Source organism: Halosaccharopolyspora lacisalsi (assembly GCF_014137975.1).
Taxonomy (GTDB): domain Bacteria; phylum Actinomycetota; class Actinomycetes; order Mycobacteriales; family Pseudonocardiaceae; genus Halosaccharopolyspora; species Halosaccharopolyspora lacisalsi.
In genome coordinates this window covers 57441-114127 of the sequence record NZ_JACGWZ010000007.1, presented here as the reverse complement: position 1 = coordinate 114127, position 56687 = coordinate 57441, and the positions used below count along the sequence as shown (strand labels likewise).

59 protein-coding genes and 3 tRNA genes are annotated in these 56687 nt (G+C 67.3%); 55 read left to right on the top strand and 7 right to left on the bottom strand.

Annotated features, from left to right (window positions below; all coding sequences use genetic code 11):
- Positions 1-217: 217 nt before the first annotated feature.
- From FHX42_RS21475 to FHX42_RS21450, 6 genes are all read left to right on the top strand, one after another.
- The gene (locus FHX42_RS21475; RefSeq protein ID WP_182546259.1) at positions 218-2854 is read left to right on the top strand and encodes a putative bifunctional diguanylate cyclase/phosphodiesterase; all 2637 of its coding nucleotides are present in this window, start codon (positions 218-220) and stop codon (positions 2852-2854) included.
- A gap of 84 nt (positions 2855-2938) precedes the next feature.
- Positions 2939-3011: transfer RNA gene (locus tag FHX42_RS21470), tRNA-Thr, on the top strand.
- 88 nt (positions 3012-3099) lie between these two features.
- Positions 3100-3171 (top strand) — tRNA-Met (locus FHX42_RS21465).
- 92 nt (positions 3172-3263) lie between these two features.
- The gene (gene rpmG / locus FHX42_RS21460) at positions 3264-3434 is read left to right on the top strand and encodes a 50S ribosomal protein L33 (RefSeq protein WP_182546258.1); all 171 of its coding nucleotides are present in this window, start codon (positions 3264-3266) and stop codon (positions 3432-3434) included.
- A gap of 136 nt (positions 3435-3570) precedes the next feature.
- Positions 3571-4035 (top strand): MaoC family dehydratase N-terminal domain-containing protein, encoded by a 465-nt coding sequence (locus FHX42_RS21455; protein ID WP_182546257.1) that lies wholly within the window; start codon positions 3571-3573, stop codon positions 4033-4035.
- On the top strand, positions 4032-4454 hold the full coding sequence (locus FHX42_RS21450) for a MaoC family dehydratase (protein ID WP_182546256.1): 423 nt from the start codon (positions 4032-4034) through the stop codon (positions 4452-4454). The genes FHX42_RS21455 and FHX42_RS21450 overlap by 4 nt, the downstream gene beginning before the upstream one ends.
- Positions 4455-4535: 81 nt before the next feature.
- Here FHX42_RS21450 and FHX42_RS21445 read toward each other — a convergent pair whose 3' ends face one another.
- Positions 4536-5771 (bottom strand): pyridoxal phosphate-dependent aminotransferase, encoded by a 1236-nt coding sequence (locus tag FHX42_RS21445; RefSeq protein WP_182546255.1) that lies wholly within the window; start codon positions 5769-5771, stop codon positions 4536-4538.
- A gap of 206 nt (positions 5772-5977) precedes the next feature.
- Here FHX42_RS21445 and FHX42_RS21440 point away from each other — a divergent pair.
- The 5 genes from FHX42_RS21440 (at position 5978) to rplA (ending at position 8871) form a co-directional block, all read left to right on the top strand.
- Positions 5978-6050 (top strand) — tRNA-Trp (locus FHX42_RS21440).
- Between the two features lie 112 nt (positions 6051-6162).
- Positions 6163-6567, top strand: a complete 405-nt coding sequence (gene secE, locus FHX42_RS27525) for a preprotein translocase subunit SecE (RefSeq protein ID WP_182546254.1) — start codon at positions 6163-6165, stop codon at positions 6565-6567.
- A gap of 82 nt (positions 6568-6649) precedes the next feature.
- On the top strand, positions 6650-7504 hold the full coding sequence (nusG, locus tag FHX42_RS21430) for a transcription termination/antitermination protein NusG (protein WP_328796598.1): 855 nt from the start codon (positions 6650-6652) through the stop codon (positions 7502-7504).
- A 147-nt stretch (positions 7505-7651) separates the two neighbouring features.
- On the top strand, positions 7652-8086 hold the full coding sequence (gene rplK / locus FHX42_RS21425; protein WP_182546252.1) for a 50S ribosomal protein L11: 435 nt from the start codon (positions 7652-7654) through the stop codon (positions 8084-8086).
- A 71-nt stretch (positions 8087-8157) separates the two neighbouring features.
- Positions 8158-8871 carry a 50S ribosomal protein L1 gene (gene rplA / locus FHX42_RS21420; RefSeq protein WP_182546251.1) on the top strand — a complete coding sequence of 238 codons (714 nt, stop codon included), beginning with the start codon at positions 8158-8160 and terminating at the stop codon, positions 8869-8871.
- Positions 8872-9019: 148 nt separating this feature from the next.
- On the opposite strand, the gene FHX42_RS21415 is transcribed toward rplA, so the two are convergent.
- Positions 9020-9841 (bottom strand): hypothetical protein, encoded by an 822-nt coding sequence (locus FHX42_RS21415; RefSeq protein WP_182546250.1) that lies wholly within the window; start codon positions 9839-9841, stop codon positions 9020-9022.
- Positions 9842-10146: 305 nt separating this feature from the next.
- Between FHX42_RS21415 and rplJ the strand changes: the two genes are divergently transcribed.
- From rplJ to FHX42_RS21395, 4 genes are all read left to right on the top strand, one after another.
- On the top strand, positions 10147-10683 hold the full coding sequence (rplJ, locus tag FHX42_RS21410; RefSeq protein ID WP_182546249.1) for a 50S ribosomal protein L10: 537 nt from the start codon (positions 10147-10149) through the stop codon (positions 10681-10683).
- Between the two features lie 60 nt (positions 10684-10743).
- A complete protein-coding gene (gene rplL, locus FHX42_RS21405; protein ID WP_182546248.1) occupies positions 10744-11133 on the top strand; it encodes a 50S ribosomal protein L7/L12 in 390 nt (129 codons plus the stop codon).
- A 558-nt stretch (positions 11134-11691) separates the two neighbouring features.
- Positions 11692-12129, top strand: a complete 438-nt coding sequence (locus tag FHX42_RS21400) for an STAS domain-containing protein (protein ID WP_220480692.1) — start codon at positions 11692-11694, stop codon at positions 12127-12129.
- 105 nt (positions 12130-12234) lie between these two features.
- Positions 12235-12960, top strand: coding sequence for a Mut7-C RNAse domain-containing protein (locus FHX42_RS21395; protein ID WP_182546246.1), 726 nt, complete (start codon positions 12235-12237; stop codon positions 12958-12960).
- A 213-nt stretch (positions 12961-13173) separates the two neighbouring features.
- Here the strand turns inward: FHX42_RS21395 and FHX42_RS21390 are convergent, their stop codons facing one another.
- Positions 13174-16347 (bottom strand): CHAT domain-containing protein, encoded by a 3174-nt coding sequence (locus FHX42_RS21390; protein WP_182546245.1) that lies wholly within the window; start codon positions 16345-16347, stop codon positions 13174-13176.
- A 793-nt stretch (positions 16348-17140) separates the two neighbouring features.
- On the opposite strand from FHX42_RS21390, the gene rpoB reads away from it, so the two are divergent.
- On the top strand, positions 17141-20623 hold the full coding sequence (rpoB, locus tag FHX42_RS21385; protein WP_182546244.1) for a DNA-directed RNA polymerase subunit beta: 3483 nt from the start codon (positions 17141-17143) through the stop codon (positions 20621-20623).
- A gap of 96 nt (positions 20624-20719) precedes the next feature.
- On the top strand, positions 20720-24634 hold the full coding sequence (locus FHX42_RS21380) for a DNA-directed RNA polymerase subunit beta' (RefSeq protein ID WP_182546243.1): 3915 nt from the start codon (positions 20720-20722) through the stop codon (positions 24632-24634).
- Between the two features lie 153 nt (positions 24635-24787).
- On the opposite strand, the gene FHX42_RS21375 is transcribed toward FHX42_RS21380, so the two are convergent.
- Positions 24788-25189 carry a DUF6319 family protein gene (locus FHX42_RS21375; RefSeq protein ID WP_220480691.1) on the bottom strand — a complete coding sequence of 134 codons (402 nt, stop codon included), beginning with the start codon at positions 25187-25189 and terminating at the stop codon, positions 24788-24790.
- Positions 25190-25618: 429 nt separating this feature from the next.
- Between FHX42_RS21375 and FHX42_RS21370 the strand changes: the two genes are divergently transcribed.
- The 6 genes from FHX42_RS21370 (at position 25619) to FHX42_RS21345 (ending at position 33414) form a co-directional block, all read left to right on the top strand.
- Complete coding sequence (locus FHX42_RS21370) at positions 25619-26020, top strand: WXG100 family type VII secretion target (protein WP_182546241.1); 402 nt, start codon at positions 25619-25621, stop codon at positions 26018-26020.
- Positions 25984-26574, top strand: coding sequence for a hypothetical protein (locus FHX42_RS21365; protein ID WP_182546240.1), 591 nt, complete (start codon positions 25984-25986; stop codon positions 26572-26574). Before FHX42_RS21370 ends, FHX42_RS21365 begins: the two co-directional genes overlap by 37 nt.
- Positions 26575-26845: 271 nt before the next feature.
- Positions 26846-28678, top strand: coding sequence for a type VII secretion system-associated protein (locus FHX42_RS21360; protein ID WP_328796592.1), 1833 nt, complete (start codon positions 26846-26848; stop codon positions 28676-28678).
- Positions 28679-28709: 31 nt separating this feature from the next.
- A complete protein-coding gene (locus tag FHX42_RS21355; protein ID WP_182546239.1) occupies positions 28710-32237 on the top strand; it encodes an ADP-ribosylglycohydrolase family protein in 3528 nt (1175 codons plus the stop codon).
- A 268-nt stretch (positions 32238-32505) separates the two neighbouring features.
- Positions 32506-32796: a hypothetical protein gene (locus FHX42_RS21350; RefSeq protein ID WP_182546238.1), complete on the top strand. Its 291-nt coding sequence runs from the start codon at positions 32506-32508 to the stop codon at positions 32794-32796.
- 348 nt (positions 32797-33144) lie between these two features.
- On the top strand, positions 33145-33414 hold the full coding sequence (locus tag FHX42_RS21345; RefSeq protein WP_182546237.1) for a hypothetical protein: 270 nt from the start codon (positions 33145-33147) through the stop codon (positions 33412-33414).
- A gap of 89 nt (positions 33415-33503) precedes the next feature.
- Here the strand turns inward: FHX42_RS21345 and FHX42_RS21340 are convergent, their stop codons facing one another.
- The 3 genes from FHX42_RS21340 to FHX42_RS21330 form a co-directional block, all read right to left on the bottom strand.
- Positions 33504-33713, bottom strand: a complete 210-nt coding sequence (locus tag FHX42_RS21340; RefSeq protein WP_182546236.1) for a hypothetical protein — start codon at positions 33711-33713, stop codon at positions 33504-33506.
- Positions 33714-34192: 479 nt separating this feature from the next.
- Positions 34193-34417 (bottom strand): hypothetical protein, encoded by a 225-nt coding sequence (locus FHX42_RS21335; RefSeq protein ID WP_182546235.1) that lies wholly within the window; start codon positions 34415-34417, stop codon positions 34193-34195.
- Positions 34417-34671 (bottom strand): hypothetical protein, encoded by a 255-nt coding sequence (locus FHX42_RS21330; RefSeq protein WP_182546234.1) that lies wholly within the window; start codon positions 34669-34671, stop codon positions 34417-34419. The genes FHX42_RS21335 and FHX42_RS21330 overlap by 1 nt, the downstream gene beginning before the upstream one ends.
- Positions 34672-34803: 132 nt before the next feature.
- Here FHX42_RS21330 and FHX42_RS21325 point away from each other — a divergent pair, with 132 nt between their 5' ends.
- From FHX42_RS21325 to secY, 32 genes are all read left to right on the top strand, one after another.
- Positions 34804-35682 (top strand): helix-turn-helix domain-containing protein, encoded by an 879-nt coding sequence (locus FHX42_RS21325; RefSeq protein WP_182546233.1) that lies wholly within the window; start codon positions 34804-34806, stop codon positions 35680-35682.
- The gene (locus tag FHX42_RS21320) at positions 35639-35830 is read left to right on the top strand and encodes a DUF397 domain-containing protein (protein ID WP_328796588.1); all 192 of its coding nucleotides are present in this window, start codon (positions 35639-35641) and stop codon (positions 35828-35830) included. The genes FHX42_RS21325 and FHX42_RS21320 overlap by 44 nt, the downstream gene beginning before the upstream one ends.
- A gap of 113 nt (positions 35831-35943) precedes the next feature.
- Entirely contained in the window at positions 35944-36831 is an 888-nt protein-coding gene (locus FHX42_RS21315; protein ID WP_182546232.1) for an ESX secretion-associated protein EspG, read from the top strand.
- Positions 36832-36938: 107 nt separating this feature from the next.
- Positions 36939-37349, top strand: coding sequence for a PE domain-containing protein (locus tag FHX42_RS21310; RefSeq protein WP_182546231.1), 411 nt, complete (start codon positions 36939-36941; stop codon positions 37347-37349).
- Between the two features lie 3 nt (positions 37350-37352).
- Entirely contained in the window at positions 37353-37937 is a 585-nt protein-coding gene (locus FHX42_RS21305; RefSeq protein ID WP_328796586.1) for a DUF3558 domain-containing protein, read from the top strand.
- 35 nt (positions 37938-37972) lie between these two features.
- Positions 37973-39289, top strand: coding sequence for a PPE domain-containing protein (locus FHX42_RS21300; protein ID WP_182546230.1), 1317 nt, complete (start codon positions 37973-37975; stop codon positions 39287-39289).
- Positions 39290-40001: 712 nt separating this feature from the next.
- Positions 40002-40376 carry a 30S ribosomal protein S12 gene (gene rpsL, locus FHX42_RS21295; RefSeq protein ID WP_182546229.1) on the top strand — a complete coding sequence of 125 codons (375 nt, stop codon included), beginning with the start codon at positions 40002-40004 and terminating at the stop codon, positions 40374-40376.
- Complete coding sequence (rpsG, locus tag FHX42_RS21290; RefSeq protein WP_182546228.1) at positions 40376-40846, top strand: 30S ribosomal protein S7; 471 nt, start codon at positions 40376-40378, stop codon at positions 40844-40846. Before rpsL ends, rpsG begins: the two co-directional genes overlap by 1 nt.
- A gap of 78 nt (positions 40847-40924) precedes the next feature.
- Complete coding sequence (gene fusA / locus FHX42_RS21285) at positions 40925-43027, top strand: elongation factor G (protein ID WP_182546227.1); 2103 nt, start codon at positions 40925-40927, stop codon at positions 43025-43027.
- Between the two features lie 110 nt (positions 43028-43137).
- The gene (gene tuf / locus FHX42_RS21280; RefSeq protein WP_182546226.1) at positions 43138-44331 is read left to right on the top strand and encodes an elongation factor Tu; all 1194 of its coding nucleotides are present in this window, start codon (positions 43138-43140) and stop codon (positions 44329-44331) included.
- 508 nt (positions 44332-44839) lie between these two features.
- Positions 44840-45145: a 30S ribosomal protein S10 gene (rpsJ, locus tag FHX42_RS21275; RefSeq protein ID WP_182546225.1), complete on the top strand. Its 306-nt coding sequence runs from the start codon at positions 44840-44842 to the stop codon at positions 45143-45145.
- A 54-nt stretch (positions 45146-45199) separates the two neighbouring features.
- The gene (gene rplC, locus FHX42_RS21270) at positions 45200-45850 is read left to right on the top strand and encodes a 50S ribosomal protein L3 (protein WP_182546224.1); all 651 of its coding nucleotides are present in this window, start codon (positions 45200-45202) and stop codon (positions 45848-45850) included.
- The gene (gene rplD, locus FHX42_RS21265; RefSeq protein WP_182546223.1) at positions 45850-46527 is read left to right on the top strand and encodes a 50S ribosomal protein L4; all 678 of its coding nucleotides are present in this window, start codon (positions 45850-45852) and stop codon (positions 46525-46527) included. The genes rplC and rplD overlap by 1 nt, the downstream gene beginning before the upstream one ends.
- Positions 46524-46823, top strand: coding sequence for a 50S ribosomal protein L23 (gene rplW / locus FHX42_RS21260; protein WP_328796579.1), 300 nt, complete (start codon positions 46524-46526; stop codon positions 46821-46823). Before rplD ends, rplW begins: the two co-directional genes overlap by 4 nt.
- A gap of 33 nt (positions 46824-46856) precedes the next feature.
- Entirely contained in the window at positions 46857-47693 is an 837-nt protein-coding gene (gene rplB, locus FHX42_RS21255; RefSeq protein WP_182546222.1) for a 50S ribosomal protein L2, read from the top strand.
- Positions 47694-47711: 18 nt separating this feature from the next.
- Positions 47712-47993 carry a 30S ribosomal protein S19 gene (rpsS, locus tag FHX42_RS21250; RefSeq protein ID WP_182546221.1) on the top strand — a complete coding sequence of 94 codons (282 nt, stop codon included), beginning with the start codon at positions 47712-47714 and terminating at the stop codon, positions 47991-47993.
- 70 nt (positions 47994-48063) lie between these two features.
- A complete protein-coding gene (rplV, locus tag FHX42_RS21245) occupies positions 48064-48492 on the top strand; it encodes a 50S ribosomal protein L22 (protein WP_182546220.1) in 429 nt (142 codons plus the stop codon).
- On the top strand, positions 48492-49427 hold the full coding sequence (gene rpsC / locus FHX42_RS21240) for a 30S ribosomal protein S3 (RefSeq protein WP_182546219.1): 936 nt from the start codon (positions 48492-48494) through the stop codon (positions 49425-49427). The genes rplV and rpsC overlap by 1 nt, the downstream gene beginning before the upstream one ends.
- Before the next feature lie 3 nt (positions 49428-49430).
- Positions 49431-49850 (top strand): 50S ribosomal protein L16, encoded by a 420-nt coding sequence (gene rplP / locus FHX42_RS21235; protein WP_182546218.1) that lies wholly within the window; start codon positions 49431-49433, stop codon positions 49848-49850.
- Complete coding sequence (gene rpmC, locus FHX42_RS21230; RefSeq protein WP_182546217.1) at positions 49850-50092, top strand: 50S ribosomal protein L29; 243 nt, start codon at positions 49850-49852, stop codon at positions 50090-50092. The genes rplP and rpmC overlap by 1 nt, the downstream gene beginning before the upstream one ends.
- A complete protein-coding gene (gene rpsQ / locus FHX42_RS21225; RefSeq protein WP_182546216.1) occupies positions 50089-50382 on the top strand; it encodes a 30S ribosomal protein S17 in 294 nt (97 codons plus the stop codon). Before rpmC ends, rpsQ begins: the two co-directional genes overlap by 4 nt.
- A 121-nt stretch (positions 50383-50503) precedes the next feature.
- Entirely contained in the window at positions 50504-50872 is a 369-nt protein-coding gene (gene rplN, locus FHX42_RS21220) for a 50S ribosomal protein L14 (protein ID WP_182546215.1), read from the top strand.
- Entirely contained in the window at positions 50872-51186 is a 315-nt protein-coding gene (gene rplX, locus FHX42_RS21215; protein WP_182546214.1) for a 50S ribosomal protein L24, read from the top strand. Before rplN ends, rplX begins: the two co-directional genes overlap by 1 nt.
- A gap of 3 nt (positions 51187-51189) precedes the next feature.
- The gene (gene rplE, locus FHX42_RS21210) at positions 51190-51768 is read left to right on the top strand and encodes a 50S ribosomal protein L5 (RefSeq protein ID WP_182546213.1); all 579 of its coding nucleotides are present in this window, start codon (positions 51190-51192) and stop codon (positions 51766-51768) included.
- A 42-nt stretch (positions 51769-51810) separates the two neighbouring features.
- Positions 51811-51996, top strand: coding sequence for a type Z 30S ribosomal protein S14 (locus tag FHX42_RS21205; RefSeq protein ID WP_182546212.1), 186 nt, complete (start codon positions 51811-51813; stop codon positions 51994-51996).
- Between the two features lie 253 nt (positions 51997-52249).
- Positions 52250-52648, top strand: coding sequence for a 30S ribosomal protein S8 (gene rpsH, locus FHX42_RS21200; RefSeq protein WP_182546211.1), 399 nt, complete (start codon positions 52250-52252; stop codon positions 52646-52648).
- Positions 52649-52660: 12 nt separating this feature from the next.
- Positions 52661-53200, top strand: coding sequence for a 50S ribosomal protein L6 (gene rplF, locus FHX42_RS21195; RefSeq protein ID WP_182546210.1), 540 nt, complete (start codon positions 52661-52663; stop codon positions 53198-53200).
- Between the two features lie 2 nt (positions 53201-53202).
- On the top strand, positions 53203-53601 hold the full coding sequence (rplR, locus tag FHX42_RS21190; protein WP_182546209.1) for a 50S ribosomal protein L18: 399 nt from the start codon (positions 53203-53205) through the stop codon (positions 53599-53601).
- Between the two features lie 65 nt (positions 53602-53666).
- On the top strand, positions 53667-54284 hold the full coding sequence (gene rpsE / locus FHX42_RS21185) for a 30S ribosomal protein S5 (RefSeq protein WP_182546208.1): 618 nt from the start codon (positions 53667-53669) through the stop codon (positions 54282-54284).
- Position 54285: 1 nt separating this feature from the next.
- Complete coding sequence (gene rpmD / locus FHX42_RS21180; protein WP_182546207.1) at positions 54286-54468, top strand: 50S ribosomal protein L30; 183 nt, start codon at positions 54286-54288, stop codon at positions 54466-54468.
- 3 nt (positions 54469-54471) lie between these two features.
- Positions 54472-54921: a 50S ribosomal protein L15 gene (gene rplO, locus FHX42_RS21175; RefSeq protein WP_182546206.1), complete on the top strand. Its 450-nt coding sequence runs from the start codon at positions 54472-54474 to the stop codon at positions 54919-54921.
- A gap of 279 nt (positions 54922-55200) precedes the next feature.
- Entirely contained in the window at positions 55201-56511 is a 1311-nt protein-coding gene (secY, locus tag FHX42_RS21170; RefSeq protein WP_182546205.1) for a preprotein translocase subunit SecY, read from the top strand.
- The last annotated feature ends 176 nt before the right edge of the window (positions 56512-56687 follow it).

Sequence of the window (56687 nt, the reverse complement as noted above, 5' to 3'; positions counted from 1 at the left end):
GCGCAGCCTCGTAGGAGGAGGTGAAGCTCGCTGTCGTCGAGCCGGGACTCCAGGTCACCCTGGTGCTTTCGGTGGCTGAGCCGAGAGTCGAACGCTGTTACCGAGAGTATGCATATTCCTAAAATTCACACCAATGGTCGAGTAGCGCTCTGGTCAACCCCACCGGTCGTGCGTCAGGATCGACACTGAGCGTGGGTCTGCGGCGGGAGGAGAGCGGATGATCGAGCGTCGTCACTCTCCCGAACCGCAGGCACTACCGGACGCGGGACGCCCACCCGTGCGCGTCGGCGTCGAGCCCGAACGGCGGCGCACGTTCACCGGCTTCTCCCTGGCCGTGTTGGTGGCCGGCATCGTCGTCAGTGCGGCCACCTCGGCCTGGCTACCGTCCGAGTACCGCCCGGAACTGCTGATCATCGGCCCGTTGCTGGCGCTGGGATTCCTGCTCGCCGAGCAGCTGACCATCGACGTCGACGTCAAGAGAGTCGGCTGGACGATCTCGTTCACCGAGATCCCGCTGATCCTGGGTCTGCTCACGGCACCGTTCGAAGTGGTGCTGGCGGCCAACCTGCTGGCCGGCCTCGGAACCCAGGTCGGTAGGCGAGCGGCCACCCACGTCGCCTACAACGCGGGCGTGCTGTGCCTGGAGATCGCGGTTCCCTTCGCGGTGGCCACGGTCGTGAACCGTGCCGTGGTCGACGCGGCGCCGACGTGGTTCGGGGCCGCCGCCGGAACCCTGACCTCCTCGCTGATCAGCTGCGGTTTCGCGTTGGCCGCTCTGCACGTGCTCGGAGGGGGGGTGCGGGGATCGGCCGGTGCTCGGCTGGCGGTGCGCACCCTGGCGGTGGGGCTGCTCAACACCTCGATCGGCCTCGTCGGCTACGAAGTGGTGATCAGCACGTTGTGGGGCTGGGTGCTGGTGGGGCTGGTCGCCGCCGGTGTGGTCGTGCTGTACCGGGCGTACTCGGGACTGATGCGCGAACAACGCGACCTGGAAACGCTCAGTGACGTCAGCCTCAGCGTGGCCCGTTCCGGTCAGGCGTGCCCCGGCCCCTCCGGGGCCGAGGTCGCGCCCGCGGACAGTTCGAGCGAGGAGTGGACACCCGTCGCTGAGCGGATCCGCGAACAGCTCAACGCCAAGCGTGTGGTGCTGCGGCTGGGCCTGGACCCCCGGGGCGAGGTGGACACCGTGGTGGTGGGCGAGCCGTTGCCGGAGGCGGCCAGCGGGGCGGGAGCGGTGACCCTGCGGGAATGCCCGCTGCTCCAGCTTCCCGGCAGCCACGTCCGCTCCTACCGGGCTCTCGACGCACCGGAGGACATACGCCGCGCGTTGCACTTGCGTGGCGCCTACGAGTCGTTGGTGGTGCCGCTGCGTGGCACGGACCAACTGCTCGGCGCGATCGAGGCGCACGACAGGGTCAGCCGGTGGCGCGGGTTCGGGCGGGCCGACACGCGGTTGTTGCACACGTTGGCCAGCCACCTGGCCACTGCGATGGACAACCGGCGGCTGTTGGCGCGATTACGCTACGACGCCTACCACGACCCGCTGACCGGATTGCTCAACCGCGCCGGTTTCTGCGAGATGACCGCGGAGGAGCTGCGCGACCACGACGACGTCGTCGTGCTGCGGCTCGACCTGGAGCTGCTCACCTCCGTCAGCGAGGCCCTCGGATACGCCTGGGGGGACCGGATGGTCATGGCGGCGGGTCGCCGCATGCGAGAGGTCCTCGGCCCCGAGGTGCCGCTGGCCCGGTTGGAGGCGAACTCGTTCGCGGTCCTGCTGGTCGATCACACCGAAACGAGCGCCCACGAGGTCGCCGAGCGATTACGGTCGATGATCGCCGAACCTTATCCGCTGGACCGACTCGTCGTGGAGGCTTCGGGCGTGGCGGGGTACGTCTCCTCCGCACCGGCCGACAGCGACGAGGCCGAGACCGACGTCGACCTCCTGCTGCAGCGAGCCGACGTCGCCGTTCGGGCGGCTCGTTCCGGTGACGACGGTGTCCGTGCCTACGCGCCGAGCATGGGTCAGATCTTCCTGCGGCGGTTCCAGCTGGTCACGCAGTTTCGGAACGCGCTGGACACCGGCCAGGTGGAGACGCACTACCAGCCGAAGGTGGCGTTGCCCGGCCGCGAGGTGGTCGGGGCCGAGGCGCTGGTGCGCTGGTCCCATCCCGAGTACGGGCGGCTGGCCCCGGACGAGTTCATCCCGGTGGTCGAGGCCACCGGACTCGTCGACGCCCTCACCTCGTTCGTTCTGGAACGCGCCCTGGAGAAGGTGCGGGACTGGCTGAGTCGCGGACTGCACCTGGCGGTGGCGGTGAACCTGTCGGTGCGCAACCTGGCCGACGAATCGTTCCCGGAGCGGGTGGCCGAGGGGCTGGAGCGGCACGGAGTCCCCGCGGGGCTGCTGACCTTCGAACTCACCGAGTCCAGCGTGATGGCCGACCCCGACCGGTCGTTGCCGGTGCTGCGTCGGTTGCGGGCGCTGGGTGTCGTGCTGGCGATCGACGACTTCGGCACCGGTTACTCGTCGCTGGCCTACCTGCGGCAGCTACCCGTGGACGAGGTCAAGATAGACAAGAGCTTCGTGCTCGGCATGGGGACCGACCTCAGCGACATGGCGGTGGTGCGCTCGATCGTGGAACTCGGTCACTCGTTGGAGCTGTCGGTGGTCGCCGAGGGCGTGGAGGACGACGCGTCCCGCGACCAGCTCGTGCGGATGGGATGCGACACAGCTCAGGGATACCTGTTCTCCCGTCCGCTGTCGGAGGATCGGTTCGAGACGTGGCTGTGGGCGCGGACCACGCGGAGCAGGGGCGAGCAGGCGGACACGATCCCGACCCTCGGGTCCTGAGCTGGGACTTCACCCCGCAACGACCCCCCGGTTTCGAGGGGCGCGACCGTGGTGTGTAGAGTTTGAATCGCTCCGCGAGGGCACGCCCCAATAGCTCAGTCGGCAGAGCGTCGCCATGGTAAGGCGAAGGTCTACGGTTCGAGTCCGTATTGGGGCTCCGAGGGCGGCCGTGGTGCTCGAGTAGAATGAGTACCGCGGCTGCCTTGTGCGGGTTATCGTTCATGAACGAGGGATGATCCTGACAAGGCGGTGTAGCTCAGTGGTAGAGCAAACGGCTCATAATCGTTGTGTCGTCGGTTCGAATCCGGCCACCGCTACTACGGCTGCTGACCGCCCGTAGGCGGTCCCCACGCGAAGGGGACCGGGCAGTCGCGCTGCCCGTTTCCGAGCACGAGAGAGAGGTCCCGCCGTGGCCAAGGCCGCCACCGATGTTCGCCCCAAGATCACTCTTGCGTGCCAGGAGTGCAAGGAGCGCAACTACATCACGAACAAGAACCGGCGGAACAACCCGGACCGGATGGAACTGAAGAAGTTCTGCCCCCGTTGCAACGCGCACCGTGCGCACAAGGAGACGCGCTGACTTTCGGGCGTTTCCGTCGCCCCTGAGGGCGTGACGACTTCGAAACCCGCCGCGGCCTTCGCCGCGGCGGGTTTTTCGTGTGCCCGGACTTCCCCGGCCCGGCGCAGTGGGCCATCGGGGCGGTAATCTGCCTACCGTGTCGCTTGACCAGTCATTTATCGGACGTGAGTACCCGCCCAGCGCGCCCTACGAGGTCGGCCGGGAGAAGATCCGCGAGTTCGTCGCCGCGATCGGGGAATCCTCACCGCTGTGCACGGATCCGGAGGCGGCGAAGGCCGCCGGATATCCCGACGTGATCGCCCCGCCCACCTTCGCCGTGCTGTTGTCGATGCCCGCTCAGGACATCCTCACGGGGGATCCGCAGCTCGGGTTGGACTACAGCCGCGTGGTGCACGGTCAGCAGGACTTCGTCCATCATCGGCCGATTCGTGCCGGCGACGAGTTGGTGACCGTGGTCCACGTCGACGACATCAAAACCAGGGCGGGTAATGATTTCCTCACGGTGCGGGCCGAGATCGGCACCCCCGCGGGGGAAGCGGTGTGCACCGCGAAGTCGATGCTGGTCGCTCGGGGAACGGCCGAGGAGGGTGAACAGGCATGAGTACCGACGTTCCACGAGTGGCCAAGGGCGACCAGCTGCCGGAGCTGCACATCCCGGTGTCCCGCGCCGACCTGGTGCGCTACGCCGGTGCCTCCGGTGACTTCAACCCGATCCACTACAGCCGGCGGCACGCCAACGAGGTGGGCCTGCCCGACGTGATCGCCCACGGCATGCTCACGATGGCGCTGGCGGGCCGGTTGGTCACCGAGTGGACGGGGGACCCGGGGTCGGTCCTGCACTACGGTGTGCGCTTCACACGGCCCGTCGAGGTGCCCGACGACGAGGGGGCGCTGGTCGAGGTCGCGGGCAAGGTGTCGGCCGTGCACGACGACGGCACCGCCAAGATCACCATCACCACCCGCAGCGCGGGTCAGGGCGTGCTCGGCGGCGCCTCCGCCACCGTGCGTCTTCCGGAGTAGCTTCCCGCTGGTGGGCGTGCGATTTTCCCTAAAGTTGTGCCACAACTTTAGGGAAAATCGCACGGACGCCACACGAACGTGCTACTTCGCCTCGCCGAGCAGGGCGGCCATCCTGCTCACGCCCTCGGCGAGGTCGTCGTCCCCCAGCGCGTAGGACATCCGGAAGTAGCCGGGCGTCCCGAACGCCTCACCGGGAACCACGGCCACCTCCGCCTGTTCCAGCACGAGCTCGGCGAGCTCGGTGCTGGTCTGCGGCCGGACCCCGCGGATCTCGCTGCCCAGCAGATCCTTGACGCTGGGGTAGACGTAGAAGGCGCCCTTGGGCTCGGGGCAGCTCACACCGGGGATGGCCGCCAGCCGGTCGGTGATGGTGCGGCGCCGCCGGTCGAAGGCCTCGCGCATCTCGGCCACCGCGTCGAGCGGGCCGCTGACGGCTTCGAGCGCGGCACGCTGCGAGACGTTGGCGACGTTGGACGACAGGTGGGACTGCAAGTTCGTCGCGGCCTTGATGACGTCGGTCGGGCCGATCATCCAACCGACCCGCCAGCCGGTCATGGCGTAGGTCTTGGCCACGCCGTTGAGCACCACGCACGTGTCGGCCAACTCGGGCACCACGGCGGGCATGGAGACGTGCCGAGCGTCACCGTAGACGAGGTGTTCGTAGATCTCGTCGGTGATGACCCAGATGCCGTGCTCGACGGCCCAGCGCCCGATGGCCTCGATCTGCTCGGGCGGGTAGATCGCGCCGGTCGGGTTGGACGGCGAGTTGAACAGCAACGCCTTGGTACGCGGGGTGCGCGCGGCTTCGAGCTGTTCGACGCTGGCCAGGTAGCCGGTGGACTCGTCGGTGGAGACCACGGCGGGCACCGCCCCGGCGAGGGTGATCGCCTCCGGGTAGGTCGTCCAGTAGGGGGCGGGCAGCAGCACCTCGTCGCCGGGATCGAGCAGGGTGGCGAACGTCTGGTACACGGCCTGCTTGCCGCCGTTGGTGACCAGGACCTGGTTCGGTTGGATCGTGTAGTCGGAGTCGCGGGCGGTCTTGGTGACGATGGCCTCGCGCAGCTCCGGCAGCCCCGAGGCCGGACTGTAGCGGTGGTTGCGCGGGTCGACGCACGCCGCCGCGGCGGCGTCCACGATGGGCTGCGGGGTGGCGAAGTCGGGTTCCCCGGCACCGAAACCGATCACCGGTCGCCCCTCGGCCTTGAGCGCCTTGGCCTTGGCGTCGACGGCGAGGGTGGCGGATTCGCTGATCCCGCCGACACGCGCGGACACGCGCGGCTTACCTGTGCTGGAGGACTGTGTCTCAGGTGCGGCCATGAGCGCATTTTTGCAGCTCGCTGTCGAGGCGCTTCATGCGGTGTACCACTTTCGACCGTAATAACAGGGTGCGGTTGGAGGCGGGGTCGGGGCGTGCAGTACACTTTCGGACTTGGGATACCTGGATCACCCGCCTTAGTCGGTGGATGCCGCGGGCGGGTAGGATACCTAGTGTCTCGTTTCAGCGACCGGAAATCCGGTCGTGAAGGGGTGTAGCTCAAGTGGCAGAGCAGCGGTCTCCAAAACCGCAGGTTGCGGGTTCAAGTCCTGTCACCCCTGCGTCGATGCAGACGGTGCGCGTCGGGGCGGCGATGGTGGACGAACTCACGGGTTCGTGCACCATCGCCGCGTCCACGCACACGCGTTCGACGACCGCCGGCGAGGAGGGTGCGTGAGCGAGGACCGCGAGCAGGAGCCGGGCGAGGACAACGAGCAGGAGGCTCGCTCGTCCCGCGCCGACCGGCGCGAGCGCCGTTCCGCCCGTTCGGGGACCCCGAAGGGACGGGGTAGCCGTGCCGGTGTGTCGGGCGAGACGAAGTCGTCGGGCACGACGGAGGCCAAGGGGCGGCCGACTCCCTCCAGGGACGGAGGTCGTCAGGCTCGGGTCTCGGTGTTCCGCAAGATCGGCCGCTTCCTCCGGGAGGTCGTCGCCGAACTTCGCAAGGTCATCTGGCCGACGCGCAAGCAGCTGGTGACCTACACAGCGGTGGTGTTGGTGTTCGTCAGCGTCATGGTGGCGTTCATCGCCGGTCTGGACCTGGCTTTCGCCCAGGGCGTGCGCTGGCTGTTCGGCTGAAAGAGCCCAGTCCGCACGCACGTGCGCCCGGCGGATGCCATCGAACCGCCCGCGCAACGCACGAGAGGAAGCGAGACCGACTGTGACCTCCCAGGAGGGGACCTCCCACGAGGGCCGGGAGCAGACCGGCCCGTCCGACGAGCAGGTACCTGCGGAACAGGTGACCGAGGCGGACGCCGCCACCGGTACCGAGCAGGCCGACGAGTCCGAGTCGTCGTGGGCCGAGGCCGGTGACGAGCAGCAGAACGCCGAGCAGGCCGAGCAGGGGGGCGAGGAGTCCGAGGACGCGGCCGAGGAGACCGAGTCCGAGGAGACCGCGGCCGAGGAGGCCGACCCGGTCGAGGAGCTTCGTGCCGCGCTCCGGCGCGCGCCGGGCGAGTGGTACGTGGTGCACTCCTACGCCGGTTACGAGAACAAGGTCAAGACCAACCTCGAGACCCGCGCGCAGACCCTGGACGTGGAGGACTACATCTTCCAGGTCGAGGTGCCCACCGAAGAAGTCACCGAGATCAAGAACAACCAGCGTAAACTGGTCGAGCGCAAGGTGCTGCCCGGCTACGTGCTGGTGCGCATGGAGCTCAACGACGCTTCGTGGGGCGCGGTGCGCAACACCCCCGGTGTGACCGGTTTCGTCGGTGCGACCTCGAAGCCTTCTCCGCTGAGCATCAACGAGGTGCTGAAGTTCCTCGCTCCGCAGGTGGAGAAGGAGACCAAGCCGGAGGACAAGAAGGCGGCCCAGCCGTCCTCGTCGAAGTCCCAGGTCGAGGTCGAGTTCGAGGTGGGTCAGTCCGTCACGGTCATGGACGGGCCGTTCGCGACGCTGCCCGCGACGATCAACGAGGTCAACGCGGAGTCCCAGAAGCTCAAGGTGCTGGTGTCGATCTTCGGCCGGGAGACGCCGGTCGAGTTGTCGTTCAACCAGGTTTCCAAGATCTGACCGGCTCTCGTCAACGGGAGCTCGGCGGTCGCGGCGGATCGGCAGGGATCCGTCGCGAGCGGTGGCCGGGTCCGCCGGAGCGGACGGTGCCGCCGTGGTCCGGCCGCTGGCCGGACGACAAGGAACCGAATACACAGGAAGCACAAGATGCCGCCCAAGAAGAAGCGACTCGCAGCGATCGTCAAGCTGCAAATCTCGGCCGGCCAGGCCAACCCGGCCCCGCCGATCGGTCCGGCGCTGGGTCAGCACGGCGTCAACATCATGGAGTTCTGCAAGGCTTACAACGCCGCCACCGAGAGCCAGCGTGGCGACGTGGTGCCGGTAGAGATCTCCGTGTTCGAGGACCGTTCCTTCGACTTCAAGCTCAAGACGCCGCCGGCGGCGAAGCTGCTGCTCAAGGCCGCGGGAGTGCAGAAGGGCAGCGGAGAGCCGCACAAGACGAAGATCGGTTCGGTCACCACCGATCAGGTGCGTGACATCGCCCAGACCAAGTGGGTCGACCTCAACGCGCCGACCATGGACGAGGCAGAGCAGATCATCGCCGGCACCGCCCGGTCGATGGGCCTGCGGGTCCAGGACTGAGCCGACCGACACGTGTGGGAGGGCTCGCGCAGCCCTTGTACCACAACTGATCCATTTCGATAGGAACAGACATGGCAAAGCGCAGCAGGAACTACCAGCAGGCCGCTCAGCTGGTCGACCACACGCGGGTCTACACCCCGTGGGAGGCCGCGGAGCTGGCCCAGAAGACCGTCAAGACCAGCATGGACCCCACCGTCGAGGTGGCCCTGCGTCTTGGCGTCGACCCACGCAAGGCAGACCAGATGGTCCGCGGCACCGTGAACCTGCCGCACGGTACTGGTAAGACTGCCCGCGTCATCGTGTTCGCTTCCGGCGACAAGGCCGACGCGGCCGAGGCGGCCGGCGCGGACGCGGCAGGCTCCGACGAGCTGATCGAGCGGATCCAGGGCGGCTGGCTCGATTTCGACGCGGCAGTGGCCACCCCGGACCAGATGGCCAAGGTCGGCAAGATCGCCCGCGTGCTCGGGCCGCGCGGTCTGATGCCGAACCCCAAGACCGGCACCGTGACCCCGAACATCGAGAAGGCGATCTCCGAGATCAAGGGCGGTAAGATCAACTTCCGGGTGGACAAGCAGGCCAACCTGCACTTCGTCATCGGGAAGGCCTCGTTCTCCACCGAGTCGCTGGTGGACAACTACGCCGCCGCGCTCGACGAGATTCTGCGGTCCAAGCCGGCGACCTCCAAGGGCCGCTACCTCAAGAAGGTCACCTTCACCACGACCATGGGGCCGGGCATCTCGGTGGATCCGAGCCGGACCCGCAACATGGCCGGAGAAGAGGCCTGAGCGAGCTCACTCGCACGACGGGGCGGACCAGCCATCGCGGCTGGTCCGCCCCGTTTTTCGTAGTAGGTCTCGGTGCGTGCCGAAGATTAATGTAACCGCCTTCTCGGGGAGTGGGGGTTCGCGGTTTCGCGCGAACTCGTGCGAATCCCTAGCAGGCGGATTCGAGCTTGTATCCGTCTATGATCCAGCCCCCGTTGTCTCCGCGTTTGAGTCCGAACGCCCCGAGTCGTGGGCCGCCCTGAACGTTCAGTGCGCAGGAGGACACCGCGGCTTCTTCCGTGGTCTCCTCGAGTGCGCCTGATCCGAACCCGGGGGCCTTGTAGGCCATTCGATTCGTGACCTGCTCGTTCAGCTGCCGCACGGCCGTGTCGCAGTCGGGGGCGCCGTGGAGTTCGGCGAACCGGTTCCGTGCCGGCGCGGTCATCAACCAGCACGCGCCGTCGGGTTTGGTGGCCACGTAGTCGTAGAAGGCGATGACGGCCGCCTTGGGGTCGGTCTGCCGGATCGGACTCGCCCCCCGGGCGATGTCGTCGGGGGTGCTCTCGCCGCTGATCCCGCTGTTGTCGGTGCCGAAGTAGTAGTTGATGCCCGTGTAGATCAGCACCAGTACCAGCACCAGGTACAGCAACCTGCGGATGAACTTGAAGCGCAGCAGGCGCAGCGTCAGGCGCAGCGCCCTCCTCCACCCCGGCCGCTTCGAGCCGGCGGTGCGATCCGGGGCGGGGTCACCGGCGGGAGGAGCGTCCGTACCGGTTCCGTCCGCGCCGTGGAGGCGTTGCCACTCCTGGAACCTGCGGAACTCGAGGAACTCCCGGTACTGGCGGTACTCCTCGTCGTCGGTCGTTTCGGGTTTCCGCGCGGTGTCGGGCCGGTGGTACTCGACGACCTCGGCGTCGACGATCTCCGGGGACTCGGCGGGGGAGGGGTCGTGGGCGGGGCGCTGCCCCGGCGAGTCGTTCGAGTCGGCCACGTCCCACATGATGCCGTGTCCGGCAACCACCGCTCCAGCCGCGGTGGGGGCGGGTGTGCGAAGCGGGTGCGGGCTCGCGTACTCTGGGGTGCGGTTCCACCAGAGACCGCTGGTCTTCTCCGGCCCCAGGGCGGGAGAACGAAGGTCCCGAAGAGACGGGCGGCCCGCGCAGGAGGACGAGGCAACATCGGCGCCCGTACGCGTCAGTGATTCCCACGCCCCGTGCCTTGCTGCGTCGGGGCGTTTTTGTCGTCTCGGTGGACTTGGCGGCCGGCACAGTCGCGAAGCACTAGAGAGGAGGCGACATGGCGAAGCCCGAAAAGGTTGACGCGGTCAACGAGCTCTCGGAGCGCTTCAACAAGGCGACCGCGACGGTCGTGACCGGGTACCGGGGACTGTCCGTGGCCCAGCTCGAGCAGCTGCGCAAGGATCTCGGCGAGGGCACGACCTATCGCGTCGCGAAGAACACGCTGGTCAAGCGGGCCACCGCGGAAGCGGGCGTCGAGGGGCTCGACGAGCTGTTCGTGGGGCCCATTGCGCTGACCTTCATCGAGGGCGAGCCGGTGGACGCGGCGAAGACACTGCGTGACTTCGCCAAGGACCACAAGGCCCTGGAGATCAAGGGCGGCTACATGGACGGCCGTGCGATCTCGACCGCCGAGGTCGAGCGCATCGCCGAACTCGACAGCCGCGAGGTCACGCTCGGCAAGCTGGCCGGTGCGATGAAGGCCAAGCTCAACGAGACCGCCGGCCTGTTCGCCGCTCCGGCGTCCCAGGTCGCCCGGATGGCCGACGCTTTGAAGTCGAAGAAGAGCGAGGGAGCGGACACCGAGTCCGCCTGAGGCCCGACCCCGACCGATTTCGCTCGCGTGCGCGGGCACTGATGTGAAAGGAACGCCATCATGGCCAAAATGAGCAACGACGAGCTGCTGGACGTCTTCAAGGAAATGACGCTGCTGGAGCTCTCCGAGTTCGTCAAGCAGTTCGAGGAGACCTTCGACGTCTCCGCCGCCGCCCCGGCCGCCGTCGCCGCTCCCGCCGCCGGCGGGGCTGCCCAGGCCGAGGAAGAGGAGGAGCAGGACGAGTTCGACGTCGTCCTCGAGGACGCCGGTGACAAGAAGATCCAGGTCATCAAGGTGGTCCGCGAGGTCATCACCGGCCTTGGTCTGAAGGAGGCCAAGGAGCTGGTCGAGGACGTTCCGAAGCCGCTGCTGGAGAAGGTCGACAAGGAGAAGGCCGACGAGGCCAAGGCCAAGCTGGAGGAGTCCGGCGCCAAGATCACCCTTAAGTGATCTCCTTGCACGAAGGGGGCGGTCACCCACTCCGGGTGGCCGCCCCCTGTTTTTGCGTCCGGGGTGACGCCCCCTGACCGGGTGAACCCCGATGACTTCCTCCGGAAGAATTTTGACCCGCTCTTCTGGTCGGTTTCCGCGGCGGCGACCAATTTGTTTCCGGGTGTTTCGAAACTGTTTTTTTCCGTGCGGGCGAGGTTCTGGTGATCCGTGCTCGCGCGATCATGACCTATCGTGGATCAGTGCTGTGATCAGCTACGATGTCGTGATCAAAAATGTGGTGACGCAACGAAGTGTGACTCAGTTCTCTTGGCGATGTATTCTGGTGCTGGCTACAGTCGGCGTTGACGCCGGTTCGGTGTGTAGTAGCGGGTGCGTCGTTTCGTGAGAAGACGGCGCCCAGTGGTGCAATGCGCGATCAAGGGTTCGGCGTCGACCTGTGCTATCTGAAGCCCTCTCAAGGTGGATTACATGGTTGCAACATCAGTTGAGCGTGACGACTACTTGGCGGAATCCACGAGTTCCGCGCAAGCGGTGAACGAGAATGTTCCGTTCCGGATGACGGTGGAACGTCCGCGGGACGGGGTGATCGTGATGAGTGTGGCCGGGGCGCTCGACATGGTGACCGTCACACGGTTTTCCCGGTTGCTGCTGGACCGGCTGAGCTCCACCGTTCACGTCATCGTGCTGGACCTGTCGGAGGTCTCGTTCCTCGGCGTCGAGGCGATCAAGGTGTTGGCGCAGGCCGATCTGCGCGCCCAGATCGAGGGTAAGCGGCTGTCCCTGGTGACGGGGGTGCGTGCGGTGGACCGGCCACTGGAGGTGCTGGGCATGTCCACCTGCTTCACCTACGGCAGCAGGCCGGTCTTCGGAGCGCCCGACGTGGGCGAGTTCGTTCCGGAGAGGAGGGCTCCTCGGGCGGAGGAGAGGGTCGAGAACCACGCCGTACCTCGGCAGCAGCAGCGCACCGCGGCGGAAGTGGTGCAGCGGGCGTAGTCGTCCGCGGTCTCCGGCGGCCATCCCGAGGGGGTGGCCGCCTCTTTTTCGTACTGGGGTCTCGCACGGTTTTCGTCTCCCGAGGACTCCGAGGACAATGCCGCGATGACCGCTCGGAACCAGGACACGGTGGTGCTGGTGCGCCTGGCGGGTGAACTGCGCTTCTTCGCCGCCCCACGGCACCGGCGTGAGCAGGTGCGTCTCCACCACGACGGGACGGCCTCGCTCGGGCATGTCGTGCAGTCCCTCGGCGTACCGCTCACCGAGGTCGGTGCGCTGGTGGTGGACGGAGTCGCCGTCGCCCCCTCGCACCGTCCCCGACCGGGCGCGGTGGTCGATGTCCGGCCGCTCGAACGTCCGCAGGACTCGCCCCGGCGTTTCGTCCTCGACGTGCATCTCGGGGCGCTCGCACGGCGACTGCGGCTGGTGGGGGTCGACGCCGCTTACCGCAACGACGCCCACGACGACGAGTTGATCGTGCAGGCCGCCCGTCAGTACCGGGTGCTGCTCACGCGGGACCGTGGCCTCCTGCGGCGTCGAGCGCTGTGGTCGGGGGCTTACGTGCGGGGACAACGCCCCCTGGACCAGCTCACCGATGTGATCGACAGGTTCGCTCTCGAACTGCGACCGTGGAGCCGGTGCCCGATGTGCAACGGTCCGTTGCACGGTGTGACCAAGGACGAGGTCGTCGACGAGCTGGAACCCGGTACCCGACGCTGCTACGACGCTTTCGCGCGGTGCGGCTGCTGCGGACGGGTTTACTGGCGCGGTGCGCACGCGCGCAAGCTCGAGTCGACCATCGAAGCCGCCCGTCGGGCGCGTTCTGGGTGAGGTCGTGAGCAGTCGCGCCCCCGGTCCCCGGCCGATCGGCGAGACGAGCCGGGCTCTCGTGTCCGGGGAGTAGTATTCCGACTCCCAGCCACGCTTCGCGGCTCGTCACTCGGGGACGATCGCGTTCCCCGCGAATCCCGGCGCCAGTGGGATGGTCAGTTCCGCGCGAAACTGACCATCCCACGCTCGCGACCGTCGCTCCCGGCTGGTCGTCTACGGCCCGACGTGGGTGTGGGCGGCCCAGCGCGCCGGGGAGCCGGGGTCTTCGACGCGGAGCTGGTTCACCGCGTTGTGCAGCGCGAACGCCGAACCGTCGGTGTCGAATCCGTCCTCGGTGTCCAGCTCGGCGTAGACGTCGGCGTGGATCCGCGCCCCGCTGTGCTCGTCGACCGACCACAGCGTGCCGACCACGTGGGTGAAACCGGCGAAGCCGAGCGTCTCCGCGAGCGTCAGACCGGCGGAAGAAGGCGTCTCGGAGGTCGTGCCGCAGCGTCCCAGGTAGGCGAACTCCGCTTCGGACAACCATCGCTGCCCCAGCTCGGCGAGGGAGAGGGAGCGCTGTTGTGGTTCCCGCTCCACGACCGCGTCGGCGATCGGTTGAGCCGGGTCCTGCCTGCTGCGCTCGCACAGGTGCGCCAGGGGATGCTCGGCCAGCTTGTTGAGCATCGACTCCGGCGATTCCCGTTCCCCGGCGACGATCTCGGCCGACGGCCAGTGCCGGGCCAGCGTCTGGTTCCGCAGCGGCAGCTCGCCGCCCCCCTGGTCCAACGAGTCCATCACCACGAGCGCGCTCGGGTGCTCGGCCAGGGGACGCCGCTTGCCCCGGAGCAGCGCTCGCAACCCCGTCGTGTAGGAGCTGACCACCCGGTCCAGCGCGCAGTGGCCGGACGCGGCCATCGCGGCGTGCAACGGCAGGAACGCCAGTGCGCCGGTGACCGCCCACCAAGCCCTCGGCCAGGGTTGCCCCGCGGCCGGGGTGCCGATGTAGCCCATCCGGTCGAGGACGGGACGGACCACGTTGTGCCACGTCCAGTCCATCGCGTCGATCAGGGGCTGCTGGGAACGCCGTGGCTGCTGGGCGACGGCCACGGCGGTCGCGGCCTGCTCGGCGGCGTTGTCCGGGGTGACGCCGGGCAGCGGAACCACCATCACCCGCCCGGCGAAGACGATCAGCGCGTCCGACCGGTACCGACTGACGTTGACCAGCACCACCATCCCGTCCTCGGCGGCCGGGGACAGCTCGGCGAACGGTACGACACGCAGGTGGTGCTCGCTCTCGGAGCGGACGTCCTCCAGCGTCCGGTTCCAGGACTCGGCCAGTTGGGCGCGCCGCTGCGGTTCGTCCACGATGTCGGTGGGGGCCATCACGGGATCGGCGACGGGACGGTCCAGCAGGCGGCGCCACCGGACGGTGTCGGCGGCCAGGTCGGGTCGGCTCCGACGGAGCGCCCCGAGCTCGCTCGCCGCGGGCAGCAGTTCGCCCAGCAGCGCCTCCCTGCCGTGTTCCAGCAGCTCGACGGCGCGCTCGGGCTGGCCGTCCTCCACGGCGCAGGCCGCGGCGTCGGCCGTGATGGTGGCCCAGCGCTGCTGTGTGGCGGTGGTGGCCACGACCCGCTTGCCGCGCGTCACCAGCGGCAGCAGCTCGACGGCCGTGCTGAACGACTCCAGCGCCTCCGACCAGCGGTGCGCCTGCGCGGCCATGCGCCCGCACAGATCGGCCGCCCGCAGGCGCTGGTCGGCGGGTCCGGTCGACTGGGTGGCGGCCTCGGTCAGTGCCCTGCGTGCCCAGCGGTAGTGCCGGCGTCGCCCCGTTCGCTGGTACAGCGCCCGCAGCGCCCGACCCTGGTGCACGGTCACCGCGACTCGTTCAGGGGCCTGCTCCGGCATCGCGATCAGCGCCCGGTCGAACATCTCGACGGCCGTTTCGAGATCGGCGGTCCTGGAGCCGTCGCGGTAGCGGTGGGCGGCGACGACCCCCAGCTGGGCCCACGCGGTGTGCTCCGGGACCGAGCCTTCGGGGGCGTTCTCGCGCGCCTGCTCGGCCACGGTCTCCGCCCGGTCGAGATCGGAGCTGTTGCCGGAGTGCTCGTAGCGGGTTATCAGCGTGCTTACCAGGGAGTTCAGCACGGCGCAGTGCTTACCGGTCGAGTTGGCGGCCTTCGCCGCGGTCTCCCCCGCCGTCACGGCGGTGTCCAGCGCCGCGGCGTTGGCGCTGTGCAAGTGGTGCCTGCGGACGAGGGCGCCGAAGCTGGCCAGCGCCGTCGCCCGCTCGGGGTCGTCGCCGGTGATTCCGCGCACGGCGGGCGTGATCGCGCGCAACGTCCGTTGCAGGTTCTCCGGCTCTCCGGTGCTGTCGACGTGCTCGACCGTGGCCGAGGTGAGGGTCCAGGTCACCTTGCCCGTCAGCGGGTGACCCGCTCCGAGGTCCTCCAGCATGCCGAGCAGTTCGTCGATCGAGCCCTGCAGGTCCTCCAGCTCGCCGCGTTGGCGGAACCGCAGCCGCAGCGCTTCGGCGAGGTGGAGCAGCGTCACGTTGCGGTACTCGACGTCGCCGAGGATGTTCACCCCGTTGTTCAGGTGCCCGATGCCCTCGTCCAGGTCCGTGGCGGAGCCCCCGCGCTCGTGACGGCGCAACAGGGCCGAACCGAGGTTGATCAGGAGTTCGGGGCTGTCCGAGCGGTGTGCCGGGGTGCTGCCGTCGGAGTCGAGCGGTCCGCGGGCGGCCTTCCGGAAGACCTCGACCGACTCGTCGTCGGAGTCGGTGTCGTGGGCCAGCCGAGCGTGGAGCTTCAGCGCGTTGCCGAGCCGGACCAGGCTCGTGGTCCGGCGCCGGTCGGACTCGTCCACCTGCTCGGTCGCCCTGCGCGCGGCTCGTACGGCCTCCTCCGCCTGGTCCGACGCGTTCGTCCTGCTCGCGTGGTCGGTCAGCGCCAGCGCGAGGTTGCAGAGGTAGAGCACCAGGTCGGGGTCGTCGAACGAGGCGTAGGAGGCGGCGCGGCGGTAGTAGGTGGCCGCGTCCTCCAGGTGAACCGGGTCACCGGTGGACAGGTGCCACAGCTGCGAGGCGCTGCCGAGGTTGTTGAGCACGCCCGCTCGTGCGGGGTCCTGCTCGTGCAGCGCACCCGCAGTGGCGCGGAGCACCTCGGTGACCTGCGGCAGTGCCGAGAAGTCGCGGGTGGCGACCATGTGGTTCAGCGCCGACAGGGCCTCGGCGTAGCGCTGCTGCGGATCCGACCGCGGATCGCTCGCCGCCGTCTGGGGTTCGGCCGGCTGCTCCCGCTCGGTGGCCTGCTGAGGGCCGCTGCCGCCCGCCCCCTGCTGCGGGTCGTCCGCCGAACGCTGGAGCCGCCGCAACATCCTGTTCCGCCGGCTCACATCGTCATTCATGCCGTTCTCCGTCGCCTCGGCGAATCGTGGTTCACCCGTTCGGACGGTTGTCACGGTACCGCTGTCGACCTGTGAGCAGTAGGTCTTCGCGGACCGTGTGCGGCTCACCGGAGACCGCCCGTGTCCGGGGATGTTCTCCGCATGAGAGCACGGAACCGCGCGCGGAGTCCGGACTTCGTGGAAAAAAGTCCGCATCCGTCCGCTGCGTGGGAATGCCCCGGCGGGTCGGCGTGTTGGAGTGGTTCGGAGTGGCAGCGCTCGGGCGGGAACCGCGATGGATCTCGGGCGGCGACCGGGCGGCGACCGGGCAGTGGTCGGGCAGGAACCGGGCAGCGCGGAACCGTGACCTGAAATACGATTACCCCGTGGTGCTCGCCCGTCGCGGGAGGGCGTGACCATGACACGAACGGCTCTCGGATCAGCGGGCTTCAGGTCGTTGACCTGGTGTTTTGGGGGTGTTTTTGGTAACTGGGAGTGATCGTGGCTTGCGCCACGGGAGTGACGGTCGGGTGATCTCTTGACTGTCGGCCCGCGCCGGGTCACGCTGGTTCCCGACACGGGACGGGGTAGCCCAAAATGGGCCCCCTCTCGACAGCTGGCGCCGTGTCGGCTAGACTGCTACTTTGCGCTGCCCTCCTACCCGTGTCTCCCGAGTCGCTCCGGGTGGCCGAACCACCATAGAGCCCGGGAACTGGGTTGGTGGGCGCCATTGCACCCTTGACAGTCGTGGTAACCGGGCGCGAACGCCGTCCGGCACGGCTGTAGCCAGTTCAGAGTCCCGGAAGGACGCATCTTGGCAGTCTCCCGCGCGACCAAGGTCTCTGCAGCTTCCAACTCCACGTCGGGGATCCCTGGGGCGCCCACGCGTGTCTCGTTCGCGAAGATTCGTGAGCCGCTGGAAGTGCCCAACCTGATTGACTTGCAGGTTCAATCCTTCGAATGGCTCGTCAGTGACGAGACCTGGTTCCAGCGCCGGGTCGACTCCGGCGAGGAGAACCCGCTTGGTGGCCTTGCGGAGGTCCTCAACGAGATCTCGCCGATCGAGGACTTCTCCGGCTCGATGTCGTTGTCCTTCAGTGATCCGCGCTTCGACGAGGTCAAGGCCTCCGTCGAGGAGTGCAAAGACAAGGACATGACCTATGCCGCCCCGCTGTTCGTCACGGCGGAGTTCGTCAACCAGGGCACCGGCGAAATCAAGAGCCAGACGGTGTTCATGGGCGACTTCCCCGTAATGACGGACAAGGGGACGTTCATCATCAACGGCACCGAGCGTGTCGTGGTTTCTCAGTTGGTTCGCTCCCCCGGTGTGTACTTCGACCAGACGGTCGACAAGAGCACCGACAAGGACGTGTACAGCGTCAAGATCATCCCTAGCCGCGGGGCGTGGCTGGAGTTCGACGTCGACAAGCGCGACACCGTCGGTGTGCGCATTGATCGCAAGCGTCGCCAGCCGGTCACCGTGTTGCTCAAGGCGCTGGGTTGGACAGCAGAGGCCATCCGCGAACGTTTCGGTTTTTCCGAAACACTGATGGCCACCCTGGAGAAGGATCACACGGCAGGCCAGGACGAGGCCCTGCTCGACATCTACCGCAAACTCCGCCCCGGCGAGCCGCCGACGAAGGAGAGCGCGCAGACGCTCCTGGAGAACCTGTTCTTCAAGGAGAAGCGTTACGACCTCGCTCGCGTCGGCCGCTACAAGGTCAACAAGAAGCTCGGGCTGGAGCTGCCCTTCTCTTCGGGTGTGCTGACCGAGGAGGACATCGCCACCTCCATCGAGTACCTGGTGCGGCTGCACGCGGGCGAGACCTCGATGGGCGAGGAGGACAACCCGCTCCCGGTCGAGGTCGACGACATCGACCACTTCGGCAACCGGCGCATTCGTACCGTCGGCGAGCTGATCCAGAACCAGGTTCGCGTCGGGCTCTCCCGGATGGAACGCGTCGTCCGCGAGCGGATGACCACCCAGGACGTCGAGGCGATCACCCCGCAGACACTGATCAACATCCGTCCGGTGGTCGCGGCCATCAAGGAGTTCTTCGGTACTTCGCAGCTGTCCCAGTTCATGGACCAGACCAACCCGCTGGCCGGGTTGACGCACAAGCGGCGGCTGAACGCGCTCGGCCCGGGTGGTCTCTCCCGTGAGCGCGCGCTCGTCGAGGTCCGCGACGTGCACCCCTCGCACTACGGCCGGATGTGCCCGATCGAGACGCCGGAAGGGCCGAACATCGGTCTGATCGGCTCGCTGGCCACCTTCGGTCGGATCAACCCGTTCGGGTTCATCGAGAGCCCGTACCGCCGGGTCGTCGACGGTGTGGTCACCGACGACATCGACTACCTGACCGCCGACGAGGAAGACCGCTACGTCAAGGCGCAGGCCAACACGCCGATCGACAACGAGGGCCACTTCGAAGAGGAGCGCGTGCTGGGCCGCCGCAAGGGCGGCGAGGTCGAGCTGCTGGCCCCCACCGAGATCGACTACATGGACGTCTCGCCGCGTCAGATGGTCTCGGCCGCGACCGCGATGCTGCCGTTCCTCGAGCACGACGACGCCAACCGCGCCCTGATGGGCGCGAACATGCAGCGTCAGGCGGTCCCGCTGCTGCGTGCAGAGTCGCCGCTGGTCGGTACCGGTATGGAGCTGCGTTCGGCCGTCGACGCCGGTGACGTGGTCGTCACCGACAAGTCGGGCGTGGTCGAGGAGCTGTGCGCGGACTACATCACGGTGATGGCCGACGACGGAGCCCGGCACACCCACCGGCTGCAGAAGTTCGCCCGGTCCAACCACGGCACCTGCACCAACCAGAAGCCGATCGTCAACGAGGGCGACCGGGTCGAGTCGGGTCAGGTGCTGGCCGACGGCCCCTCCACCCAAGACGGCGAGATGGCGCTGGGCAAGAACCTGCGCGCGGCCATCATGCCGTGGGAGGGGCACAACTACGAAGACGCGATCATCCTGTCCCAGCGGTTGGTGCAGGACGACGTGATGACCTCGATCCACATCGAGGAGCACGAGGTCGACGCCCGCGACACCAAGCTGGGCGCCGAGGAGATCACTCGCGACATCCCGAACGTCTCCGAGGACGTGCTCTCCGACCTCGACGAGCGCGGCATCATCCGCATCGGCGCCGAGGTCCAGGGCGGGGACATCCTGGTCGGCAAGGTCACGCCCAAGGGCGAGACCGAGCTGACACCGGAGGAGCGGCTGCTGCGGGCGATCTTCGGGGAGAAGGCCCGCGAGGTCCGCGACACCTCGCTGAAGGTTCCCCACGGTGAGACCGGCAAGGTCATCGGCATCCGGGTGTTCAACCGCGAGGACGAGGACGAGCTGCCTCCGGGCGTCAACGAGCTGGTTCGCGTCTACATCGCCCAGAAGCGCAAGATCGCCGATGGTGACAAGCTCGCCGGGCGGCACGGCAACAAGGGCGTCATCGGCAAGATCCTGCCGGTGGAGGACATGCCGTTCATGGAGGACGGCGAACCGGTCGACATCATCCTCAACACCCACGGTGTGCCGCGACGGATGAACATCGGCCAGGTTCTGGAGACCCACCTCGGCTGGATCGCCTCCCAGGGGTGGTCCATCGACGGTGACGAGGACTGGGCCAAGCGCCTGCCCGAGGATCTCTACGACGTGGAACCCGGCACGAACACCGCCACGCCGGTGTTCGACGGTGCCCGCGAGGAGGAGATCACCGGCCTGCTGGCCTCGACCAAGCCGAACCGTGATGGGGAGCGCCTGGTCGGCGGCGACGGCAAGGCGACGCTCATCGACGGGCGCAGCGGCGAGCCGTACCCGTACCCGGTCGCGGTCGGGTACATGTACATCCTCAAGCTGCTGCACCTGGTGGACGACAAGATCCACGCCAGGTCGACCGGGCCGTACTCGATGATCACTCAGCAGCCGCTGGGTGGTAAGGCTCAGTTCGGTGGTCAGCGCTTCGGTGAGATGGAGTGCTGGGCCATGCAGGCCTACGGTGCCGCGTACACGCTTCAGGAGCTGTTGACCATCAAGTCCGACGACGTGCTCGGTCGCGTCAAGGTCTACGAGGCGGTCGTCAAGGGCGAGAACATCCCGGAGCCGGGTATCCCGGAGTCGTTCAAGGTGCTGCTCAAGGAATTGCAGTCGCTGTGCCTGAACGTCGAGGTGCTCTCCACCGACGGTGCCGCCATCGAGATGCGCGACGGTGACGACGAGGACCTGGAGCGGGCCGCGGCCAACCTGGGTATCAACCTGTCCAAGAACGAGGCCCCCTCGGTCGACGACGTCGTCAACTGACCTCGTCGCCGGTGGGCGGGACCCTTCCGCGTGATCGGTCCCGCCACCGGCCCCACGCCCACCCGGCAGAACCTCTACAAAGGGAGAAGACCAGACGTGCTTGACGTCAACTTCTTCGACGAACTCCGTATCGGTCTGGCCACCGGTGACGACATCCGGCAGTGGTCCTACGGCGAGGTCAAGAAGCCCGAGACCATCAACTATCGGACCCTGAAGCCGGAGAAGGACGGGCTGTTCTGCGAGAAGATCTTCGGCCCGACCCGCGACTGGGAATGCTACTGCGGTAAGTACAAGCGGGTCCGCTTCAAGGGCATCATCTGCGAGCGCTGCGGCGTCGAGGTGACCCGCGCCAAGGTCCGCCGTGAGCGGATGGGCCACATCGAGCTGGCCGCGTCGGTGACGCACATCTGGTACTTCAAGGGTGTGCCGAGCCGACTGGGCTATTTGCTCGACCTGGCGCCGAAGGATCTCGAGAAGATCATCTACTTCGCGGCCTACGTGGTCACCTCGGTCAACACCGAGATGCGCCACAACGACATGCCGACGCTGGAGAACGAGTACAGCGTCGAACGCGAGAACATCGGCAAGCAGCGGGACTCCGACCTGGAGGCCCGCCAGCAGAAGCTGGAGGCCGACCTCGCCGAGCTGGAGAACGAGGGCGCCAAGAGCGACGTCCGGCGCAAGGTCAAGGAGAGCGGCGAGCGGGAGATGAAGCAGCTGCGCGAGAAGGCGCAGCGCGACATCGACAAGCTCGACGAGATCTGGGAGACCTTCACCAAGCTGGAGCCGCGTCAGCTCATCTCCGACGAGGCGCTCTACCGCGAGCTCTACGACCGCTACGGCGAGTACTTCACCGGCGGTATGGGTGCCGAGTCGATCGAGGCGCTGCTGGCCAACTTCGACATCAACGCCGAAGCCGAGAAGCTGCGCGAGGTCATCCGCAACGGCAAGGGCCAGAAGAAGCTGCGCGCCCTCAAGCGGCTCAAGGTCGTCGCGGCGTTCCAGACCACCGGAAACAACCCGCAGGGCATGGTGCTCAGCGCGGTGCCGGTCATCCCGCCGGACCTGCGGCCGATGGTGCAGCTCGACGGTGGTCGCTTCGCCACCTCCGACCTCAACGACCTCTACCGCAGGGTCATCAACCGCAACAACCGCCTCAAGCGACTGATCGACCTCGGTGCTCCCGAGATCATCGTCAACAACGAGAAGCGGATGCTGCAGGAGTCGGTCGACGCGCTGTTCGACAACGGTCGCCGTGGGCGTCCGGTCAGCGGTCCGGGCAACCGTCCGCTGAAGTCGCTGTCGGACCTGCTCAAGGGTAAGCAGGGCCGGTTCCGCCAGAACCTGCTCGGTAAGCGTGTGGACTACTCCGGCCGTTCGGTCATCGTGGTCGGTCCGCAGCTGCAGCTGCACCAGTGCGGTCTTCCCAAGGAAATGGCCGTCGAGCTGTTCAAGCCGTTCGTCATGAAGCGGCTGGTCGACCTCAACCACGCGCAGAACATCAAGTCCGCCAAGCGGATGGTGGAGCGGCAGCGGCCCGCGGTCTGGGACGTGCTCGAAGAGGTCATCACCGAGCACCCGGTCCTGCTCAACCGTGCGCCGACGCTGCACCGCCTGGGTATTCAGGCCTTCGAGCCGCAGCTGGTGGAAGGCAAGGCCATCCAGCTGCACCCGCTGGTGTGCGAGGCGTTCAACGCCGACTTCGACGGTGACCAGATGGCGGTGCACCTGCCGCTGTCGGCCGAGGCCCAGTCCGAGGCCAGGGTGCTGATGCTGTCCAGCAACAACATCCTCTCGCCCGCTTCGGGCCGGCCGTTGGCGATGCCGCGACTGGACATGGTCACCGGGTTGTACTACCTGACCAGTCAGGTCGACGGTGCCACCGGTGAGGGACAGGCCTTCTCCTCGCCCAGCGAGGCGATCATGGCCAGGGACCGCAACTCGCTGGACCTCCAGGCCAAGGTCAAGATCCGGCTGAAGGACGTCGTCCCGCCGAAGGAGCAGACTCCGGAGGACTGGGAGCCGGGTCAGCCGGTGACCGTGGAGACCACGCTGGGCCGGGTCATGTTCAACGAGCTGCTGCCCACGGACTACCCGTTCGTCGACGATCTGCTGCCGAAGAAGCGCCAGGGTGCGATCGTCAACGATCTGGCCGAGCGGTACCCGATGGTCGCGGTGGCCCAGACGCTGGACAGGCTCAAGGACGCCGGCTTCTACTGGGCGACCCGCTCCGGTGTCACCACCGCGATCTCCGACGTGGTGGTTCCGGACAGCAAGCAGGAGATCCTGGACTCCTACGAGCAGAAGGCCGACCAGGTCGAGAAGCGCTACCGTCGCGGTGCGCTGTCCCACGCCGAGCGCAACGCCGAGCTCGTCAAGGTGTGGAACGCGGCCAAGGACGAGGTCTCCGAGGCCATGGAGAAAAACTTCCCGGAGGACAACTCGATCAGCATGATCGTCAAGTCCGGTGCCGCCGGGAACATGAGCCAGGTGGCCCAGCTGGCCGGGATGCGCGGTCTGGTGTCGAACCCGAAGGGCGAGTACATCCCGCGTCCGATCAAGACGAACTTCCGCGAGGGCCTGTCGGTGCTGGAGTACTTCATCTCCACCCACGGTGCGCGTAAGGGTCTGGCGGACACGGCGTTGCGTACCGCCGACTCGGGCTACCTGACCCGCCGGCTGGTCGACGTCTCCCAGGACGTCATCGTGCGCGAGCACGACTGCGGTACCGACCGCGGCGTGCGGATGCCGGTCGCTGAGAAGACGGCGGACGGCAAGATCCTGCGCGACGCGAACGTGGAGACCAGCGTCTACGCTCGGACGATCGCCGAGGACGTCACCGACTCCGAGGGCAACGTCCTGCTGGCCCGCGGGTCGGACCTGGGTGATCCGGCCATCGAGACGCTGGTGGCCTCCGGGATCACGAGGGTCCGCGTTCGCAGCGTGCTGACCTGCGAGTCCGGCAGCGGGGTCTGCTCGGTGTGCTACGGCCGCTCGATGGCCACCGGCAAGCTGGTCGACGTCGGCGAGGCCGTGGGCATCGTCGCCGCGCAGTCCATCGGTGAGCCGGGTACGCAGCTGACCATGCGTACGTTCCACCAGGGTGGTGTCACCGGTGGTGACGACATCACCGCCGGTCTGCCGCGTGTGCAGGAGCTGTTCGAGGCCCGGGTTCCCAGGGGGAAGGCGCCGATCGCCGACGCCCCGGGGCGGATCCGGCTGGAGGACCAGGAACGCTCCTGGAAGATCACGATCATCCCGGACGACGGCAGCGAGGAGATCGTCTACGACAAGCTGTCCAAGCGGCAGCGGTTGGCGGTCATCTCGGTCGACGGCACCGAGCGGCAGATCGAGGACGGCGACCACGTCGACGTCGGGCAGCGGCTGATGGAGGGTGCGGTCGACCCCCACGAGGTGCTGCGCGTGATGGGCCCGCGCGAGGCCCAGCTGCACCTGGTTCGCGAGGTGCAGCAGGTGTACCGCTCGCAGGGCGTGGGCATCCACGACAAGCACGTCGAGGTCATCGTCCGGCAGATGCTGCGTCGGGTCATCATCATCGACTCGGGCGCCACCGAGTTCCTGCCCGGTGCTCCGGTGGAGCGCTTGCAGTTCGAGAGCGAGAACCGGCGAGTGGTCTCCGAGGGCGGGGACCCGGCCTCGGGGCGTCCGGTGCTCATGGGTATCACCAAGGCGTCGTTGGCCACCGAGTCGTGGCTGTCGGCGGCCTCCTTCCAGGAGACCACGCGGATCCTGACCAACGCCGCGATCGAGGGTGCCAGCGACAAGCTGGTCGGCCTGAAGGAGAACGTGATCATCGGTAAGTTGATCCCGGCCGGTACGGGCATCAACAAGTACCGCAACATCCAGGTGCAGCCGACCGAGGAGGCACGGGCCGCGGCCTACGCGATCCCGTCCTACGAGGACAGCTACTACACCCCGGACGTGTTCGGTGCCAGTACCGGTGCCGCCGTTCCGCTCGACGACTTCGACTTCGGGCGCGACTACCGCTGACGCCCGGTTCGCCGCTTCGGCGGCGTCCGGTGCACGAGCCGAGGGCTCCCCGTCCATCCGGGCGGGGAGCCCTTTCGTGTGCGCGGGGACGATTTTCCCTAAAGTTGTGCCACAACTTTAGGGAAAATCGCGAATCCCCGGGCCGCGCCCTGGTCAGCTCTCCAGGTCGGCGAGGGTCTTCTTGACCCGCTCCATTTCGGCTTCCAGCTCGGCGAGCTTGTTCTCGTGCTGCTGGCGCGCGTCACTGATGACCGTCTCGATGGCTTCCGAGATGTCCTCGTGCAGTTCCGAGGCGGCCTTGGACACCGCCGAGGCCGGAATCGGCAGGCTCTGCACGATGCGCTTGCCGGAGTGAGTGAGCTCGGCCTGCCACTCACCCTCGGCGGTCCCGGTGACCGTCAGGACGAGTTCGACCGACCGCGTCTTGCGCGCGGTGCTCTGCTTGCGCCCCTTGGTCTTCTTCGGCGCGGTACTCTCGGCCTGCTGCTGGTCACCCGCTTGCTCGCTCGTCACCTCGACGGTTTCGGCGGTGCCGGTGTCCTGCTGATCGCTCAACGTGCCCTCTCTCTCGTTGTCCTGACGATGATCAGGATAGAACCGAAGTTCCCCGGGGACGCGGCGTGGTCTCACTGCGCCACGTCGGCGCACGATCGCCGTGTACGTCGCCGCCCCGGTTCCTTCGTCAACCCGGTCGGAGCTGATCGAATGGCTGATAACGTGATGGTCAGGAGCTGGATGTGAAGAGGGGTACCGTGACTGAAGACGATGTCCGGCGCCGTGAACTGGAGACGCGCGACGCCGAACTCCGTACCCGGATCGACGGTATGCCCTCGGACCTGCAACGCCGCGCCGAGGAGTCGCACGCCGGTCAGGTCGAGGCCGCGGAAACGTCCCGCGGGATCGCTTCCGAGGACGGGATGGTCACCGCGACGAGGACTTCGACGACGAGGGGCCGCCGGACTTCTTTCTGGCCGGAGGTCGGTGGTGAGCGCACCGCGTACGCCCATGGAGCCGGAGACCCTGCGCCGAAGTGCCAAGCACGTGGCGGGCAACGTCGGCGACGACCTCCGGCAGGTGCTGGAGACGCTGCGTTCCGCGCTGGAGGCCGGGGGCGCGTGCTGGGGCCGGGGGGAGGCCGGCCGGAGCTTCGCCCAGAACTCCGTGCCCAATCGGGACAAGTTGCTGGACTCGCTGGGTAAGACCGGGGGATCGATCGGCCGCGTCGGCGCGAACCCGTCCACCGCCGCCGACATCGCCGAGGCCGACGACCAGCAGGCCAGCGGCGAGTTCCCGGGCTTGCAACGACAGGTCTGCCAGGCCGCAGGCCCGTTTTCTGGGGGAGTGCACCCGTGTCCGTCGAAGTGCCCGAGTGGGTTCAGTGGTTGATGCCCATCGTGGTCGGCGAATCCCGGCCCGAGGGCGACGAGGAAGCGCTGCGCAGGACGTCCGAGGCGTATCGGGCGGCAGCGGACGGAATCGAGGCGGTCAGGGCGGACGGCGACCGCGCCGCCGAGATGGCCAAGTCCGCGATGGGCACCCGCGAGAACTGGGGTGGGAGCAAGCCCACGGACGCGGTCCGGTCCGGGCTCGTCTCCGGTGCCGAGCGCCAGACCGTCGGTACCGCGCCGAACCCCGAGCGCTGCACCGTCGAGATTCACGGCCGGCCGGACGGTGTCCACTTCGGTGGTGAACCCTTCTCGGCCGCCGAACTGGTCCACATTCTGTGCTCGGCTCCCGGCTACTCCGCGGGCGAGCCGGTGCGGCTGCTGTTACGGGCAACACGTATGCCGGCCGCGACCGGGCGAGGTTCGACACCGACTCCTCGAGGACGCCCCAGCCCGGCTGGAACGAGTCGGGCCAGTGGGTCAGCTCCGGCCCCGACGGAGACCGGGCCGTCCACGACAGCCCCACCCTCCGGGCAGCGCTATCCGGCTTGGTGAACGAGAACGAGAGGTTTCCCGTGGAAAACGAGAAGGACGAGCGACGATCGGCTTCGGTGACCGCGCTGGAGCAGGCCATCGAGCTCCATGCGAACGAGCAGGGTCCGATTTCGCGGGTTTACGAGGAGTTTTTGACCGCGAAGTTGCTGTTGGTCGGTTCGGAGGAGTCGTCGGACCCGGCTTTTTCCACATCGAGGATCAGTCCAAGGAGCCGATACGGGTTTGCACGACCGCTGACGCCGTTCCGGAGTTCGCTCCGGGAACGGCTGGTGTGCTCGGGTACCGGCTGCTTCCACTGCTGGTGGGGCGGAACGTGCACATCGCGACTTCCTCCGACGTGCACGACCTGATGCTGCTCGGCGGTCGCGCGATCGCGTTCTCGGCTCCGGAGGTCACCGAAGAGCTCCGGTACGAGGCGAGCCACCTTTCGGAGACCTGGTTGTCCGTGCCGGACCGTATGTTCCGGGATCAACCACGGCGAACTCCGGAGGGAAAGACCTTCGTCGGCGAGTACTGGGTGGACGGCAGCGGCGGTGTGACCGGTGAGTACCGGCCGAACCCCGCGTATCGTCCCTCGCCGGTGCCCCTGGGTTTTCCGGAACCGGAGAACTCGCTGGAGCGAACCCTGCAGCTGTACGAGACCGGTCACGTGTCGGACGAGGGGCTCGCCTCCGCGCTCGGTGAGAGCGAGTTCGCGCTTGTGACGACGGAGGACGGCGCCGCGTCACTGTTTCCGGTCGGTGACGGCCGGGCAGTCGTCGCGGCCTCCTCGACGAAATACCTGCCGAACTTCGCGGAGGGTGTTCGCGAGGGGACCGCGGAGTCCGTCGAACCGCTTCTCGCCGAGGGCGATCTCATCATCGATATCGGCACTCGGCACCAGGCCCAGCTCGCCGGGGCTCAACTGCTGGCGGCCCTCGAAGCAGGTGGGACGGATGGCGCTGCGGAACAGGCCCCGGAACGTTCCGAGCAGGCCACACCACCACCCCGACCCGCCCCCGCACCCCAACCTCCGCCGAATCCGCACGAGCGGTTCATGGGCAGCATGGTGGCCGGAGCGTTGGGGGACGCGCTCGGTTACGGCATCGAGTTCCAGCCGATCGAGATGATCCGCCGCTCCCGCGGCGAGCAGGGCGTGACGGGGCCGGTGACGCGCGACGGGGTGGCCGAGATCTCCGACGACACCCAGATGATGCTGTTCACCCTGGAAGGGTTGATCCGCGCGCACGTCGCGCGGCGCATCAGTCCGGTGGACAACGATCCGATTCCCGAGGTGCAGCACGCCTACCAGCGGTGGCTGCACACCCAGAACCGTCCGTGGCGACAGGCGGGCGGCCCGTACGCGGTGCACCTGCCGCAGCCGGACGGGTGGTTGAGCACCAACCGGGCGTTGTACGCCGCGCGGGCGCCGGGCAACACGTGCATGACGGCGCTGATGAACTTCGCCCAGACGCGCGTATCGGCGAACTTCGCCGGCCCGATCAACGACTCCAAGGGCTGCGGCGGTGTGATGCGCGCAGCGCCGGTGGCCGTGTGGTCGAACGACCCCGCCGAGGTGTTCCACGCGGCGGCGGGAACGGCCGCGCTGACCCACGGTCATCCCAGCGGCTACCTGTCGGCGGGAGTGCTGGCCACGATCGTGCACCAGCTGATCAGGAGCGTGTCGCTGTCGGACTCCGTGCGCATGGTGCGTGAGCTGCTGATTCGTTGGCGCGGTCACGAGGAGCAGCTGCGCGCGATGGACACGGCGACGCGGCTGGCGGAGCGCGGCGTACTCACCCCGGAGGAGATCACCGCCGAGATCGGCGAAGGACGGATCGGCGAGGAAGCACTGGCGATCGGGCTCTACGCCGTACTGGCGACCGATAACCTGCGGGACGCGATGTTGTTGTCGGTCAACCACTCCGGTGATTCCGACTCCACCGGCATCGTCTGCGGCAACATCGCGGGTGCCGTCCACGGCATGCGCGGTATCCCGCACGACTGGCCAAGCGTCCTGGAGCTGCACGATGTGATCGAGGCGTTGTCCCGAGACGCGCTCGCCGAGTTCAGCCCCGAGCCCCCGACCGATGCCGCGTGGACGCGGCGCTACCCCGCCTGGTGATCTCGCGATCCCCCCGACTGGAGACATGGCGATGCCCGAGAACGCTTTCTGGTCCGCTCAGGACCCCACACCACACGTCCCGACGTGGTCCGACCGGTTCCGCGGAGCGATGCTCGGCGGCGCCGTGGGCGACGCGCTCGGTGCCGGAGTGCGCCGTTGGTCGACGACGGCGATCCAGCACTGGTTCGGTGCGGGGGGCGTCGTCGACTACCTGTCCCCGTTCGGCCGGCGCGGCGCGGGCACCGATCTCACGCAGCTGAGCGTGTTCACCCTCGACGCGCTGCTCCAGGCCAGGGCAGCCGATCACGGCGGTACCCGGTGGTTGCCCACGGAGGTCGTGCGGGCCAACCACCTGCGTTGGCTGTACACCCAGGGCGTGCCGTGGGAGTACGCGATGGCCCCCTACCTGGGGACGTATCCCGAACCCTGCGGATGGCTGCTCGACCGTCGCGAGCTGTTCTCCACGCGCGCTCCGGGAGGTGTCGCCTTCGCGGGGTTGGGTGACCTCGCGGCGCAGCCGCCGCGTTCGGAGGAGCGGGTCCGGGCGCCCCTCGGGAACGCGGAGGTCGTGTCCTCCCTGGTGTGGGCGGCACCGGTCATGGCCTGGAGCGAGTCCTACGACTTCGTCCACGCCGCGGGAGCGGCCGTCGCCAACATCCTCACCGACGACAGCGACACCCACGGTGCGGCCGGGTTCCACGCCGACGTGCTCTCCCAACTCATGCGCGGGGGCGAGCTGTGGGACGCGGTCTCGGCGTCGAACCTCAACAGGTTGGGGCGGGCCTACTCCAACGGGCCGTTCCCCGCCTCCGTTCTCCGCACCCTCTACGCGGCCATGTTCTCCACCCAGGGCGGACGCCGTCCGGAGCCGACGACGCTGGACGCCGAGTTCGACACCGAGGGCAAGCCCGGCGAGCTCGGGATCGCGCTGGCCTCGGTGGCCTGCACCGACAACTTCGCCGACGCGGTGCTGACGGCGGTCAACCAGTCCGCCGACAGCTCGGTCACCGGCGCGCTCGCGGGGCAGATCGCGGGGGTGCTTCACGGCCCCGGCTCGATTCCCGCGCAGTGGCTGGACGAGCTGGAGTCGCGGGAGATCATCGAGACGCTGTGCGCGGACGCCACCGAAGCCTTCGAACCGCCGCCGCCTCCGCCGCTGCCGAAGTGGGCGCAGCGCTACGTTCCCGAGTCCCGGGGGAGTCTGTCCGGCCCGTTGGAACTGGAGCAGTCCGGCCCGCTCGGTACGACCGCCGACGGTCCGACACCCACGCCGTACTCCGTGGCCTCGGAACGCGTCGAGGCGGACGCCGGGAGCACCGCCGAGCAGGTGCCGGAAGCGGTTCACGAGACGTACCCGGAAGCCGAGTTCTCGCCCACGGAGTTGTTGCCCGCCGTCGGGGCGTCCTCCGCGGAGGACGCCCCCGCCGAGAGTTCCTCCGTGGAGGAGTTCGCTGCCGAGGGGTCTTTCGCTGGGGAGTCGTCGGCCGAGCCCTTCTCCGCGGGCGAGCTTACTGACGAGGGTTCCTTCGAGGAGGAGTCGTCGGCCGAGCCCTTCTCCGGCGAGGAGCTCCCCCTCCGGAGCTCCTTCACGGAGGAGTTTCCTGTCCGGAGTTCCTTCACGGAGGGGTTCTTCGTCGAGAGCCCCTTCGCGGAGGATCCGCTGGCCGAGAGCTCACCTCCAGCGGTCCCGTCCGCGGAGAGCCCTCTCCCGGCAGCTCCTCCCGTCGAAGCTCCGCCGGTCGAGGCCCCTCCCGCCGAGGAGCCCCCCGGTGAGCCCTCCGCGGCCGGCCCCGAGGTCACGTTCCCGAGCCTCGGGGACACCGCACCCTCCGCCGCCCCGGAGTCCTTCGAATCCGTCCCGACCGGGCAGTCCTCCGACGCCGAGGAATCGTCGGAGGGGGGAACCCGATCCGAACGGCCGGATGTCGGGCCGGGTGATCAGCCGGATACGTCCTCGCCGGTCGCACCTGAGGAACTCGCCGCAGGAGAGGAGCCGGAGCACGTCGCGGACGAACCGGAGTCCCCGGCATCGCAGTCCCAGCGTTCCGGCGGGGGCCACGCGGTGGTCGAGGACGTCGACACCGTGGCGCCGTCGCTGACCGAACGGGTGCTCGGCTGCTTCCTCGGGGGTGCTCTCGGTGACGCTCTCGGCGCGGACCTGGAGTTCTCCACCGCCGAGCAGATCGGTGAGAAGTTCGGTCCGGACGGGCCGAGCGGACTGGGCGAGGCCTACGGCGTGCACGGCGCGATCACCGACGAGACGCAACTGACGTTGTTCACCGCCGAGGGACTCGTTCGCGGCAGTCTCGCTCGCCGCACGCTGGGACGGGCGGACCCGATCGCGGAGCTGCAGCTGGCCTACCAGCGCTGGCTCCACACGCAGGGTGCGTCCTGGGACGCCGCCGCGGGGTCGTTCCTGTCCGACTACCCGCAGCCGGACGGCTGGCTGGTCTGCGTGCCCGGCTTGTTCTCCTCCCGCGCGCCGGGCAGGACCGTGCTCGGAGCGCTGGACCACTTCGGTCGGGGAGAGCGGCAGGGCACCCCGGCCGAACCCGTCAACAACTCGAAGGGCTGCGGCGGTGTCATGCGTGCGGCTCCGGCCGCGCTGTGGTCCTCCGACCCGGCCGAGGCCTTCGAACTGGCCGCTCGGACGGCCGCGCTGACCCACGGCCACCCGAGCGGTTACCTGTCGGCGGGGGCCTTCGCGGTCATCGTGCAACAGGCCGTGCTGGGCAGCGGACTCGACGACGGCGTCTGGCTGGCGTTGCAGGTGCTGGAGACCTGGGAGGGTCACGAGGAGACCAGCAGGGCGTTGGAGGCCGCTGTCTCGCTGGCCGAGCAGGGCATGCCCACGCCGGAGCAGCTGGCCGCGGAACTGGGAGGTGGCTGGGTCGGTGAGCAGGCCCTGGCCATCGCCGTGTGCGCGACGTTGGCCGCGGGCGACGACATCGAGCTGGCGCTGCGGATCGCCGTGCACCACTCCGGCGACAGCGACTCCACCGGGGCGATCTGCGGCAACATCACCGGTGCGCTGGTCGGCATCGCCGGGCTGCCGGTCGGCTGGCTGGCCGAGCTGGAGCTGCGCGACGTCGTCGAGCAGGCGGCGATGGACTACGTCGCCGAGTTCGGCTTCCCGGCGAGCGAGGAGGACGCGCATGCCCCGGTCGACGAGGACTGGAACGAGCGGTACCCGGTCCGCGCCCTGAGCACGGGGGGCGACGACAGCACGGGGGGCGACGACAGCACGGGGGGCGACGACAGCACGGGGGGCGACGACAGCACGGGGGGCGACGACAGCACGGGGAGCGACGACGCGCTGGACCCGCCGACGAAGCAGTTGCCCGTGATCGGTCGGGAGCCCGAGCAGCCCGAGCAGCCCGCCGACGCCACCCCCACCGAGCCGGAGCCGGTCGCCGCCGAACCGCAGGCACGGGCCGACACGGAGATGATCGACCCGGACGCCCACCAGCCCAAACCGGCCCCGCGCCGGATCAACAGCGTCGGCCCCGTGCAGTGGGACCGCCCGCGCCGGGACAGTGCCCAGGGGGAACTCTCTTGAGCATCGGCACGCCTTTCAACGATGCCTGGTCGAGCACGTTGTGCCGCGTGGGCGGTCAGCTCTGCCGGCTGGAGGAGCTGGACGAGCGAGCCGCCCTCGTGACCTGGCTGGGTGATCAGCCGGAGGCCGACGAGGACACGGCGGACTCGCTCTCCCCGGCATCTCGGGGACGGGGCGGGGTCGAGGCGATCGAGCGGGTGCTGCTCGACGACCACGAGGCGCCGGACCAACGTTGGTCCCGGTTCGCGCCTCCCGCTCAGCACGGTGAGTGCACCGAATCCGGCCGGTGCTGCACGGCGCCGACCAGCCGCACGCGATGCGGATGGCGCGGGTCTTCGACGACCGCGACGAACGGGGCGATCCGCTGGTGTTCCGTCCGGTATTGCCCCGCCTGGAGTGGCAGGAGGTCCGGCTGTATCTGGCGGCGGGGCACCCGGTGATGGAGGCCTACGACGAGAAACAGCTGGTGGATCTCCACACCGACGGCGAGCTGGACCGCTTCGGTCCGGGCGAGGGCAACACGGTCTTCGTCGCCGGAGGCCGGCTCGTCGAGCGGTGAGGGATTCGGTGGTGATTCGAATAGCCCCACGGTTCAGGACGTGATCGTTACGGTCACCGGAGCGGATCAGGAAGGTGGCCATCACGTGACGAGCAGGGGGGGAAGTGAGACCGGTATGTACGGTAATCCGGGGGGTGTGGGCAAATCCCGATACGAGGCATTCCCCGCTGCCTCCGGGGAAGCCCCTGAATCTTATTTCCTGGTATATCGCTCTTTTCGTCCTTTGCTCCCTGCTGGCTGTGGTGTTCGGAATTTTTCACTTTCTCGGGGGTGTGCTGTTCCTGGTTGACGGGGGCAGTGCGGGAGTGGTGCTGATGCTCGCCGGGGTCCTGTTCGTGGGGGATTTCCGTGATAATCGGCGCACTCGCTTTTGCGCGGCTGGCGATTACCACCCGGGGTCAGTTGGTGACACGGGAGACGGTGCACCTGCCGCCGGGGGAGTGCATCGACGTGCGGCGGGCGTACCGGAACTACAGACTCGCCCGAAACTCTCTGATCATCGTGACGATACTCGATGTCCTCGGGAGCGTGGCCGGTGTGGTCGCCCCGTTCTTCATGGGCAATAATCCTGCCGATGCCGTCAGTTTTATTGCACCGTTTTTCGGAGTTCTGGCCTGACTGCTGTGCTTGCCGGGCTTCTTCGTGGTGTCCGGGCAGTGGAAGAAGACGCTGCCGGGCCACTTGAATCCGAACGGTCCACGTCACCCTTAGCGGGAAGTGATGCGGTAGTGGCCGTTGCGGGCCTGGTCCTTGCACCAGGTGCAGGTGGGACGGCCGTCGGGGGCGGTGATGTCGTCGGGCGGTGACAGGACTCCGCAGAGTGCGGCGATCTTGCCGCGTCGGTCGGGTGGGGTGTCCTCGGCGACGACGTGGTTGTGGTGGCCGAGGGCGGCCCAGTAAGCGGCTGGCTGGGGCACTGGGGCTTCCTGGTTCTGTCGGGATCCGGGCGGTGGGTGCGGTGGCCGTGCGTGCAGGGTCGGGGGATACGCGTCCGGCCACCGCGTCGGACCGGTGCGGGTGTCGGGGCTGGTCACCGCGCCGGGCCGGGTCTGTGACGAGCGTTAGAAGGGCAGCGGGACGGCGGGGACCGTTCCAGGCGTGGCGGCCGGTGGGTGGATCAAGGCGCTCGGACTCGGCCTCGAGCTTGTCGAGCAGTTGGCGGACGGTGCGGTTGGCGGGGCCGGTTTCGGCGTGGCGGGGTCGGGGGTATGGGGCGTAGCCGTAGGCGTGGAAGCCGAGGACTGCGTAGTAGGGGGCCACCACGGCCGAGGCGAGCCAGTGCGTCATGAGGGCTGTCCTTCGTGGGCGAGACGGGAACCGGAGTTTCCGTGCCGTGGGTTGCGGCTTTCGTGTGGCCCGGTTTCGCGCGAAACCGGTTTTCCCTGTTCATGGGGCATCAGGCGCCGAGGCGGAGGACGTCGTGGCACTCGATGCACCACGCCATCGCCGGGTCGGGGTCGCCGACGAGGAGTTGGCCCAGCAGGCGGCAGGCCACCTGGGTGACGGGGACGCCGTCGAGGGTGGATACCGGGGCGTTGGTGGGGACGGTGTGGCGGATGGGTTCGCCGCGCAGTCCGATGGCGTAGTAAGCGGGATCGGCGCGCAGGGGCTCTGCGCGCATCAGGAGTCCCAGTCGTGGTGACGCAGCTCGGAACTGAGCTCGACGGCCTCGCAGTCCCGGCAGCGGTGCCAGACCCCGACGCTGCGCGGCGTCGTCCCGGCCGGGGTCGTGAACGGCACCTTGGCCTCGGCCCCGCACAGCACCGCCAGCGGACCACCGTCCATCTGCGCGCCCGGCTCCTGCCGCGTGGCGTGCCGCAACGACTGCCCGGCCGGCACCACCCACCACACCACCTGCGGAAACATCCTGGTCATGACTGGCCTCCTTGATCGAGTGTTTGTCTCATGGACACTATGATCTGTTGAGACAATCTCAACAAGGCGCTTCAGTCTCAATCACTCGAAAGGATGATGTGTATATCTCAGTCGGTTGCTTAGGCTGTCTCCATGAGCACGGCACGAGCCAGAGGTCTGGGTACCGAGATACGTAAGCTCCGCAAGGGCGTTGATCTGCGTCTTGAAGAGCTGGCCAAGCGCTGCGGGTGGTCCCGGGCCACACTTGGCCGCATGGAGTCGGGTGACAAGGTGCCTACCCAGACCGAGGTAGCGATTGTCGTCGCAACGTTGGGAATCACCGGTGACGAACGGGCACGCTTGCTTGACCTCGCTGAGGATGCCGACAAGACCCGCTGGTGGGAGGTCGGCTACTCGGGAATGCCCTCACAGCTGCTTGCTCTGATCGACTTCGAGCGGAAAGCAGCGAAGATCACTGATATTTCACTCGCGTTGATGCCAGGACTGCTCCAGACTGCTGACTACACGCGCGCGATCATCGGTGTTGGCGGCCACGAAGGCGATGACCTGGAGTCTCGTGTGTCATTGCGCCTCGGGCGTCAAAGCGTGCTGACACGGAACGAGCCTGTTGAGTATCACGCGATCGTGGACGAGTCAGCGCTGTACCGCCCGGTAGGCGGCAAGAGGGTCTTGGTCGAGCAACTGCGCCACCTGAGTCGGATGGCCGAGCGCTCGAACGTGACGCTCCAGATCATGCCGCTTTCGATAGGAGCACACGTGGGGCTGAACGGTAACCACGTGTTGCTGGAGTTCCGGCGGCAACGCGCCATCGTGCATCTCGAACACCGCCGTTCCAGCGTGTTCCTGGACGAACCTGAAGAAACTTCACCGTTTTTCGATGCCTTGCCTACGCTGGCGGAAGCGGCGTTGAGTTCAGACGAGTCGGTCAACCTCATCGCCGCGCGTGCGCAGGCGATGGAGGAAGACAGTGATTACGTACGAGGGTTGGCTGAAGTCCAGTTACAGCGGTGAAGAGACCAACTGCGTCGAGGTCGGCACGGCCCCGGGCGCGGTGGTCGTGCGGGACACCAAGGACCGGGCGGCCGGGTACTTCACGGCCGACGCGCGGCAGTGGCGGTCGTTCCTGTCCGCCGTCCGCGCCGGGCGCTACGAGCGCTGACGCGTTCGATGGTCCCCGCGGGTGGTGTCGTCACTTCTTCATGGCGACACCACCCGCGGCCGCCCGTGATCCGTTAGCCTCGTGATCACCGGATCGAGCGATCACGAGGGGGCATGATGCCGGGGACACGGTGCAGTTTCTGGGAGCTGGGAGCCGTCGTGCGCCACGAGAAGCAGCGGCACGACGCGGGGAAGGTCCGAGGGCCGCTGGGGCAGCGCAAGTTCCGGGTTCCGTCGTTTCTGACCTCTCGCGACAGCGGACTGCCCGCACCGGACGATCCCGCCGCGCTGCTGGCCGACGCGGAGGCCTCCGTGCGGAGACGTGGTTGGGTCGAGTCCGACGGTCAGCTCTCCGACCAGGCTTACGAGATCGTCTCGACGCTGGTGCACGGCGAGTCGTGCGCCTTCCTCCAGATCGGTGATCCCGGCGCCGACGAAGTGCGGGTCATGGTCGCTTCGCACGACCGGCTGGCGTTCCGGGTGATCATGGAGCGCGAGGACGTGCTCATCGACGAGATCGCCCCGAGCGCGGCGTGGAAGTCGCTGACGGCTTGCCTGCCCGAGATGGCGCCCGCCGAGGGCGGACCGGTGTCGGTGTCCTCGGTGACGCTGGCCGAGGCCGGTGCCGAGGCCGAGCAGCACCGGGGAGAGCAGGACCGGTGGCTGGCCTACGAGCTGCGCAGGCGCGACGTCCCCGCCGCTGACGCCGAGGCGATCGGGGCGTTCAACCGCATGGCCGACCGGACGACCATGCAGCTCGCGGTCGCCGTCCGCGAGCAGGACGGCACGATGCACATCGGTCCGCACGCGATCGACATGCACCACGCGCCCTCCGGGCGGGTCGCGATGTATCCGCGACTGCCGCAGGGCACGAACACCGTTCTCGGTCCGGCCGAGCCGGAACGGGTGGCGAACACGGCCAAGCGGTATCTCGACCAGCTGCGCGAGCAGGTCGCCGACGCCCGTGAGCAGCGGTCCGATCGTCGGGGCGGGTGGGTGTGAACCGGACCCGGTCGGTTTGGGCGAACCCGCCCACGCGCGAGCACCGCTGTGCCAGGATCAAGCTCGACGAGCCGGACCGGGGTGTGGTTCCGGCGGAAGGGACACGCATGAGTCAGCCGATGACTCCGCAGCAGATGTACGCGGCCGGGGCGGTGCTGACGCCGTTCAACCCCGCCACGGGATCGGCCATGATCATGGCCAGCACGGCCAACGGCCAGAGCAGCTTCGAGGTCCGGCCCGAGATGCTGCCCAAGCTCCAGGCCGGTCTGGATCGAGTGCGGACGAAGTACGAGGAAGCGCAGCGGCTTTCTGACGGCCTATCTAACGTTGCACCGCCTGCGTGGGACGAGGTGACCAAGCAGGTCACCAGGAACATCACCCAGCGGGCCTCGGGCGGCGAGAACAGCTTGTTCGACACGGCCCAGGGCATGATCGACTGGGTGGACGAGTTCAAGGCCGCCGTGGAGCAGGCCATCACCGACTACCAGCGCGTCGACGAAGCGAACCGGATGGCCTGACCAGTGAGCACTACACGAACCACACGAACCGTAGCCGCCGCCGCGCTGGCCCTGGGCCTGGCAGGCTGTGCCGCCGGTCCCGGCTCGGGGAGTCCGGAGCCGACTACGGGGGAGAGCACCTCGGCGGAGGCCTCTCAGGGACCGTTCTCCATCCCGAAACCGTTGAAATTGGCGGCGGTTCCCGATCCGTGTCAACTACTGACTTCCCAGCAGGCGCAACAGATCGGCACAGGAGAGCCCAAGCCACACAGTGATTCGCAGTGGGGGCAACCTCGGTGTCTATGGCGCAACCAGCAAGCAGCCGTCAGCGTGGCTCCCGACACGGTGCAGGGACAGGGCATTCGGACGGCGGCGTTCAACAACAGCGAGGACGGCAAGCCCACCCATCGGGTGCAGGGCTACCCGGCGGTGCATGGCGGTAAGAACGATCTCCGATGCGGCACGTTCGTGGGCACGTCGAAGACGGACGTATTTTACGTCTCGTTCACGGTCGGCAGTGACGGCCGGGGCGATCCCGAGTACGCGGATCCGTGCGCCATGTCGGACAGGATCGCGGGCATGGTTTTGGAGAACCTGCCACCGGCCTGAGCGGTGGCCACGAGCAGGAGAGAGCGAGGGGACGCATGTTCGGGTGGCTGTTCGGGCAGGACGAGGAGCCCAGCAGAGCGCAGGCGAACTTCGACCACCAGAAGATTTACGAGCAGTGGCAGTCCGGTCCGGGCGTGTCGAGCATGTCGCAGGCGGCCGGTGAGTGGCGCGACAAGGTCAGCGCCAAGTTCGACGACGCCCACGGCGAGCTGGACCGGGTGCTCAAGGACTGCGAGGTCGCCGTCGACGGCGCGGCCGGCGAGCGGATGCGCTCCAGCGTCACGCCGCTGAAGCGGGCCACCGAGGAGTCGATCGAGGTGGCCTCCCAGGTCGGTTCGACGGTCGAGCAGCAGGCCCAGGCCTCGGCGGACTTCAAGCACTCCTTCCCCGAGCCCTACGAGGTGCCGTCCTCGAACATCGGCTGGGCCGACTACCTCAGCCCGGTCTCCTACGGGATGAAGAAGGGCGTCCACGCCCAGCACGAGGAGAACCACGACGCGGTCGCCGCCGAGGCCCGCCGCCAGTACGACGGCTACACCGCGGCCAGCAACGACCGCACCACCGGTGTTCGGCACTTCTCGCCGGTGCCGAAGTTCTCCGGTGACGTCTCGCAGGCCCAGGTGCGCCAGGTCGGCACCGTCAGCACCGAGACCGGGACGCAGCCGGGCACCGGCGACGGTTCGGCGTCGACGTATCGCACGTCCGACGACGACTCCGGCCGAACGGTGACACCGGCCGGCGGAGACGGCTCCGGTTCCGGCGGCTCCGGGACGGGCCCCGGCGCCGGTGGCGGTCCAGGCGGCAGCGCACCGGGCGACAACGGCGACATGCCCGAGGGCCCCGCCGACAGCGACTCCTCCTGGGTCGCTCCGCCCCCGGCCACGGGCGCTCCGGCACCGGCCCCCGGAGCGGGAACGGGCCCCGGGCCCGGTACCGGTGGTGGCTTCGTCGGCGGCGTCGCCGGTGGCGGCGCGTACTCCGGTGGTGGTGCCGGACGCGGCGGCGGCTTCGGTGGTCGCACCGGCACCGGCACCGGAACGGGCGCGGGAACCGGTCGCGGCAGCCTGCCCGGCGGAGGCCGCGCCTACACCGCCGCGCCCGGTACCGGTGGCACGACGCCCACCACCTCCACGACCAGCACCAGCAGCACCACCGGTGCGCGCGGTGTCCCCATGGGCGGAGCGGCCGGACGTGGCCAGCAGGACGGCGGCGAGGACGAGGAGCACGAGACCAAGTACCTCGTGCCCACCGACGAGGCCTGGCAGGACCTCGACCTGCCGCCGACCGCGCCCCCGGTCATCGGTGCCGACGTCGAACCACCCAAGCCCCCGCCCGAGGGCGACGGGCGGTAACCCGGACGGGTGACCTCGACCGGAGCGAACGGACCGTTTTGGCATTCTCACCGCCGGAACGGTCCGCTCCCCACGGACGGTCCTCGGACGCGAGGTCACCGCGGCACTCGGCGGGCATGGTCAAACCGGCGAACTCGCGGGTACTCTTCCCGTGGTAGTGGTCGTCGGTCACTTTTCGGAGGCCCGTGGAACCGCCCGCAGAACCGCACTGATGCCCCTCTGGATCCCCACAACCCCCACTGACGCCCCGTCGGCGCCGACCGGACGACCGCGCGACGGGATGCGCAGGTGCGCCGGGTACCCCCCGTTTTGACCCTCCTGAAACGGGGCGGGTATCTTTGTGGACCGGACCCGACGACCATCGGGCCGGTCCGTATGCCCGTGCGTGACACGGCGGCCGTGAACGTGCGGTTGTGTGGCGACGGTAGATCGCGGGTGGTACGGAACTCCTCTGCGACAACCCACTGGGGTTCACTCCCGCTGGGACGCCGTTAGGCGCCGGGGTGTGGGCGACACGCCCGACCTCGGGGTGTGGCGGTGGCGCGGGGGAACCTCAAGTACACAGTGCTTACCCGGTGCTCGACACCCGAACCGCCAGGTGCTCGGCTCCAGGCCAACACGGTGCTCGACGCCCAGGCACGAACGGCGCCCCCATGGGTGCAGGTTCGACCGAGTACCACGAATACGTGAACGCTCAAGAGAAAGCCGGTCCATGCCCACGATCCAGCAGCTGGTCCGTAAGGGCCGCCACGACAAGGCCTCCAAGGTCACCACCGCGGCGCTAGAGGGAAGCCCACAGCGGCGCGGTGTGTGCACCCGCGTGTACACCACCACCCCGAAGAAGCCCAACTCGTCCCTGCGCAAGGTTGCTCGTGTCAAGCTCACCAGCGGCATGGAGATCACGGCCTACATCCCCGGTGAGGGCCACAACCTTCAGGAGCACTCGATCGTGCTCGTGCGCGGCGGCCGTGTGAAGGACCTTCCCGGCGTGCGTTACAAGATCATTCGCGGTGCTCTCGACACGCAGGGCGTGAAGAACCGCAAGCAGTCTCGCAGCCAGTACGGCGCGAAGAAGGAGAAGAGCTGATGCCCCGTAAGGGTCCCGCCCCGAAGCGGCCGGTGTACAACGATCCGGTGTACAGCTCGCCGCTGGTCACCCAGCTGGTGAACAAGGTGCTGGTGGACGGTAAGCGTTCGCTGGCCGAGCGCATCGTGTACTCGGCTCTGGAGGGGTGCAGGGAGAAAACCGGCACCGACCCCGTTGTCACGCTCAAGCGCGCTCTCGACAACGTCAAGCCTTCGCTGGAGGTGCGCAGCCGCCGCGTCGGTGGCGCGACCTACCAGGTCCCGGTCGAGGTGCGTGCGGGTCGTTCCACCACCCTGGCCCTGCGCTGGCTGGTGCGGTTCTCGCGGCAGCGCCGGGAGAAGACGATGACCGATCGCCTGACCAACGAGTTGCTCGACGCGAGCAACGGTCTCGGCGCGAGCGTGAAGAAGCGTGAAGACACGCACAAGATGGCGGAGTCCAACAAGGCCTTCGCGCACTACCGCTGGTGAGGTCGGGTCGACGACTGGTCGCCTCGCCCCACCTAATTCGACAGCTTTGCTGCTGCTGAAGGAACGGGGAACAGACTCGTGGCACGTGACGTGCTGACTGACCTGACCAAGGTCCGCAACATCGGCATCATGGCCCACATCGACGCGGGCAAGACCACCGCCACCGAGCGGGTCCTGTACTACACCGGGATCAACTACAAGCTCGGCGAGACGCACGACGGTGCGTCGACGATGGACTGGATGGCCGAGGAGCAGAAGCGGGGTATCACCATTACCTCGGCTGCGACCACGACCTTCTGGGACGATCACCAGATCAACATCATCGACACGCCGGGCCACGTCGACTTCACCGTCGAGGTGGAGCGTTCGCTGCGCGTGCTCGACGGTTCCGTGGCCGTCTTCGACGGCAAGGAAGGCGTCGAGCCGCAGTCCGAGCAGGTCTGGCGGCAGGCCGACAAGTACGACGTCCCGCGCATCTGCTTCGTCAACAAGATGGACAAGATGGGCGCGGACTTCTACTTCACGGTCGGCACCATCCGGGACCGGCTCAACGCCAAGCCGCTGGTTCTCCAGCTGCCGATCGGCACCGAGTCCGACTTCGAGGGCGTCGTCGACCTGGTCCAGATGAAGGCTCTGACCTGGCGCGGTGACGTCAAGAAGGGCGCGACCTACGAGATCGAGGACATCCCGGCCGATCTCGCCGAGACCGCGGCCAGCTACCGCCAGGAGCTCGTCGAGTCCGTCGCCGAGTCCAGCGAAGAGCTGATGGAGGCCTACTTCGGTGGCGAGGAGCTCACCACCGAGCAGATCAAGCAGGGCATCCGGAAGCTGACGCTGGACCGCGAGGCGTTCCCGGTGCTGTGTGGCACGGCCTTCAAGAACAAGGGCATCCAGCCGATGCTGGACGCGGTGGTGGAGTACCTGCCCTCGCCGCTGGACGTGCCGCCGGTGCAGGGGATGCTGCGCGACGGCGAGACCGAGGCGGAGCGCAAGGCGAGCACCAACGAGCCGTTCTCGGCGCTGGTCTCCAAGGTTCAGGCCCACCCGTTCTACGGCAAGCTGACCTACATCCGGGTCTACTCCGGCAAGATCAGCCAGGCCCAGCAGGTCATGAACTCCACGCGGGAGCGCAAGGAGCGCATCAGCAAGCTGCTGCAGATGCACTCCAACAAGGAGAACCCGGTGGACGAGGCCCAGGCCGGCCACATCTACGCGGTCGTGGGGCTCAAGGACACCACCACCGGCGACACGCTCTGCGACGTGAACGACCAGATTGTTCTGGAGTCGATGAGCTTCCCGGAGCCGGTCATCGAGGTGGCCATCGAGCCCAAGACCAAGGCCGACCAGGACAAGCTGTCGACCTCGATCCAGAAGCTTGCCGAGGAGGACCCGACCTTCCAGATCAAGCAGGACGACGAGACCGGTCAGACCATCATCAAGGGCATGGGTGAGCTGCACCTGGACGTCCTGGTGAACCGGATGAAGACCGATTTCAAGGTCGAGGCCAACATCGGTAAGCCTCAGGTCGCCTACCGGGAGACCATCCGCAAGACGGTCGAGAAGCACGAGTTCACGCACAAGAAGCAGACCGGTGGTTCCGGTCAGTTCGCTCGCGTGATCATCAGGCTCGACCCGATCGAGCAGACCGCTGAGAGCGCGAACTACGAGTTCAGCAACCAGGTCACCGGTGGTCGGATTCCGAAGGAGTACATCCCTTCGGTCGACGAGGGCGCGCAGGATGCCATGCAGTACGGTATCCTGGCGGGCTATCCGTTGGTCGGTGTCAAGATGTCCTTGTTGGACGGCCAGTATCACGAGGTGGACTCCTCGGAGATGGCCTTCAAGGTCGCGGGCTCGCAGGCGATGAAGGAAGCAGCCGCCAAGGCCAGCCCGGCGCTGCTCGAGCCGCTGATGGCGGTCGAGACGACAACGCCCGAGGAGTACATGGGCGAGGTCATCGGCGACATGAACTCCCGGCGTGGTCATGTCCAGGCCATGGAGGAGCGCAGTGGTTCCCGCGTCGTCAAGGCGCTGGTTCCGCTGTCGGAGATGTTCGGTTACGTCGGCGACCTGCGTTCCAAGACGCAGGGGCGTGCGAACTACTCGATGCATTTCCACTCTTACGGCGAGGTTCCGACGAACGTGGCCCGGGAGATTATCGCGAAGGCGACGGGGGAGTAATCCCCTGTAGTTCGAAAAAAGGACTCCGCCTGGCACGACTTCTCCGTGTGCAAACGCGGGGACACGGCAAATAGCACGGCGGAAAGAACAGAGTCCAGGAGGACAATCCAGTGGCGAAGGCGAAGTTCGAGAGGGACAAGCCGCACGTCAACATCGGGACCATCGGTCACGTTGACCACGGCAAGACCACGCTGACAGCGGCTATCACGAAGGTGCTGCACGACAAGCACCCCGAGCTGAACCCCTACACGCCTTTCGACAACATCGACAAGGCGCCGGAGGAGAAGCAGCGCGGCATCACGATCCAGATCGCTCACGTCGAGTACCAGACCGAGGCGCGGCACTACGCACACGTCGACGCTCCCGGTCACGCGGACTACGTGAAGAACATGATCACCGGTGCCGCCCAGATGGACGGCGCCATCCTGGTCGTGGCGGCCAGTGACGGCCCGATGCCGCAGACTCGCGAGCACGTGCTGCTGGCCAAGCAGGTCGGTGTGCCCTACATCCTCGTCGCCCTCAACAAGGCCGACATGGTCGAGGACGAGGAGATCATGGAGCTCGTCGAGATGGAGGTCCGCGAGCTGCTCAGCGAGCAGGACTTCCCCGGCGACGACGCCCCGATCATCCGGGTCTCCGCTCTCAAGGCCCTGGAGGGCGACGAGGAGTGGAGCTCCAAGGTCATGGACCTGCTCAACGCGGTGGACGAGAACATCCCGGACCCGGTCCGCGCCACCGACCAGCCCTTCCTCATGCCGGTGGAGGACGTCTTCTCCATCACCGGCCGCGGCACCGTGGTGACCGGTCGCGTCGAGCGCGGCGTCATCAAGGTGAACGAGGAGGTCGAGATGGTGGGCATCAAGGACAAGTCCATCAAGACCACGGTCACCGGCGTGGAGATGTTCCGTAAGCTGCTCGACCAGGGTCAGGCCGGTGACAACGTCGGCCTGCTCATCCGCGGTGTCAAGCGCGAGGACGTCGAGCGCGGCATGGTCGTCGTCAAGCCCGGCACGACCACCCCGCACACCGAGTTCGGTGCGCAGGTCTACATCCTGTCCAAGGACGAGGGTGGCCGGCACACGCCGTTCTTCAACAACTACCGGCCGCAGTTCTACTTCCGCACGACCGACGTGACCGGTGTGGTGACCCTTCCCGAGGGCACCGAGATGGTCATGCCGGGTGACAACACCGAGATGTCGGTGCAGCTCATCCAGCCGGTCGCGATGGAAGAGGGCCTGCGCTTCGCGATTCGCGAGGGCGGCCGCACGGTCGGCGCGGGCCGCGTCACCAAGATTCACAAGTGATGGGTGGGGCCCGGTGGCTTCACCGGGCCCCACCCCCGATTTGGGCTGGCACACGGCGTGTGTCATCCTATTGGGGTTGCTCGTCGGGGCGCTTCGAAAATGTTCGGCATCGAGTGTTCGGCATTGATCGAGGCGCCCCGTCACGGGGATCCCGCGCCCTGGGATCGGATCGGGACCGGATTGTCGCGGGCCCGTGAGTGGGTACGGAAGTAGTGTCTTCTCCGTCCCGCCGTCCGGGCAGGGTGCCACAGCAAGGTGTACGGATCGCAAGATCCATCCCGCCGGCGTCGTTCGGTGGGACTGGTCTGCGTCGAGCGTGCGACACGCCCGACCGCGTGGACCGGGCACCCAAACACCTGAACAGGGGCGGACCGCGGGCTGCTTTTCCCGGGGACTCGGGCCTGTCACGGCCGTGGTCGTGCAGGACATCGCCGGGTAGCGATCCCAGGAACCCACCCGCACCGCGCTAGGTACTAGCGGCACGAGACTGAAGGAACGGCAAGCCACTATGGCGGGACAAAAGATCCGCATCCGGCTCAAGGCCTACGACCACGAGGCGATCGACGCGTCCGCACGCAAGATCGTCGAGACCGTGACGCGCACCGGCGCTTCGGTCGTCGGGCCGGTGCCGCTGCCCACCGAGAAGAACGTCTACTGCGTTATCCGCTCCCCGCACAAGTACAAGGACTCGCGGGAGCACTTCGAGATGCGCACGCACAAGCGACTCATCGACATCGTCGAGCCGTCGCCCAAGACGGTGGACGCACTCATGCGCATCGACCTGCCGGCCAGTGTCGACGTGAACATCCAGTAAGCGTGCGACGTGCTGTGTTCGGTTTTTTGACAGGCGGCGGAGAGAACAAGACTCATGTCTGACAGGCAGATGAAGGGGATTCTGGGTACCAAGCTCGGCATGACCCAGGTCTTCGACAACAACAACCGGGTGGTCCCGGTGACGGTTGTGCAGACCGGGCCGAACGTGGTCACCCAGGTCCGCACCACGGACAACGACGGCTACTCGGCCGTGCAGCTGGCATACGGCGCCATCGACCCGCGCAAGGTGAACAAGCCGCGCAGCGGGCATTTCGCCAAGGCGGGGGTCACCCCTCGTCGGCACGTCGTAGAGCTGCGCACCGGCGACGCCGGTGACTACGAGCTGGGCCAGGAGATCACCGCCGAGATGTTCGAGTCGGGCTCGAAGGTCGACGTGGTCGGTACCAGCAAGGGCAAGGGTTTCGCGGGCACGATCAAGCGCTGGGGTTTCGCTCGGCAGGGTCGCAGCCACGGTACACAGGCGGTGCACCGTAAGCCGGGTTCCATCGGCGGCTGCGCCTACCCGGGCAAGGTCTTCAAGGGTATGAAGATGGCCGGGCGCATGGGCAGGCAGCGGGTCACCACTCAGAATCTGAAGGTTCACCAGGTGGAGCAGGACTCCGGAATGCTGGTGATCAAGGGCGCCATTCCCGGCCCGAAGGGCGGTCTGGTGCTGGTCAAGAGCGCTGTGAAGGGTGGTGCGTGATGGCCTTCACGATCGACGTCCGTACCCCGGACGGCAACACCGATGGTCAGGTGGAGCTACCCGCCGAGCTTTTCGACGCTCCGGCGAACATCGCGCTGATGCACCAGGTCGTCACTGCTCAGTTGGCGGCGGCGCGTCAGGGCACGCACTCCACGAAGACCCGCGGTGACGTCGCCGGCGGTAGCAAGAAGCCCTACCGGCAGAAGGGCACCGGCAATGCGCGGCAGGGTTCCACCCGTGCTCCGCAGTTCGTCGGTGGTGGCACTGTCCACGGCCCCGGCCCGCGCGACTACACGCAGCGCACTCCCAAGAAGATGAAGGCTGCGGCGCTGCGCGGTGCGCTCTCGGACCGCGCGAGGGCCGAGCAGGTCCACGTGGTGACCGAGTTCGTCACCGGCGAGAAGCCCTCCACCAAGGCGGGCAAGGCAGCGTTGCGCTCTCTCACCGAGGCGAGGCGTGTGCTGGTGGTGCTCAACCGCGCGGAGGAGTCCTCCTGGCTGAGCCTGCGCAACCTGACGAACGTGCACATCATCGAACCAGGGCAACTGAACACCTACGACGTTCTCGTCAACGACGACCTCGTGTTCAGCAAGCAGGCTTTCGAGCGCTTCGTCGCCGAGAGGTCGAAGGGTTCGGCCGTGGCCGCTTCCAGTGAGGCTGAGGAGGCACACAAGTGATCCCCGATCCGCGAGACATCATCGTCGCGCCGGTGATCTCCGAGAAGAGCTACGCGCTGCTTGCGGAGAACCAGTACACGTTCCAGGTTCGTCCCGGCTCGAACAAGACCGAGATCAAGATCGCGGTCGAGAAGATCTTCGACGTGAAGGTCACCAGCGTCAACACGATCAACCGTGAGGGTAAGCGCAAGCGGTCCCGCACCGGGTACGGCAAGCGCAAGGACACCAAGCGGGCGATCGTCAAGCTCTCGCCGGAGAGCAAGCCGATCGAGATCTTCGGCGGGCCGGCCGCCTGAGACGGGCCGAGTTAGGACGAGGACTGCGTAGAGATGGGTATTCGCAAGCACAAGCCGACGACGTCGGGCCGCCGAGGTTCCAGCGGCTCCGACTTCACCGAGATCACGCGTGATCACCCGGAGAAGTCGCTCGTTCGGCCGCTGCACGGCAAGGGTGGCCGAAACGCGCACGGCAAGATCACGACGCGGCACCAGGGCAGTGGTCACAAGCGGGCTTACCGTGTGATCGACTTCCGCCGCAACGACAAGGACGGTGTGCCGGCCAAGGTCGCGCACATCGAGTACGACCCCAACCGCAGTGCCCGCATCGCGTTGCTGCACTACCTGGACGGGGAGAAGCGCTACATCGTCGCCCCGGACAAGGTTCGCCAGGGCGACCGGGTGGAGGCGGGTGCCCGTGCCGACATCAAGCCGGGCAACAACCTGCCGCTGCGCAACATCCCCACCGGTACGGTGATCCACGCGATCGAGCTGCGCCCCGGTGGCGGTGCGAAGATCGCTCGCTCCGCCGGTGCCAGGGTCCAGCTGGTGGCCAAGGACGGCCCGTACGCCCAGCTGCGGATGCCCTCCAGCGAGATCCGTTACGTGGATGTGCGCTGCCGGGCGACCGTGGGCGAGGTCGGCCACTCCGAGCACTCCAACATCAACTGGGGCAAGGCGGGCCGCATGCGCTGGAAGGGCAAGCGCCCGACCGTGCGCGGTGTCGTCATGAACCCGGTGGACCACCCCCACGGTGGTGGTGAGGGCCGCACTTCCGGTGGCCGCCACCCGGTGAACCCGAAGGGTGTGCCCGAGGGCCGTTCTCGTCGCCGTCAGCAGAGTGACAAGCTCATCGTTCGCCGCCGGCGCACCGGCAAGAAGAAGCGCTGAGCAGGGAGGTAAGGACACATGCCACGCAGCCTGAAAAAGGGTCCGTTCGTGGACGACCACCTGCTCAAGAAGGTGGACGCGCTGAACGACTCGGGCAAGAAGACCGTGATCAAGACTTGGTCTCGCCGGTCGACGGTCATCCCGGACATGCTCAACCACACGATCGCCGTGCACGACGGGCGCAAGCACGTGCCGGTGTTCATCAGCGAGAACATGGTCGGGCACAAGCTCGGCGAGTTCGCGCCGACCCGTACGTTCAAGGGTCACGTGAAGGACGACCGGAAGTCGCGCCGCCGGTGAGCGGGTCTGTGACAGGAACGAGCCGGGTGCGGCGGGGAGACTCCCGCATCCGGGGCAAAGGGGTAGCAGGATGACCGCCCGTACCGACGACAGTGCCGCGGAGGAAACGCCGCGTGCAGTGGCGCGGGCCCGCTACGTCCGCGTGGCGCCGATGAAGGCGCGTCGCGTGGTCGACCTCATCAAGGGCCGCAGCGCCAGTGAAGCCCTGGCCGTGCTTCGTTTCGCGCCGCAGACCGCCAGCGGTCCGGTGTCGAAGGTGCTCGCCAGTGCGATGGCTAACGCGGAGAACAACAATTCTCTCGACCCAGACACCCTGTGGGTGCACCGGGCCTACGTGGACGAGGGACCGACTCTGAAGCGGTTCCGTCCGCGTGCGCAGGGCCGTGCGTACCGGATTCGCAAGCGCACCAGCCACATCACGGTCGAGGTCGAGTCGCGCCAGCCCTCCGCGGCCGGCAAGTCTCGCAAGAGCAGCAGCCAGAAGGGGAGTGCCCGGTAGTGGGTCAGAAAATCAACCCGCACGGCTTCCGACTCGGCATCACCACGGACTGGAAGTCGCGCTGGTACGCCGACAAGCAGTATTCGGAGTACGTCGCGGAAGACGTCAAGATCCGCCGTCGGCTCTCGCGCGGTATGGAGCGCGCCGGTATCTCCAAGGTGGAGATCGAGCGCACTCGTGAGCGGGTCAGGGTCGACATTCACACCGCGCGGCCGGGCATCGTCATCGGCCGCCGTGGTGCCGAGGCGGACCGCCTGCGCGGTTCGCTGGAAAAGCTGACCGGCAAGCAGGTCCAGCTCAACATTCTCGAGGTCAAAAACTCGGAGTCCGACGCCCAGCTCGTGGCCCAGGGCATCGCCGAGCAGCTGTCCAACCGGGTTTCCTTCCGTCGTGCGATGCGCAAGGGCATTCAGTCCGCCATGCGCTCCTCGCAGGTCAAGGGCATCCGGGTGCAGTGCGGCGGTCGCCTCGGCGGTGCCGAGATGTCGCGTTCGGAGTTCTACCGCGAGGGCCAGGTGCCGCTGCACACCCTCCGTGCGGACATGGACTACGGGTTCTTCGAGGCCCGCACGACCTTCGGTCGCATCGGCGTGAAGGTCTGGATCTACAAGGGTGAGCTGGTCGGCGGCCTGAAGCAGAAGCAGCAGGAGTCCGAGGTTCGTCCGCCGCGCGGTGAAGGCGGCGGTGGCGGCGGTGGCCGCAACGAGCGCGGTGGTCGCTCGGAGCGCGGTGGCCGCAAGCGCTCGGGTGCCTCGGGCACCACGGGCACGGGCACCGAGGGTGGCCGTGCCGCCGCCGGCAAGGGCCGCAAGGGCTCGGGCACCGGTGGCGGTTCCGCCGAGAGCCCGCAGCAGGAGCAGACCTCGGGAGATGCCGCCATCGAGAACGCTCCGGCCGTCAGCGAACCCCACGCCGACGAGAAGACGGAGGGCTGAGACGTGCTCGTCCCACGCAAGGTCAGGTGGCGCAAGAGCCACGCGCCGAAGCGTAGCGGTTTCGCCAAGGGCGGTACCCGGATCAACTTCGGCGAGTACGGCATCCAGGCGATGGAACACGCCTACGTGACCAACCGGCAGATCGAGTCGGCTCGTATCGCCATCACGCGGCACGTCAAGCGTGGCGGTAAGGTCTGGATCAACATCTTCCCGGACCGCCCGTTGACGAAGAAGCCCGCCGAAACCCGCATGGGTTCCGGTAAGGGTTCGCCGGAGTACTGGGTCGCCAACGTCAAGCCCGGTCGGGTCATGTTCGAGCTGAACTTCCCGAACGAGAAGACCGCTCACGAGGCGTTGACTCGTGCGATCCACAAGCTCCCGATGAAATGCAAGATCGTGTCCCGTGAGGGTGGTGACTTCTGATGAGCGCGGGTGTCACCGCTACCGAACTTCGGGAACTGGGCGACGAAGAGCTCGTGCTGAAGCTGAGGGAGTCGAAGGAGGAACTGTTCAACCTTCGGTTCCAAATGGCCACCGGGCAACTGGAGAACAATCGTCGGCTGCGCGTCGTGCGCAGGGACATCGCCCGGATCTACACCATCATGCGTGAGCGTGAGCTGGGCCTGACGGTGTCGTCCGACGAGGCCGAGGAGGGCGCAGCATGAGCGAGGCAGTGACCGAGGAAAACACCGCGGCCGAAGAAGGCCGCAACTACCGCAAGGTCCGTGAGGGATACGTCGTCTCCTCCAAGATGGACAAGACGATCGTGGTCTCGCTGCAGGACCGCAAGAAGCACGCGCTGTACGGCAAGGTCATGCGTCAGACCACCAAGGTCAAGGCGCACGACGAGGACAACAGTGCGGGCGAGGGCGACCGGGTGCTGCTGATGGAGACCCGGCCGCTGTCGTCGACCAAGCGCTGGCGCCTGGTCGAAATTCAGGAAAAGGCCAAGTAGGCACCGGTGGGGAGTCCTTCGCGGCTCCCCATGCGGGTATGACCGCGCACGTCGGGTCGGGAATCCGGCGTGCCCGAGTGTCTTCGCGTGAAAGCGCGGAAACTTAGGGTCAGGAGTTGAAGTGATCCAGCAGGAGTCGCGACTGCGTGTCGCCGACAACACCGGGGCGAAGGAGATCCTCACGATCCGCGTCCTCGGTGGGTCCGGTCGGCGTTACGCCGGTCTCGGTGATGTCGTGGTGGCAACCGTGAAGGAAGCCATCCCGGCAGCCGGTGTGAAGCGAGGCGATGTGGTCAAGGCCGTCATCGTCCGCCAGAAGAAGGAGAAGCGTCGTCCGGACGGTTCCTACATCCGGTTCGACGAGAATGCCGCGGTGCTGATCAAGCCCACCGGCGACCCGCGAGGGACTCGTATCTTCGGTCCCATCGGCCGTGAGCTGCGGGACAAGAAGTACATGAAGATCATCTCGCTCGCGCCGGAGGTTTTGTGATGAAGATCAAGAAGGGCGACGAAGTCGTCGTGATCTCCGGCAAGGACAAGGGCGCCAAGGGCAAGGTCATTCAGGCCTTCCCGAAGCAGGAGCGAGTCCTGGTCGAGGGTGTCAACCAGATCAAGAAGCACACCAAGGTCTCCCGCGGGGAACGTGGTGCGCAGTCTGGTGGCATCGTCACTCAGGAGGCCCCCCTTCATGCCAGCAACGTGATGGTCACCGACTCCGACGGCAAGCCCACCCGTGTCGGCTATCGTTTCGACGAGGACGGCAAGAAGGTGCGTATCTCGCGGCGCAACGGTAAGGACATCTGACTCGTGACTACGACTGAACAAACCACAGAGAAGATCGTCCCCCGGCTCAAGACCCGTTACCGCGAGGAGATCGTTCCGGCGCTGCAGCAGGAGTTCACCTACTCCAACCCGATGCGGGTGCCCGGCCTGGTCAAGGTCGTGGTGAACATGGGTGTCGGTGAGGCCGCGCGGGACAACAAGGTCATCGAGGGCGCGATCCGTGACCTGACGACCATCACGGGCCAGAAGCCCGAGGTTCGCAAGGCCCGTAAGTCCATCGCGCAGTTCAAGGTGCGCGAGGGAATGCCGATCGGTGCTCGCGTCACCATGCGCGGCCAGCGTATGTGGGAGTTCCTGGACCGGCTGGTGACGATCTCGTTGCCGCGCATCCGGGACTTCCGCGGTCTGTCGCCGAAGCAGTTCGACGGCCACGGCAACTACACGTTCGGCCTCAACGAACAGACGATGTTCCACGAGATCGACCCGGACGCGATCGACCGCACCCGGGGCATGGACATCACAGTAGTGACTACGGCCACCACCGACGAGGAAGGCAGGGTGCTGCTGCGGCAGCTGGGCTTCCCGTTCAAGGAGCAGCAGTGATCGTGGCCGTCGCGCAGGATCGAAACAAGGAGAACTGAGCCGATGGCCAAGAAGGCACTGATCAACAAGGCCGCGCGCAAGCCGAAGTTCCAGGTTCGGGGATACACCCGCTGCCAGCGGTGCGGTCGGCCGCGCTCGGTCCTTCGCAAGTTCGGGCTGTGCCGGATCTGCTTCCGCGAGATGGCCCACGCCGGCGAGCTTCCGGGCGTGCACAAGTCTTCCTGGTGAGGCGGTGACCCGACGAGTCGTACCTGGTGACAGGTATGCTCGTCGGGTCGGCGGTGTGGTTCGCGGATGTGGGTTCGCAGGTGTGGTTCGCAGCCGACGGTCCTACCGATCATCGCGCGCAGGAGTCAGCGCTCGCTCGAAGAACACGGCCTGCCCCACGGCAGGCGAAGACCCCGACTTCGTCCAGGCCAGGATCCAGACCAGGGGCGTCGGGATCCATCGGAACCGGACGAGAAAGGTTAGCAAGGTCACCATGACGATGACCGATCCGATCGCAGACATGCTTACGCGTCTGCGCAACGGGAGTCGGGCTTATCACGACGAGATCGTGATGCCGCACTCCAAGATCAAAGCCAATATCGCGGACATGCTGCAGCGCGAGGGCTACGTCTCCGGTTCCCGCACGGAGGACGGCGAGAAGAGCAAGAACCTGATCGTCGAGCTCAAGTACGGCCAGAACCGTGAGAAGAGCATCGCAGGGCTGCGCCGCGTGTCCAAGCCCGGTTTGCGGGTGTACGCGAAGTCCACGAACCTGCCGAAGGTTCTCGGTGGACTGGGCATTGCCATCATTTCGACGTCGGGCGGCCTGATGACCGACCGTCAGGCCATGAAAAAGGGCGTGGGCGGGGAAGTCCTCGCCTACGTTTGGTAAGGGAGGAACGGCATGTCGCGCATCGGGAAGCTGCCGATCACCGTGCCCTCCGGCGTCGAGGTGACCATCGACGGCCAGGCGGTCACGGTTCAGGGCCCGAAGGGCACACTCCAGCAGCGGATTTCCGAGCCCATCACGGTCGAGCAGGACTCGGACGGGGCCATTCTGGTCAGCCGGCCCGACGACGAGCGGCGGAGCCGTTCGTTGCACGGGCTCTCGCGGAGCTTGGTCAACAACATGGTGCTGGGTGTCAGCCAGGGCTACCAGCGGGACCTCGAGATCCAGGGCGTGGGTTACCGGGTCCAGCTCAAGGGCACGACTCTGGAATTCGCACTCGGCTACAGCCACCCTGTCGTCGTCGAGCCGCCGCAGGGTATCGAGTTCGCCACCGAGGGGCCGGGCAAGCTGTCGGTCAAGGGCATCGACAAGCAGCTGGTCGGCGAGGTGGCCGCCAAGATCCGCAAGCTGCGCCGCCCCGACCCGTACAAGGGCAAGGGTGTGCGGTACGCGGGTGAGAACATCCGCCGCAAGGTCGGGAAGACGGGTAAGTGACCATGAGCGAGACCACAGCCAACAAGCAGCCAGTGGGCAAGGGCATCTCGACCGTGCGTCGGCAGGCCCGTGCCAACCGCCAGACCCGGATCCGCAAGAAGATCAGCGGCACGCCGCAACGTCCGCGGTTGTCCGTCTTCCGCTCCTCGCGGCACATCGTCGCGCAGGTTGTCGACGACGTCGCAGGTCACACGCTGGCGGCCGGGTCCTCCCACGAGGACGAGTTCCGCACGTTCGAGGGCGACAAGAAGGCCAAGGCCGCCAAGGTCGGGGAGCTCGTCGCCGCTCGTGCCACGAACGCCGGGGTCGACAAGGTCGTGTTCGACCGTGGCGGCAACGCCTATCACGGGCGGGTGGCCGCACTGGCCGACGCCGCTCGTGAGGGCGGTCTGGAGTTCTGACAAGTGCGCAACAACGACATTGTCGCCGCTCAGCTGGTGACAGCACGTAACGGAAGGGACGCCTGATGCCTGGACGCACTCGGCGTGACGGCGGTTCGGAGTCCAGCGGTAGCAACAAAGACCGCAAGGATCGCCGCGACGGTGGCCGTGGCGGGGCGGCCCAAGAAAAGTCCCCGCAGTTCGAACGTGTCGTGACCATCAACCGAGTCGCCAAGGTCGTCAAGGGCGGCCGGCGGTTCAGCTTCACCGCGCTGGTCGTCTGCGGTGACGGGGACGGCCTGGTCGGTGTCGGTTACGGCAAGGCCAAGGAGGTCCCCTCGGCGATCGCCAAGGGCGTCGAGGAGGCGAAGAAGAACTTCTTCCGCGTTCCGCGCGTCGCCGGCACGATCACGCACCCGGTTCAGGGTGAGGACGCCGCGGGTGTGGTGCTGCTGCGTCCGGCCAGTGCCGGTACCGGTGTTATCGCCGGTGGTCCGGTGCGTGCGGTGCTGGAGTGCGCGGGTGTGCACGATGTGCTGACGAAGTCGTTGGGCAGCGACAACTCGTTGAACATCGTGCAGGCCACGATCACGGCGCTGAGGCAGTTGCAGCGTCCCGAGGAGGTCGCGGCCCGCCGCGGTCTGCCGCTGGAGGACGTCGCTCCGACGCGGATGCTGCGGCAGCGTGCGGAACAGGGGGTCTGAGATGGCACAGTTGAAGATCACCCAGACGCGCGGCCTGGCCGGCACCAAGCCGAACCAGCGGGAAACCATGCGCACTCTGGGTCTGCACAGGATCGACCAGTCGGTCGTCCGTAAGGACAACCGCTCCGTGCGTGGCCTGGTCAACGCCGTCGGCCACCTGGTCGAGGTCGAGGAGGTCGAGTAGAGCATGGTCATCAAGATTCACGACCTGCAACCCGCTGCCGGCTCCAACCGCGACAGGGTTCGCGTGGGCCGTGGTGAGGCGTCCAAGGGCAAGACCGCCGGTCGCGGCACCAAGGGCACCAGGGCACGGAAGACGGTCTCGCCCCGCTTCGAGGGCGGGCAGATGCCGTTGCAGATGCGGCTGCCGAAGCTGCGTGGTTTCAAGAACCGCAACCGCGTCGAGTACCAAGGCATCAACATCGGCAGGCTCGCGCAGGCCTTCCCGGAGGGCGGCACCGTCGGCCTCGACGAGCTGATCTCGTCCGGGTTGGTCAAGAAGGGCGAACGGGTCAAGGTCCTCGGCGACGGGGACCTGGAGGGCGTCAAGCTCGACGTGACCGCGCACGCGTTCACCGGCAGCGCCCAGGAGAAGATCACAGCGGCCGGGGGGAGTGCCACCAAGCACTCCCGCTGACGGCGGCTCTCGGGGCCGGTCGACGTTCGCGTCGGCCGGCCCCGACGCATGTCGGGGCCTGGTCACGGGCTTGTGGTGATCGCGCGTGGCAACGGGTGCGTGACTCGTTGTCACCTCGTTAGCAGGGAGGTTGCGGCCATCGCGGGTGGGGGCTGTTAGAGTCCTCCCGGCAGTGGTAGTGCCGAGAGGCGTTGCCGCGTCATTCCATGTTGTGGGCGACTTCAGTGAGTCGGCCACCGACCCGGCCGGTGAGAGCCGGCATGTGCACAGGAGGTCTGCGTGCTCGGCGCCTTCCGCTCGGCTCTGACGACGCCTGACCTGCGCCGCAAAATTCTGTTCACGCTCGGGATGGTCGTGTTGTACCGCCTCGGTGCCACGATCCCCTCACCGGGGGTTTCCTACCCGAACGTGCAGAAGTGCTTCGAACAGATGCAGGGCGGCTCGCAGAGCGTCTTCTCGCTGTTGAACCTGTTCAGTGGCGGGGCACTGCTGCAGCTTTCGGTGTTGTCGCTGGGCATCATGCCCTACATCACCGCGAGCATCATCATTCAGCTGCTTCAGGTGGTCATTCCCCGCTTCGAGCAGTTGAAGAAGGAAGGGCAGTCCGGACAAGCCACGCTGACCCAGTACACCCGGTACCTGACGATCGCGCTCGCGGTGCTCCAGGCGACCGGAATCGTGGCGCTGGCCGTACGCGGGCAACTGTTCCAGGGCTGCACCATGGAGGTCATTCCGGACAGCTCGATCCTCAATCTGGTCACGATCGTCGTCGTGATGACCGCGGGCGCCAGCCTGCTGATGTGGATGGGCGAGCTGATCACCGAGCGCGGTATCGGCAACGGTATGTCGCTGCTCATCTTCACTTCCATCGCGGCCCGGATCCCCTCGCAGGGTGGTAACATCCTGAACACCAAGGGTGGTCTGGTCTTCACCGTGGTGTGCGTGTTCGGGTTGGCCATCATCGCCAGCGTGGTGTTCATCGAGCAGGCGCAGCGCCGGATTCCGGTGCAGTACGCCAAGCGGATGATCGGACGCCGCATGTACGGCGGCACCTCGACCTACCTGCCGCTGAAGGTCAACCAGGCCGGTGTGATCCCGGTGATCTTCGGTTCCTCGCTGCTGTACCTGCCGCAGCTGCTGGGACAGTTGGCCGGGAACCAGAACACCTGGTGGGCCCGCTTCATCCAGACCTACATCGTGTCCCCGTCCAGCTGGGTGCACATCCTGCTGTACATGGCGATGATCATTTTCTTCGCCTACTTCTACGTCTCGATCACGTTCAACCCCGAGGAGCGGGCGGACGAGATGAAGAAGTTCGGCGGGTTCATCCCGGGCATCCGCCCGGGGCGTCCGACCGCCGAGTACCTCAGCTTCGTGCTCTCCAGGATCACGTTGCCCGGTGCGTTGTACCTGGGCATCATCGCCGTGCTGCCGAACTTCTTCCTCGGACTGACCGGTGGTCAGGGGGGTGGCCAGCAGTTCCCGTTCGGCGGTACCGCAGTTCTGATCATGGTCAACGTCGGGCTGGACACCGTCAAGCAGGTCGAGAGTCAACTCACGCAGCGCAATTACGAGGGCTTTCTCCGGTAGACTCGGGCGGTCAGAGGCGACGATGTCCGTCGCCCATCCGACAGTGCCGCCCACGACTTCGGTCGTCCCACAGTGTGGAGCGGCGGGCGTCGGATACGGCAATGGTCGGCTACGGTCCAGCCCGTACGACACTGTGCCGGCAACCCCGAGACGGGCGCCCGTCCGTGGTGGTGGGT

What these genes read in the sequence shown, in the direction of transcription:
- rplX (WP_182546214.1), top strand. Translation starts at nt 50,872, where the DNA reads ATGAAGATCAAGAAGGGCGACGAAGTCGTCGTGATCTCCGGCAAGGAC.
- FHX42_RS21300 (WP_182546230.1), top strand. Translation starts at nt 37,973, where the DNA reads ATGTTCGGGTGGCTGTTCGGGCAGGACGAGGAGCCCAGCAGAGCGCAG.
- FHX42_RS21310 (WP_182546231.1), top strand. Translation starts at nt 36,939, where the DNA reads ATGAGTCAGCCGATGACTCCGCAGCAGATGTACGCGGCCGGGGCGGTG.
- rplA (WP_182546251.1), top strand. Translation starts at nt 8,158, where the DNA reads ATGGCAAAGCGCAGCAGGAACTACCAGCAGGCCGCTCAGCTGGTCGAC.
- FHX42_RS21325 (WP_182546233.1), top strand. Translation starts at nt 34,804, where the DNA reads ATGAGCACGGCACGAGCCAGAGGTCTGGGTACCGAGATACGTAAGCTC.
- rpsS (WP_182546221.1), top strand. Translation starts at nt 47,712, where the DNA reads ATGCCACGCAGCCTGAAAAAGGGTCCGTTCGTGGACGACCACCTGCTC.
- rpsE (WP_182546208.1), top strand. Translation starts at nt 53,667, where the DNA reads ATGCCTGGACGCACTCGGCGTGACGGCGGTTCGGAGTCCAGCGGTAGC.
- rpmC (WP_182546217.1), top strand. Translation starts at nt 49,850, where the DNA reads ATGAGCGCGGGTGTCACCGCTACCGAACTTCGGGAACTGGGCGACGAA.
- rplK (WP_182546252.1), top strand. Translation starts at nt 7,652, where the DNA reads ATGCCGCCCAAGAAGAAGCGACTCGCAGCGATCGTCAAGCTGCAAATC.
- FHX42_RS21475 (WP_182546259.1), top strand. Translation starts at nt 218, where the DNA reads ATGATCGAGCGTCGTCACTCTCCCGAACCGCAGGCACTACCGGACGCG.
- rpmD (WP_182546207.1), top strand. Translation starts at nt 54,286, where the DNA reads ATGGCACAGTTGAAGATCACCCAGACGCGCGGCCTGGCCGGCACCAAG.
- FHX42_RS21335 (WP_182546235.1), bottom strand. Translation starts at nt 34,417, where the DNA reads ATGCGCGCAGAGCCCCTGCGCGCCGATCCCGCTTACTACGCCATCGGA.
- rplC (WP_182546224.1), top strand. Translation starts at nt 45,200, where the DNA reads ATGTCTGACAGGCAGATGAAGGGGATTCTGGGTACCAAGCTCGGCATG.
- FHX42_RS21450 (WP_182546256.1), top strand. Translation starts at nt 4,032, where the DNA reads ATGAGTACCGACGTTCCACGAGTGGCCAAGGGCGACCAGCTGCCGGAG.
- FHX42_RS21400 (WP_220480692.1), top strand. Translation starts at nt 11,692, where the DNA reads ATGACGGTGGAACGTCCGCGGGACGGGGTGATCGTGATGAGTGTGGCC.
- FHX42_RS21205 (WP_182546212.1), top strand. Translation starts at nt 51,811, where the DNA reads ATGGCCAAGAAGGCACTGATCAACAAGGCCGCGCGCAAGCCGAAGTTC.
- rplB (WP_182546222.1), top strand. Translation starts at nt 46,857, where the DNA reads ATGGGTATTCGCAAGCACAAGCCGACGACGTCGGGCCGCCGAGGTTCC.
- rplO (WP_182546206.1), top strand. Translation starts at nt 54,472, where the DNA reads ATGGTCATCAAGATTCACGACCTGCAACCCGCTGCCGGCTCCAACCGC.
- FHX42_RS21445 (WP_182546255.1), bottom strand. Translation starts at nt 5,771, where the DNA reads ATGGCCGCACCTGAGACACAGTCCTCCAGCACAGGTAAGCCGCGCGTG.
- rplR (WP_182546209.1), top strand. Translation starts at nt 53,203, where the DNA reads ATGAGCGAGACCACAGCCAACAAGCAGCCAGTGGGCAAGGGCATCTCG.
- FHX42_RS21390 (WP_182546245.1), bottom strand. Translation starts at nt 16,347, where the DNA reads ATGAATGACGATGTGAGCCGGCGGAACAGGATGTTGCGGCGGCTCCAG.
- rpsL (WP_182546229.1), top strand. Translation starts at nt 40,002, where the DNA reads ATGCCCACGATCCAGCAGCTGGTCCGTAAGGGCCGCCACGACAAGGCC.
- rpsG (WP_182546228.1), top strand. Translation starts at nt 40,376, where the DNA reads ATGCCCCGTAAGGGTCCCGCCCCGAAGCGGCCGGTGTACAACGATCCG.
- rplV (WP_182546220.1), top strand. Translation starts at nt 48,064, where the DNA reads ATGACCGCCCGTACCGACGACAGTGCCGCGGAGGAAACGCCGCGTGCA.
- rplL (WP_182546248.1), top strand. Translation starts at nt 10,744, where the DNA reads ATGGCCAAAATGAGCAACGACGAGCTGCTGGACGTCTTCAAGGAAATG.
- rpsJ (WP_182546225.1), top strand. Translation starts at nt 44,840, where the DNA reads ATGGCGGGACAAAAGATCCGCATCCGGCTCAAGGCCTACGACCACGAG.
- FHX42_RS21355 (WP_182546239.1), top strand. Translation starts at nt 28,710, where the DNA reads ATGCCCGAGAACGCTTTCTGGTCCGCTCAGGACCCCACACCACACGTC.
- rplJ (WP_182546249.1), top strand. Translation starts at nt 10,147, where the DNA reads ATGGCGAAGCCCGAAAAGGTTGACGCGGTCAACGAGCTCTCGGAGCGC.
- rpsQ (WP_182546216.1), top strand. Translation starts at nt 50,089, where the DNA reads ATGAGCGAGGCAGTGACCGAGGAAAACACCGCGGCCGAAGAAGGCCGC.
- FHX42_RS21315 (WP_182546232.1), top strand. Translation starts at nt 35,944, where the DNA reads ATGATGCCGGGGACACGGTGCAGTTTCTGGGAGCTGGGAGCCGTCGTG.
- rplF (WP_182546210.1), top strand. Translation starts at nt 52,661, where the DNA reads ATGTCGCGCATCGGGAAGCTGCCGATCACCGTGCCCTCCGGCGTCGAG.
- rpsH (WP_182546211.1), top strand. Translation starts at nt 52,250, where the DNA reads ATGACGATGACCGATCCGATCGCAGACATGCTTACGCGTCTGCGCAAC.
- FHX42_RS21330 (WP_182546234.1), bottom strand. Translation starts at nt 34,671, where the DNA reads ATGACCAGGATGTTTCCGCAGGTGGTGTGGTGGGTGGTGCCGGCCGGG.
- FHX42_RS21395 (WP_182546246.1), top strand. Translation starts at nt 12,235, where the DNA reads ATGACCGCTCGGAACCAGGACACGGTGGTGCTGGTGCGCCTGGCGGGT.
- rplD (WP_182546223.1), top strand. Translation starts at nt 45,850, where the DNA reads ATGGCCTTCACGATCGACGTCCGTACCCCGGACGGCAACACCGATGGT.